The organism is Stenotrophomonas maltophilia group sp. LNF247, assembly GCF_054083135.1.
This window is the reverse complement of record NZ_JBSRQL010000002.1, coordinates 57,067-114,737: the sequence shown is the minus strand read 5'-3', so window position 1 is coordinate 114,737 and position 57,671 is coordinate 57,067. Positions and strand designations below refer to the sequence as shown.

At 66.7% G+C, this 57,671-nt stretch carries 44 protein-coding genes (2 of these 44 only partly in view); 35 read left to right on the top strand and 9 right to left on the bottom strand.

What is annotated here, in order from left to right; translation table 11 throughout:
- The 5 genes from ACTXG9_RS02625 to ACTXG9_RS02605 all read left to right on the top strand — a co-directional run.
- A protein-coding gene (locus tag ACTXG9_RS02625) for a TcfC E-set like domain-containing protein (RefSeq protein WP_346484191.1) crosses the window boundary here: on the top strand, positions 1-2,616 show its 3' portion. The gene continues 111 nt to the left of window position 1, outside the view; only the last 2,616 of its 2,727 coding nucleotides appear in the window; its start codon lies beyond the left edge, outside the window; it ends in the stop codon at positions 2,614-2,616.
- Positions 2,613-3,752, top strand: a complete 1,140-nt coding sequence (locus tag ACTXG9_RS02620; protein WP_188250295.1) for a CfaE/CblD family pilus tip adhesin — start codon at positions 2,613-2,615, stop codon at positions 3,750-3,752. The genes ACTXG9_RS02625 and ACTXG9_RS02620 overlap by 4 nt, the downstream gene beginning before the upstream one ends.
- A 16-nt stretch (positions 3,753-3,768) precedes the next feature.
- Complete coding sequence (locus ACTXG9_RS02615) at positions 3,769-4,476, top strand: pilus assembly protein (protein ID WP_111205127.1); 708 nt, start codon at positions 3,769-3,771, stop codon at positions 4,474-4,476.
- A gap of 67 nt (positions 4,477-4,543) precedes the next feature.
- Complete coding sequence (locus tag ACTXG9_RS02610; RefSeq protein ID WP_329866027.1) at positions 4,544-8,863, top strand: ESPR-type extended signal peptide-containing protein; 4,320 nt, start codon at positions 4,544-4,546, stop codon at positions 8,861-8,863.
- A gap of 69 nt (positions 8,864-8,932) precedes the next feature.
- Entirely contained in the window at positions 8,933-9,676 is a 744-nt protein-coding gene (locus tag ACTXG9_RS02605) for a hypothetical protein (RefSeq protein ID WP_109814413.1), read from the top strand.
- Between the two features lie 702 nt (positions 9,677-10,378).
- Here ACTXG9_RS02605 and ACTXG9_RS02600 read toward each other — a convergent pair.
- Positions 10,379-11,023, bottom strand: coding sequence for a hypothetical protein (locus ACTXG9_RS02600; protein WP_021203700.1), 645 nt, complete (start codon positions 11,021-11,023; stop codon positions 10,379-10,381).
- 210 nt (positions 11,024-11,233) lie between these two features.
- Positions 11,234-13,657, bottom strand: a complete 2,424-nt coding sequence (locus ACTXG9_RS02595) for a penicillin-binding protein 1A (RefSeq protein WP_109814412.1) — start codon at positions 13,655-13,657, stop codon at positions 11,234-11,236.
- Positions 13,658-13,876: 219 nt separating this feature from the next.
- Here ACTXG9_RS02595 and ACTXG9_RS02590 point away from each other — a divergent pair, with 219 nt between their 5' ends.
- The 15 genes from ACTXG9_RS02590 to ACTXG9_RS02520 all read left to right on the top strand — a co-directional run bounded on the left by ACTXG9_RS02590 (position 13,877) and on the right by ACTXG9_RS02520 (position 30,764).
- Positions 13,877-14,935 (top strand): pilus assembly protein PilM, encoded by a 1,059-nt coding sequence (locus ACTXG9_RS02590; protein WP_021203698.1) that lies wholly within the window; start codon positions 13,877-13,879, stop codon positions 14,933-14,935.
- The gene (locus tag ACTXG9_RS02585; protein ID WP_021203697.1) at positions 14,935-15,825 is read left to right on the top strand and encodes a PilN domain-containing protein; all 891 of its coding nucleotides are present in this window, start codon (positions 14,935-14,937) and stop codon (positions 15,823-15,825) included. The genes ACTXG9_RS02590 and ACTXG9_RS02585 overlap by 1 nt, the downstream gene beginning before the upstream one ends.
- On the top strand, positions 15,822-16,499 hold the full coding sequence (locus ACTXG9_RS02580; protein ID WP_021203696.1) for a type IV pilus inner membrane component PilO: 678 nt from the start codon (positions 15,822-15,824) through the stop codon (positions 16,497-16,499). The genes ACTXG9_RS02585 and ACTXG9_RS02580 overlap by 4 nt, the downstream gene beginning before the upstream one ends.
- Positions 16,499-17,032, top strand: coding sequence for a pilus assembly protein PilP (locus tag ACTXG9_RS02575; protein WP_019659994.1), 534 nt, complete (start codon positions 16,499-16,501; stop codon positions 17,030-17,032). The genes ACTXG9_RS02580 and ACTXG9_RS02575 overlap by 1 nt, the downstream gene beginning before the upstream one ends.
- A gap of 21 nt (positions 17,033-17,053) precedes the next feature.
- On the top strand, positions 17,054-19,027 hold the full coding sequence (locus ACTXG9_RS02570; protein WP_021203695.1) for a type IV pilus secretin PilQ: 1,974 nt from the start codon (positions 17,054-17,056) through the stop codon (positions 19,025-19,027).
- Positions 19,028-19,229: 202 nt separating this feature from the next.
- Positions 19,230-20,255, top strand: a complete 1,026-nt coding sequence (locus ACTXG9_RS02565) for an AAA family ATPase (RefSeq protein WP_021203694.1) — start codon at positions 19,230-19,232, stop codon at positions 20,253-20,255.
- An 8-nt stretch (positions 20,256-20,263) separates the two neighbouring features.
- Positions 20,264-21,193, top strand: a complete 930-nt coding sequence (locus ACTXG9_RS02560; protein ID WP_456115436.1) for a DUF58 domain-containing protein — start codon at positions 20,264-20,266, stop codon at positions 21,191-21,193.
- A complete protein-coding gene (locus ACTXG9_RS02555; protein WP_019659998.1) occupies positions 21,190-21,639 on the top strand; it encodes a DUF4381 family protein in 450 nt (149 codons plus the stop codon). Before ACTXG9_RS02560 ends, ACTXG9_RS02555 begins: the two co-directional genes overlap by 4 nt.
- Complete coding sequence (locus ACTXG9_RS02550) at positions 21,636-22,640, top strand: vWA domain-containing protein (RefSeq protein WP_021203692.1); 1,005 nt, start codon at positions 21,636-21,638, stop codon at positions 22,638-22,640. Before ACTXG9_RS02555 ends, ACTXG9_RS02550 begins: the two co-directional genes overlap by 4 nt.
- On the top strand, positions 22,637-24,475 hold the full coding sequence (locus tag ACTXG9_RS02545) for a VWA domain-containing protein (RefSeq protein WP_180833030.1): 1,839 nt from the start codon (positions 22,637-22,639) through the stop codon (positions 24,473-24,475). Before ACTXG9_RS02550 ends, ACTXG9_RS02545 begins: the two co-directional genes overlap by 4 nt.
- On the top strand, positions 24,472-26,187 hold the full coding sequence (locus ACTXG9_RS02540) for a BatD family protein (protein ID WP_021203690.1): 1,716 nt from the start codon (positions 24,472-24,474) through the stop codon (positions 26,185-26,187). The genes ACTXG9_RS02545 and ACTXG9_RS02540 overlap by 4 nt, the downstream gene beginning before the upstream one ends.
- 57 nt (positions 26,188-26,244) lie before the next feature.
- Positions 26,245-27,564 (top strand): dicarboxylate/amino acid:cation symporter, encoded by a 1,320-nt coding sequence (locus tag ACTXG9_RS02535; protein WP_021203689.1) that lies wholly within the window; start codon positions 26,245-26,247, stop codon positions 27,562-27,564.
- Positions 27,565-27,899: 335 nt separating this feature from the next.
- On the top strand, positions 27,900-29,897 hold the full coding sequence (gene tkt / locus ACTXG9_RS02530) for a transketolase (protein ID WP_021203688.1): 1,998 nt from the start codon (positions 27,900-27,902) through the stop codon (positions 29,895-29,897).
- A 271-nt stretch (positions 29,898-30,168) separates the two neighbouring features.
- Positions 30,169-30,447, top strand: a complete 279-nt coding sequence (locus ACTXG9_RS02525) for a type II toxin-antitoxin system RelE/ParE family toxin (RefSeq protein ID WP_010484073.1) — start codon at positions 30,169-30,171, stop codon at positions 30,445-30,447.
- An 11-nt stretch (positions 30,448-30,458) separates the two neighbouring features.
- Entirely contained in the window at positions 30,459-30,764 is a 306-nt protein-coding gene (locus ACTXG9_RS02520; RefSeq protein ID WP_456115435.1) for a HigA family addiction module antitoxin, read from the top strand.
- Between the two features lie 86 nt (positions 30,765-30,850).
- Here the strand turns inward: ACTXG9_RS02520 and ACTXG9_RS02515 are convergent, their stop codons facing one another.
- Together ACTXG9_RS02515 and ACTXG9_RS02510 are read right to left on the bottom strand one after the other, a co-directional pair.
- Positions 30,851-32,803: an acetyl-CoA hydrolase/transferase C-terminal domain-containing protein gene (locus ACTXG9_RS02515; RefSeq protein WP_021203686.1), complete on the bottom strand. Its 1,953-nt coding sequence runs from the start codon at positions 32,801-32,803 to the stop codon at positions 30,851-30,853.
- 34 nt (positions 32,804-32,837) lie between these two features.
- Positions 32,838-33,395, bottom strand: coding sequence for a flavin reductase family protein (locus tag ACTXG9_RS02510; protein WP_346484184.1), 558 nt, complete (start codon positions 33,393-33,395; stop codon positions 32,838-32,840).
- Positions 33,396-33,513: 118 nt separating this feature from the next.
- Between ACTXG9_RS02510 and ACTXG9_RS02505 the strand changes: the two genes are divergently transcribed.
- Genes ACTXG9_RS02505 through ACTXG9_RS02495 form a run of 3 tightly spaced genes read left to right on the top strand, consistent with a single transcriptional unit; the run spans position 33,514 to position 35,673 of the window.
- Positions 33,514-33,879: a BlaI/MecI/CopY family transcriptional regulator gene (locus ACTXG9_RS02505; protein WP_010484077.1), complete on the top strand. Its 366-nt coding sequence runs from the start codon at positions 33,514-33,516 to the stop codon at positions 33,877-33,879.
- Positions 33,872-35,113: a TonB family protein gene (locus ACTXG9_RS02500; RefSeq protein WP_180833051.1), complete on the top strand. Its 1,242-nt coding sequence runs from the start codon at positions 33,872-33,874 to the stop codon at positions 35,111-35,113. Before ACTXG9_RS02505 ends, ACTXG9_RS02500 begins: the two co-directional genes overlap by 8 nt.
- Positions 35,110-35,673, top strand: coding sequence for a hypothetical protein (locus ACTXG9_RS02495; protein ID WP_111098870.1), 564 nt, complete (start codon positions 35,110-35,112; stop codon positions 35,671-35,673). The genes ACTXG9_RS02500 and ACTXG9_RS02495 overlap by 4 nt, the downstream gene beginning before the upstream one ends.
- A gap of 57 nt (positions 35,674-35,730) precedes the next feature.
- On the opposite strand, the gene ACTXG9_RS02490 is transcribed toward ACTXG9_RS02495, so the two are convergent.
- Together ACTXG9_RS02490 and ACTXG9_RS02485 are read right to left on the bottom strand one after the other, a co-directional pair.
- The gene (locus ACTXG9_RS02490; protein ID WP_180833050.1) at positions 35,731-36,531 is read right to left on the bottom strand and encodes an MBL fold metallo-hydrolase; all 801 of its coding nucleotides are present in this window, start codon (positions 36,529-36,531) and stop codon (positions 35,731-35,733) included.
- Positions 36,532-36,542: 11 nt separating this feature from the next.
- Entirely contained in the window at positions 36,543-37,361 is an 819-nt protein-coding gene (locus ACTXG9_RS02485; RefSeq protein WP_180833049.1) for a S1/P1 nuclease, read from the bottom strand.
- A 113-nt stretch (positions 37,362-37,474) separates the two neighbouring features.
- On the opposite strand from ACTXG9_RS02485, the gene ACTXG9_RS02480 reads away from it, so the two are divergent.
- The gene (locus ACTXG9_RS02480; RefSeq protein ID WP_180833048.1) at positions 37,475-38,602 is read left to right on the top strand and encodes a GGDEF domain-containing protein; all 1,128 of its coding nucleotides are present in this window, start codon (positions 37,475-37,477) and stop codon (positions 38,600-38,602) included.
- A 230-nt stretch (positions 38,603-38,832) separates the two neighbouring features.
- Here ACTXG9_RS02480 and ACTXG9_RS02475 read toward each other — a convergent pair whose 3' ends face one another.
- Positions 38,833-39,462, bottom strand: a complete 630-nt coding sequence (locus ACTXG9_RS02475; RefSeq protein ID WP_171953520.1) for an OmpW family outer membrane protein — start codon at positions 39,460-39,462, stop codon at positions 38,833-38,835.
- Between the two features lie 192 nt (positions 39,463-39,654).
- Here ACTXG9_RS02475 and gap point away from each other — a divergent pair, with 192 nt between their 5' ends.
- The 8 genes from gap (at position 39,655) to ACTXG9_RS02435 (ending at position 51,562) form a co-directional block, all read left to right on the top strand.
- On the top strand, positions 39,655-40,659 hold the full coding sequence (gene gap, locus ACTXG9_RS02470; RefSeq protein WP_019660012.1) for a type I glyceraldehyde-3-phosphate dehydrogenase: 1,005 nt from the start codon (positions 39,655-39,657) through the stop codon (positions 40,657-40,659).
- A 125-nt stretch (positions 40,660-40,784) separates the two neighbouring features.
- On the top strand, positions 40,785-43,454 hold the full coding sequence (locus ACTXG9_RS02465) for a DUF2339 domain-containing protein (protein ID WP_180833047.1): 2,670 nt from the start codon (positions 40,785-40,787) through the stop codon (positions 43,452-43,454).
- Complete coding sequence (locus ACTXG9_RS02460) at positions 43,451-44,827, top strand: DUF3999 domain-containing protein (RefSeq protein ID WP_021203678.1); 1,377 nt, start codon at positions 43,451-43,453, stop codon at positions 44,825-44,827. The genes ACTXG9_RS02465 and ACTXG9_RS02460 overlap by 4 nt, the downstream gene beginning before the upstream one ends.
- A 788-nt stretch (positions 44,828-45,615) precedes the next feature.
- Positions 45,616-46,791 (top strand): phosphoglycerate kinase, encoded by a 1,176-nt coding sequence (locus tag ACTXG9_RS02455; protein ID WP_134735187.1) that lies wholly within the window; start codon positions 45,616-45,618, stop codon positions 46,789-46,791.
- Complete coding sequence (locus ACTXG9_RS02450) at positions 46,788-47,441, top strand: HAD hydrolase-like protein (RefSeq protein ID WP_019660016.1); 654 nt, start codon at positions 46,788-46,790, stop codon at positions 47,439-47,441. Before ACTXG9_RS02455 ends, ACTXG9_RS02450 begins: the two co-directional genes overlap by 4 nt.
- A gap of 210 nt (positions 47,442-47,651) precedes the next feature.
- Positions 47,652-49,118, top strand: a complete 1,467-nt coding sequence (pyk, locus tag ACTXG9_RS02445) for a pyruvate kinase (RefSeq protein WP_021203676.1) — start codon at positions 47,652-47,654, stop codon at positions 49,116-49,118.
- 161 nt (positions 49,119-49,279) lie between these two features.
- Positions 49,280-50,284 (top strand): class I fructose-bisphosphate aldolase, encoded by a 1,005-nt coding sequence (locus ACTXG9_RS02440; RefSeq protein ID WP_180832923.1) that lies wholly within the window; start codon positions 49,280-49,282, stop codon positions 50,282-50,284.
- 129 nt (positions 50,285-50,413) lie between these two features.
- The gene (locus ACTXG9_RS02435) at positions 50,414-51,562 is read left to right on the top strand and encodes a hypothetical protein (protein WP_019660019.1); all 1,149 of its coding nucleotides are present in this window, start codon (positions 50,414-50,416) and stop codon (positions 51,560-51,562) included.
- Positions 51,563-51,653: 91 nt separating this feature from the next.
- Here ACTXG9_RS02435 and ACTXG9_RS02430 read toward each other — a convergent pair whose 3' ends face one another.
- Together ACTXG9_RS02430 and cysK are read right to left on the bottom strand one after the other, a co-directional pair.
- Complete coding sequence (locus ACTXG9_RS02430) at positions 51,654-52,253, bottom strand: O-acetyl-ADP-ribose deacetylase (protein ID WP_019660020.1); 600 nt, start codon at positions 52,251-52,253, stop codon at positions 51,654-51,656.
- Positions 52,254-52,466: 213 nt separating this feature from the next.
- On the bottom strand, positions 52,467-53,426 hold the full coding sequence (gene cysK / locus ACTXG9_RS02425; RefSeq protein WP_019660021.1) for a cysteine synthase A: 960 nt from the start codon (positions 53,424-53,426) through the stop codon (positions 52,467-52,469).
- Positions 53,427-53,633: 207 nt separating this feature from the next.
- Between cysK and ACTXG9_RS02420 the strand changes: the two genes are divergently transcribed.
- From ACTXG9_RS02420 to ACTXG9_RS02410, 3 genes are all read left to right on the top strand, one after another.
- Positions 53,634-54,617: a LysR family transcriptional regulator gene (locus tag ACTXG9_RS02420; RefSeq protein WP_019660022.1), complete on the top strand. Its 984-nt coding sequence runs from the start codon at positions 53,634-53,636 to the stop codon at positions 54,615-54,617.
- 685 nt (positions 54,618-55,302) lie between these two features.
- Positions 55,303-55,734, top strand: a complete 432-nt coding sequence (locus ACTXG9_RS02415; RefSeq protein WP_111101809.1) for a DUF2946 domain-containing protein — start codon at positions 55,303-55,305, stop codon at positions 55,732-55,734.
- 72 nt (positions 55,735-55,806) lie between these two features.
- A protein-coding gene (locus tag ACTXG9_RS02410) for a TonB-dependent copper receptor (protein WP_456115434.1) crosses the window boundary here: on the top strand, positions 55,807-57,671 show its 5' portion. The gene runs 199 nt beyond the window's last position; the window shows 1,865 of its 2,064 coding nt (coding positions 1-1,865); the start codon lies at positions 55,807-55,809; its stop codon lies beyond the right edge, outside the window.

The following is a 57,671-nucleotide window of genomic DNA, read 5'->3' as shown; positions in this document are numbered from 1 at the left end:
GAAGGCCAGACCGAACAACTCGACATCCAGCTGTTCGGCCGCTCGGCCGGGCTGTCGCCGGTGCGCGTGACCCTGGAGCACGTGCAGCTGGAAGATCCCGCGCGCGTGCTGCAGGCACTGGACCTGACTGCCGAGGCGCAGGCCGCCCTGCTGCCTGCGCTGTCGCAGCCGCTGCCGCGCAACAGCCATCTGGCATGCCGCTTCGGTGGTGCCAGCGCCGGCTGCGGCTACATCGGTCCGCCGGAAGCTCCCGACGAGGTGCGCGCGCTGTATGACGAAGGCGAGGGCGCGGTGCGCTTGTTCGTGGCGCGCCGGTGGATTCCCGGCAAGCCTGCCGCCGAGCGTTTCCACACGGTCACCGCCAATGCCGAGAACGCGTTCCTGCATCAGCAGACGCTCAACCTCAGTGGTGGCCGTGACTACCAGTCGCTGTCGGCACGCGGCGTCGGCACGCTGGGCCTGTTCGAACGCGGCCACCTGTCGGCCGAGTGGTACTACAACCAGCAGCGCTATCGCAGCCACAGCGACGACGATTTCCAGTTCGACAATGTCTATTACCGCCACGACCTGGGGCCGGCGCACTACCTGCAGGCCGGGCGCATGGACCGCCGCAACCTGTCCAGCCCGCAGGGCGGCACCTTCAGCTTCAGCATGCTGCCGCTGGACCGCTTCCAGGGCGCACGCCTGGGTACCACCCAGGCCTATGTGGACACCGACGCGGCGGTGCAGGCCAGCCCGCTGACCGTGCTGCTGGCGCGCGATGCGCGGGTGGACGTGTTCGATGGCGAGCGCCTGCTGCAGACCTTCTACCTGCAGGCCGGCATCAACCAGGTCGACACCCGCAATTTCCCGTTCGGCAACTACCTGGTCCGCATGCGCATCTACGAGGACGGTGTGCTGGTGCGCACCGAGGAGGCGCCCTTCGACAAGGGCGGCGACTGGACCAACAGCCAGTGGCAATGGTTCGTGCAGGGCGGCCACCGCAATGAGCGCCGCAGCGATGCGTTCGATGGCGAGCGCATCGCGATGGCCGGCGTGCGCGTGCCGCTGGGCCGCGACGCGGCCATGACCGCCGGTGCCGCCACGTTCGGCGGGCACCGCTACGGCGAGCTGCGCCTGGACCTGCGCCGGGTGATGGCCACGCAGGAAGTACGCGCCACCTTCAGCGGCATGCGCGGCAGCGACGGCAGCAACGGGCAGCAGCACCAGCTGTCGTACCGGCGCACGGCGTCGTGGAATCTCTACCAGCAGCGCATGCGTGGCAAGGCCTGCCAGTTCGAGGCCGAGGCGCGCGACCAGCTGGGCTGCACCAACGCGCTCAGTGGTTCGATGTCGCTGCCGCTGGCGGGCGGCAATGTTTACGTGGGCTACACCCGGCGCCAGACCTGGCGCACCGGCTGGCACCGGCCAGAGTTCGAGCAGGATCCGTTGTTCGGGCTTGAGCCGCTGTTGCCGCCGGGGCCGTTGGAACCGCGCCGCGAGCCGCTGCTCAGCCGCACCTGGCAGGCCAGCTTCAGCCGCAGCCATCGCTGGCAGGATTTCAGCGTCTCCACGCGCGTGGGCGTGTGGCGGCAGCACAGCACCGACAGCGTGCGTGGCAGCACCGAGCGCGACCGTGGCATCTACGTCAACCTCAGCCTGAGCCGCCGGCACCGCAGCGCTGCCGGTGATGGGCAGCGGCGCTATGCCGTGGATGTGCGCCAGCCGCAGCATCAGCGCCCGGCGATCGACTACAGCGTCGGCCAGAGCCTGCGCCAGGAACTGGATACACAGTACCGCGAGCTGTCCGGCGAGCTGCGCGCCAACAACAACGAGCGCTACAGCGCTTCACTGGGTGGCCAGCTGCAGAATGGCATCGGCCACACCAGCGCCAGCGTGGCGCGCTACCAGCAGCGTGGCCGCAGCGAGACCGGCTACAGCGGCGCGCACAGCTCCGGCTTCGCGCTTGGCCGTCGCGGTTTCTACTGGAGCGGTGCCAACGGCGCCGACGCCGGCCTTGCCGTGCAGGTGGCCGATACCGATGACGCCGACCTGCGCGGCGTGGCCGCCGAACTGCAGGTGGGCGGGCTGCGCAGGCAACGCCTGCAGATCGGCGAACGCCGGCTGCTGCCGCTGCCGGCCTATCAATCGCAACGTGCCGAAGTGCAGGACGCCAGCACGCTGGACAGCATCGCCGCCATCCGCGTGACCGGCGTGGGCGGTGCACGACCGATGTTCCTCACGCCCGGCAAGCTGATGCGCATGCCGGTGCCGATCGAAGTGACCTACACCTTCATCGGCCATGCCCGCGACCTGGCCGGTGCGCCGCTGGGCGGCGCCCGCATTCTCAACGCGCCGGTGCCCGGCACCAGCGCCAACGGCGGCTTCGTCGCCGATTTCCCGCGTCGCGAAACGACGCTGTACCTGCTGCAGGACGACCGCCTGCTGCACTGCCCGCTGCAGGTGCGCGAGCGCCGCCAGGTGGTGCTGCTGGTCGGTGCCGTGCACTGCGAGCCGCTGGCCGTGGCCCAGCTGCCGGCCGAAATCCGCCAGCAGGCCCGCGTGACCCGCCTGCTGCAGGAACGCGCGTTGATTGCCGCCACGCCCCGGACCGCTGCTGCAGGAGGTACGCCATGAGCCGGCGTTGGATGTTCGTGTTGATGCTGGTGTGTGCGCTGGTGCTGGTGATGCCGCGGGCGTGGGCGCAACGGCCTCCGGATACAGATCCACCTACTGGCGTCATTACCCAGGACATTGTCATGAGCTGGGATCGCTCAGCGATGCCCGGAGATATTGAGATATGGGCGCCAAAGACTTTGATCGCGTACGACATAGATCTGAGTAAGCAGTACGGCGAGCTATTTCTGACGTGTGAATCGTCCACTGATCCCGCATCTGGAATGTGCCGTACCGAAGACACGGAGGCAGAAAGTGGTGGTGTAACGAGTGTGATACCGGTGCGTGCGATAGAAGAGCGTACGGGAACCCCGGGAGCGATCAATTTCGCTGCCTCAATCTATAGAGCGGATTCCACCCAAGTTTGCTCGCTCGACTACTGGCGAGATACCAGATATGCGATCTGGTCGTCGCATTCCAGACCTTGTGGCATCGACTACGCGGTCGGCACGGGTCTGGCTGTCTCAATTGCTGGGGATAGCGTTGCGCGCCTGGTGGCTGGCAGTTGGAAAGGGAGTCTCGTACTTAATCTAAGAATGCCACCAGGTAGGCATCTGGCGAAGTACGTCTTCAACTTCGATTTCACCGTCACCGACTACGAAGCGATTTCGATCTACTTCCCGACCTTCGACACCATCGCGCCGCTGGTCAATCTCGACCTGCGCTACGACCCCATCCAGAAGGTCGTGGGTGGCAGGAAACAACTGGACATGTGCCTGTACGACGGCCTGGGTTCGCAGAGCGAGTACCTCGACGTCACGGTTCGCGACAGCGGTCCACGCCCACCTGCGGGATCGGACTTCTCGCTCTGGCACCGCGATGGCGGCAGCGATGCCAGCCAGCGCCTGGACTACCGCGTCCACCTGGACTACGGCGGCCACCGCCTGGCGATGAAGCACAACGTCAAGCAGCAGCTGCGCGGCATCGACAGCGCACAGCTGCGGCTGGTGATGCTGCCGGGCATCAGCCAGCCGGTGTACTGCGTGCCGACGCCGCTGACCCTGGAAACACCGCCCACCCCGATCGCCAGCCAGCGCCCCGGCCTGTACGAGGGCGAGCTGACCGTGGTGCTCGATGTCCCCACTGCCAAACCCTGATCCCGAGGAGCCTGCCATGAAGAAGCTGCTGTTCTGCCTGCTGCCGGTGAGCGCCCTGCTTGCACTGCCGGCACACGCCAACCTTTCCATTCACCCGATGCGCGCAGCGGTGGATGCCAAGCGCGGCACCCAGATCCGCGTGTACTCGCAGTCGACCATTCCGCAGTACGTGCAGACCCGCCTGCGGCGCATCGTCAATCCCGCCACGCCTGCCGAAGAAGAACAGGAGATGGAGGCCTCGGATGCGGCGATTGCCATCACCCCCGGCAAGTTCGCACTTTCCGGCGGCGGCAATCGCCTGATCAGGGTGATTCCGCTGCAGCAGGTCCAGAAGGAAACTGCCTACCGCCTCTATTTCGAAGGCGTGCGCGGGCCGGATGACGCTCCCCTCGAAGACGGCGAAGGCGCACAGGCAAACATCGGCGTCAGCCTGGTCTGGGGGGCTTTGGTCAATGTCACCCCCGACGACGGTGTGGTGGACCTGCGCCTCCAGGACAACACGCTGCACAACACCGGCACGCTGCGCGTGGGAATCATCGGTGCTGAGCAGTGCACGGCCGCGGGTGCCTGCACGCCACACCCCGTGTCGCACAGCCTCTACCCAGATGCCGCACTGACCTTGCCGTTCCAGCTTCAGCCGGGCAACTCGCTGCAGCTGCGCTACCGGCTCACCCGCGATGGCTATCGCGAACACGTGCGGACGATCGCGCCGACAACGACCTGAGCCCGCACTTTGCCCGCCCCGTGCCCGGCACGGGGCTCACTTTCCTTGTCCTGTTAAGGAGAAACACATGAATCGAATCTATCGTCGTATCTGGAATCACGCCAAAGGCTGCTGGGAGGTTGCCAGTGAATTTGCGATGAGGCGTGGAAAGGCCTCGCACTCAGGCATTATCGCGGAATCGAGGTGCATCCTTGCCTTACTGGTGCTCGGCTTTGCGTCAAGCAACGCTGGAGCAACGCAGTACTACCTCGGATGCAATGAGCATGAGGGGTGGGCAGCAAAGTGTACCCCGCTGTTTGGCAGCTATGACGAAAAGATGTTCACGGCAGGCGCTGGTGGTGCCGCATACAACGCTCTCGCCTTGGGAGCAGGCTCACGGGTGTATGGAGACAACTCCTTCGCGTTTGGCCACGGAACCCGGATTGAAAAGCAGAACAGCGCTGCGTTTGGCTTCAAGGCGCGGACCAGTGGCGTCGATAGTGTTGCCTTTGGGTACAACGCCAGTGCCAATGGCGGCCACGCACTGGCAATGGGTGCGAACGCATACACCGGAGCACTTGGGGCTACGGCCGTGGGCAACGATGCTGCGGCCACCCGGCAGAATGCGGTGGCCGTTGGCAGCGGCTCCAGCGCGGAAAAGGAGAATGCGGTGGCGCTGGGTGCCAACGCATTGTCCAACGGTGTGGATGGAGTGGCGCTGGGAAGCAGGGCACAGGTTGAGACCGGTGCTGGCACGGGTGGCGTCGCCATCGGTGGCGGTGCCCGTGCGGGAAGCCTGGGCTACACCGGTGCCATCGCCATCGGCGGTGAGAGCCGTGCTCTTACGGACGGCGTTGCGCTGGGCTATGCGGCGTCTGCCTCCGCACAGGGCGCCGTAGCCCTGGGTGTTCGCTCGGTGGCCACGGAAGCCAATACGGTGTCGGTAGGCAGCGCCTCGGTGCGCCGTCGCATCGTGAACGTGGCCGATGGTCGTGTCACCGCGTCCAGCACTGATGCGGTCACCGGCAAGCAGCTGCATGCCATGAACGAGCGGGTTGACGGCATGATCAAGCAGGATTCCGCAGGCGGCATCGTACGCATCGCCAACAGCAACACCGGCACGGAAGTCAGCATGCGCAATGCGGTGCTGGCGACGCGCAAGGTGAGTGGCGTGTCTGACGGCGCGCTGACGACGACCAGCACCGACGCTGTGAATGGACGCCAGCTCAACACGACCAATGGCAATGTCACCAAGGCGCAGACCGCTGCGGATGCGGCCAAGGCTGATGCCAGCAAGGCCCTGGCCCAGGTCACCACGGTGACCGGCCTGATCGGCCAGGCTTCGTCCACCAGCAGTGTCCGCTTGGGCGAGAAGAACAGCGGTACCTCGCTGGATGTCCGCAACAGTGCCAATGCCAACCGCAAGGTGACCGGTGTGGCTGATGCCACGCTGAGTACCTCCAGCACGGAAGCGGTGACCGGCAGGCAGTTGAACACGACCAATGAGAATGTTGCCAAGGCACAGACTGCTGCGGGAGAGGCCAAAGCTGATGCGAGCAACGCGCTGACTCAGGTGGTGACGCTGGGCGGCCTGGTGGGGCAGGTGTCGGCAACCGGCAATGTCCGCCTGGGTGAAAAGAACAGCGGAACGGTGTTGGATGTGCGCAATAGCGCCAATGCGAATCGAAAGCTGACTGGTGTGGCCGATGGTCTGGTCAATGCCAGCAGTTATGAAGCCGTCAACGGCAGGCAGCTCAATGCCACTAATGACAAGGTGGCGGCGGTGGAGAGTATTGCCAGGGCTGCGGGCACAGAAGCGGCGGCGGCAAAGACGGATGCAGCCAAGGCGTTGGTCGAAACCGCGGCGCTTGGCGGGCTGGTGGCACAAGTGTCTACGACTGGCAATGTGCGTCTGGGCGAAAGGAACAGCGGAACGACGTTGGATGTTCGCAATAGCGCCAATGCCAACCGGAAGATCAGTGGTGTGGCGGATGGATTGCTGGAGATTGGCAGCAGCGATGTGGTGAATGGTGGTCAACTATATATCGTAGAGCAGTCTGCGCAGGCGGCAAAGACTGTTGCGGACGAAGCTATGAAGGGAATCGAAGGTCTTGTTGAGAGCTCTCGATACTTTGCGAGTGGCAAAGGTGGACCTCAGGGAGCAGCTCGAGCAGGACTGATTGGTGTCGCTATTGGTGATTCCGCCGAGGCCTCAGTTTCAAGTGAGGGGGCAGTTGCCGTCGGTAGTTTCTCCGCAGCTCTCGGTAAGAACTCCGTTGCTTTGGGGAGGGCTGCGCGGGTAAATGAGGCTGCGGACAATGGATTTGCTCTGGGTGTTCTCGCTTCAGTTGAAGAAGTGGGTGGGGTATCACTCGGGTCGAACAGTATTGTCAAGAAGGGGGCGACCAGTGCATTGGCTCTGGGAGATTCCTCGGTCGCTGATGAGGCTTACACGGCATCTTTTGGTAGTGCCGAAGCCCAACGTCGTCTTACCAATGTCGCTCGTGGCACCGCCGACCACAACGCTTCCACTGTCTCTCAGCTCAAAGATTCCCTCGCTACCCTCGGCGGCGGAGCAGGCATGGACGCCAGCGGAAATATCATCGCCCCAACGTACTCGGTGCAGGGCGGAACGCAGAGCACGGTCGAAGACGCACTGATGGCGCTTGATGGCGCCGTCATCACTGCAGGTCGTCGCGCGGGCAAGGTGGAAGATCAGCTTAGCTCGATTTTCCAGGACTCGCCGTCGGCCCGTGCCGATGGCATGAATCAGATCGCGCTCAGTGGCGAGAACGGCATGGTGCTGACCAACTTGGCTGATGGACGAGTGGCGCCAGGAAGTCGTGATGCTGTAACCGGTAGCCAGCTGTACGCCGCAGAGCAGAAGATCTCGCAGAATCGGAATGATCTGGAGGCGATGCGAAAGGAGCGAGAGGTCGGCGAACAGGCAATGCGTGGATTGGATGCTAGCGGCCCAATCGACTTCGGCGGTGCGCTTTTGACTGGCGTGGCCGAGGCGAAGTTGTCGGCTGATAGCTCGGATGTTGTACGCGGTAGCCAGCTCTATGAGACCAATAGCCGTGTGTCGGCCATGGAAGGCATCAGCCAGTATGTCAGCGTGGGCACAGCGCCTGGATATGGTCCTGCTCAGGCTGGTCCGGTTGGTCTTGCAATTGGGAACTTCGCCAAGACCGGCACTAACGGCGGCACAGCAATTGGAACGTTCGCGCATGCAATGGGAATCAACTCAGTCGCCATTGGACGCGGATCAACTGTCTTTGAAGGATCAGATTACAGCTTTGCCATCGGAACTGGAGCGGAGGTTGGAAGGCGCGATGAGCGGGGTGCGTTTGCAGCCATCGCCTTGGGTGTCAATTCAAGGGTTGAGCCGGGAGCTGATGGCTCTTTGGCGCTCGGAAGCGACTCACAGGCGATCGAGGCGAGAGTTGCATCGTTTGGTAACGCTGGAATGAAGCGCCGCCTCGTAAACATCGCCAACGGCACCGCCAATCACAATGCCGCCACCGTCGGCCAGCTGCGCGGTGCGCTGTCCGCGCTCGGCGGTGAAGTCGATGCCAACGGCAACATCGTCGGCCCCAGCTTCACCGTGCAGGGCCAGTCCCAGTCCACGCTCAATGGTGCGCTTGAGGCGCTCGACGGTGCAGTAGTCAGCAACCGCTCGAGGGTGAACCAGGTCGAGTCGCAGCTGCGCAGCGTGTTCCAGGACACGCCCTCCGTCCGCGCCGACGGTCTCAACCAGCTCACCCTGGCCGGAACCCACGGCATGGTCATTTCCAACGTGGCCAATGGCCTGATCGCCGCCGGCAGCCGCGATGCGGTCAATGGTGGTCAGCTGCATTCGATGCAGCAGCAGCTCAACGGCCGCATGGACGGGCTGGAGCAGCGCATCGATGCGCCGCAGCCGCAGGCAATGGCGGTGGCTTCAGTGCCCGAACCGGAAGCGCCGGTGCCGCAGGCCGAAGGCGGCCAGCAGGTGGCGTCGGCAGGCGAGGGTGAGAAGCCCACGCCGCAGCCGAAGACGAAGAAGGAGGACACCCCGAAGCCGCAGGTCGATACCGCTGAACTGGAGAAGATGCTGGCCCGCGCCAACGAGTATACCGATGGCGCGATCAGCAACTTCGAGCGTCGCCTGGACAAGATGGACAAGCGCTTCAACCGCATGGCGGCGATGAGCAGCGCGCAGACCGCGATGGCGATGAACACCGCCGGCCTGGCCACCTACAACCGCCTGGGTGCGGGCGTGGGATACAGCGAGGGTGAGTCGGCGATGGCGGTGGGCTACCAGCGTGTGCTCAACGAGAAGGGCTCGGCCACCTTCAGCCTCAATGGCGCGTTCACCAACAGCGGTGAACGCAGCATGGGCGTCGGCGTCGGCATCGGCTGGTAAGCCATGCGGCCCCGGCGTGGTGCGCGTAATGAACCCCGTCGCGCCGGGGTCCTTGCCGAGGAGAAGGCAATGTACAGATGGGTAAGTGGAATCGTCAGCTATCGCACGTTCTATATCTGGCGGGCGCGCTTTCGCTACTACACCCGGAACCTGGACCTGTGGACGCTGATGAGCGGGCTATGCATCGCCGGTCTGCTGCTGGTGCTGTGGTATCTGTGGCAGATGCTGGGCGTGCCGCCGCCGCGCGTGCGTCCTCAGGCAGCGGCGCTGCGGATCGAGGGCGTCACCAGCGAGGCGATCCATCGCATCGTGCTGGTGCGCCACGCGGGCCGCACGCCGGGTGCACCGTTCACCACGCCGGAGGAGGTAAGGGCGAGCACGTTGCGCACGATGCGGGTGCGGCAGGTGATGGACAGCGAAGTGGTGTGGCGGCTGAAAGCCGACATGCTGGCGGACATCGCCGACTACATCACCGCCACGGGTGGGTGCGTCCCGTACGACTGCCGACGGATTCGCGCTCGATTGGAGGATGTGCGCAGGGCGGGTGTTGAGAATGCGCAGATCAACACAGCACTGTTGACGATCCTGGAGGTGTCGCTGGACCAGATGCCGTCGTTGGAGGCGGTCGAGCATGAGCGGGTGAAGAGTGGGTGGTCGGATGGGTTCAACGACATCTATGACCAGATCTGGTTGCTGCGGGGCCTGCAGGTCATGCATGCACAGATGATGCGGGAGTATCCGCAGCGAGCCGCCGCGCCGTGGTTGCCGCGGTTGCTCAGCGACCCGCTGCGCGATACCCGTTTCGTCTGGTAGCGGGAGCATGATGGGCATCATCTGCCAGCGCAGGTAGCGCAGCTTTTGTAGAGTCGAGCCGTGCTCCACTGCTCTCCGGCCAGCAATCGAAATGCCTGAAGCACAGTGCGGACCAACGGTCCGCACCTACCGAACACGGGTGCAGCGCTTCTGTAGAGTCGAGCCGTGCTCGACTGCTCTCCGGCCAGCAATCGAAATGCCTGAAGCACAGTGCGGACCAACGGTCCGCACCTACCGAACACGGGTGCAACGCTTCTGTAGAGTCGAGCCGTGCTCCACTGCTCTCCGGCCAGCAATCGAAATGCCTGAAGCACAGTGCGGACCAACGGTCCGCACCTACCGAACACGGGTGCAACGCTCCTGTAGAGTCGAGCCGTGCTCGACTGCTCTCCGGCCAGCAATCGAAATGCCTGAAGCACAGTGCGGACCAACGGTCCGCACCTACCGAACACGGGTGCAGAGCTTTTGTAGAGTCGAGCCGTGCTCCACTGCTCTCCGGCCAGCAATCGAAATGCCTGAAGCACAGTGCGGACCAACGGTCCGCACCTACCGAACACGGGTGCAGAGCTTCTGTAGAGTCGAGCCGTGCTCGACTGCTCTCCGGCCAGCAATCGAAATGCCTGAAGCACGGTGCGGACCAACGGTCCGCACCCATCACTGGCAGGTACCGCTGCGCTCGCCGGCCATGGGCCGGCGCTACCGTCATCCGCCGATGTACGCGCTGATCTCCGCTTCGGCCAGCACCTGCCGCAACTGCGCCACGGACGCACGTCGCATCGGCTTCTCATCCACCGGTGACAGTGGGGCCTGGCGCAGGGCGTCGTACGGCAGCACGGCCAGGTCGAAGGTCAGCTCCTCGGCACTGAACACCCACACCGGCACGTCCAGGCAGCGTTCGCGGTCCATGCGCAGGCGGCGCGTCCGCGATTCGGCGGGAATGCCGTGCTCCTCCAGGAAGCGGTGCACGGCTTCCGGGTCGTCGCTGTGCAGGTGCAGCTGCACGGGACTGTTGGCGTCGGCGGTGCCCTCCAACACTGGGCCAGCCAGGCGCGGGGAGAAGCCGTGCAGGAACTCCAGCGCACGCATGGCAGCCTCGCGGCGGCGCTGAAGCTCGCTGCCGTGCTGGGGGCCAGCGAACAGCCGCTGGTATTCGCGCAGGGCGTCTTCGATCTCGGTGTTGCGGGGCAGGGAGGCATCGTCGTGGATGCCGAGCCGGCTGGCGGCCTTCAACTTGGCCTGGTGGTAGTCGCGGATGCCGCCTTCGGCCATCAGGCGGGCGGCTTCGTGGGCGAGGCGGTGACGCCGCTCGCGGGTCTGGCTGGCAGCATGCTGACGGGCGCGATGCATGCGATGACTCCCTGTTGCGACCTGGCTACAGAGTAGCGCACGGATGTGACATCCGCGTGGGTATTTCACGGAGGCGAGCAAGCGGGTGCCGTTGATCCTGTAGAGCCGAGCCCATGCTCGGCTGCTCTACCGCCGGCGCATGGAGCCGAGCATGGGCTCGGCTCTACAGAGGCGGTGCCAACCAACGGTTGGCACCCACCGAATGCTTCCTCAGAAGATATCGAACGCGGCGGCGTCGGCCTGCGGCGTATTGAGGTTCAGGTCGTAGTCGGTCAGGCGGTCCATGTCTTCCACCTTCACCCACTCGGTCGCGCCGTTGAGGGTGGCCTGGACCATGCCGCTGGGCGGCTCGTTCTGCGCAATCGGGGTGTCCTTCAGCGCGGTGCGCATGTAGTCGATCCAGATCGGCAGGGCGGCCTTGCCACCGTATTCGCGGTAGCCCAGCGAGCGGAAGTCGTCGCGGCCCACCCACACGGTGGTCACGTACGGGCCACCGAAGCCGGAGAACCAGGCGTCGCGGTGGTCGTTGGTGGAGCCGGTCTTGCCGCCCACGTCCTCGCGGCCGAGCACCTTGGCCTGCACGCCGGTACCGCGCTGGACCACGTCGCGCATCATCGACACCAGCTGGTAGGCGGTGCGGGCGTCGATCGCGCGCGGGGCGGTGCGGGCATCGGGGTTGACCGGCGCGGCCGGGGTCTCGGCCTTGGCTTCGGCCTTGGCCGCAGCAGCCGGGTCCACCTTCGGGGCCGGGGCGCCGAAGTTGAAGCCGTCCACCACCTGGCTGACCGGCTGGTCGCTGCTGCCGGCGCAGTCGCGGCAGGCCATCGCCGGGTTTTCCTTGAACACCAGGTTGCCGTCGCGGTCGTTCACCTGGTCGATCAGCCAAGTGTCCACGCGCGAGCCGCCGTTGGCGAACACCGCGTAGCCACGGGCCACCGACAGCGGGGTGAGCGAGGCGGTACCCAGCGACATCGACAGGTTCGGCGGCAGTTCCGATTCGGCGAAACCAAATTCGCTGATGTACTTGCGCGCGTAGTCCACGCCCATGCCATCGAGCAGACGCACCGAGACCAGGTTGCGCGACTGCACCAGCGCTTCGCGCAGGCGCATCGGGCCGCGGAAACCGCCGCCGTCGTTCTGCGGAGCCCAGGTCTTGCCGCGGCGGTCGCGGAACACGACCGGGGCGTCGAGCACGATCGAGGCCGGGTTGTAGCCCTTGTCGAAGGCCGCGGCGTAGATGAAGGGCTTGAAGCTCGAACCCGGCTGGCGGCGGGCCTGGGTGGCACGGTTGAACTTGTTGCCGGAGAAGCTGAAACCGCCAACCAGCGCCTTCAGTGCACCGCTGTGGGCATCCAGCGAGACCAGCGCGGACTGGCCGCGCGGGAGCTGATCCAGCAGCCACTCCCCTTCCTTGGCACCGGCACGCACGCGCACGATGTCACCGCGCTGCACCAGCTTGCCCGGGGTCTTGTTGGTCCACTTGGCGGCACCGGCCGGCAGCACGATCTCGGTCCGGTTGGCCAGCACCACGGTGGCGCTGCCATCGGCACCGGTGCTGGCAACGATGGCCGGCAGCAGGCCGGCCTGGCCGTACAGGCCACGCAGGTGCTCGGCCAGGGCGGCGGCGTCTTCGCCGGCACCCACCTGCACCTGCTTCTCCACGCCGTGCCAGCCGTGGCGGTGGTCGTAGAGCAGCAGGCCATCACGGACGGCCAGGTTGGCGGCGGTCTGCAGGGTGGAGTCGATGGTGGTGGTGACGTGGTAACCCTTGTTGACCACATCGCCGCCGAAGCGGGCGATCATCTCCTGGCGCACCAGCTCGGCCACGTAGGGCGCGTCGACCTGCACCGGCGGCTCATGCGCGGTGGCGTGCATCGGCACGGCCTTGGCCGCGTCGGCTTCGGCCTGGCTGACGAACTTCAGGTCGGCCATGCGCTGCAGCACATAGTTGTCACGACGCTGGCGGGCGCGCTCCGGGTTGGAGATCGGGTTGCCCGAGGACGGGAACTTGGGGATGCCGGCCAGCGAGGCCATCTCGTCCAGGTCCAGCTCGTTGAGCTTCTTGCCGTAGTAGAACTCGGCGGCGGCGGCCACGCCGTAGGCGCGGTTGCCGAAGAAACTCTTGTTCAGGTACAGCTCGAAGATCTCGTCCTTGCTCAGTTCGGACTCGATCTTCCGCGCCAGCAGGATCTCGGCCAGCTTGCGGGTATAGCTGTACTCGGAGCTGAGGAAGAACTGGCGGGCCACCTGCTGGGTGATGGTGGAACCACCGGGCACGCGCTTGTCGTTGGTGGTGGCCAGCAGCCAGACCGCGCGGCCGATGCCCTTGTAGTCCACACCGCCATGCTCGTAGAAGCGGGCGTCCTCGGTTGCCAGGAAGGCCTGCTTCAGCTTCTCCGGCACGTCCTTCATGGTGATCGGGGTACGCCGGGTCTCGCCGAACACCGCCATCAGCTTGCCGTCGGCGGCATAGACGTACATCGGCTCCTGCATTTCCACGTCGCGCAGGGTCTGCACGTCGGGAAGCTTGGAGGACACGGCGTAGTACAGACCGCCCACGGCGGCCGCGCCGATCAGCGCCAGGACCAGGACAATCAGGAAGATCCAGCGCAGCCAGCGGCGGAGTCGAGTCATCGGGTTCAGATTCCGATTGCGAATTTCGTGGTCGCAGAGTATAGATTACGCAAGGTGGCGGCTGGGGTCGGCACCGGGGAGCGCAAGGGGAACAGTCAGGGGCTGCATCGTGAATCCGTGAGGAACTTCACAGCAGGGCCGTTGCCATTTGCTAAGAATACGTTATTAATGCTCGGGCGCAGGTCTTGCGTCCAAGTGCCCGTCGGCAGGGGAGAAACCGTGGGGCTCATCCCAAAAAGTCAGTCGCCGCTTGTAGGCGTCGACATCAGTTCGACTGCGGTAAAGCTTTTGCAGCTGTCCCGCAGTGGCAACCGTTTTCGCGTGGAACATTACGCTGTGGAACCTCTTCCGCCGAATGCGGTGGTGGAAAAGAACATCGTCGAAGTGGAGGCCGTAGGTGAGGCCATCCGCCGCGCGATGAACCGCTCGGGGAGCAAGGCCAAGCTGGCCGCTGCCGCCGTTGCCGGTTCGGCGGTGATCACCAAGGTGATCCCGATGCCGGCCGAGCTCGACGAGAACGACATGGAAGCCCAGATCGAGCTGGAAGCGGTCAACTACATTCCGTACCCGATCGAGGAAGTGAACCTGGACTTCGAGGTGATCGGGGCGATCCCGAACAACCCGGAGATGGTCCAGGTGCTGCTGGCCGCGTCGCGTTCGGAGAACGTGGAACTGCGCCAGTCGGCCCTGGAACTGGGGGGGCTGCAGGCCAAGGTGATGGACGTGGAGGCCTTCGCGGTCGAGAACGCCTACGCCCTGGTCGCCAGCGAGCTGCCGGTGTCCATCGACGGCGTGGTCGCGCTGGTGGACATCGGCGCCACCATGACCACCCTCAACGTTCTGCGCGGCGGCCGCAGCCTGTACAGCCGCGAACAGGTGTTCGGTGGCAAGCAGCTGACCGACGAGATCATGCGCCGTTACGGCCTGAGCTACGAGGAGGCCGGCCTGGCCAAGCGCCAGGGTGGGCTGCCGGAAAGCTACGAGATGGAAGTGCTGGAGCCGTTCAAGGAAGCCACGGTCCAGCAGATCAGCCGCCTGCTGCAGTTCTTCTACGCAGGCAGCGAGTTCAACCGCGTCGATCACATCGTGCTGGCCGGCGGCTGCGCCGTGCTCGGTGGCCTGCCGGAAATGGTCGAGGAACAGCTGGGCGTGCCGACCGTGGTCGCCAACCCGCTGGCGCAGATGACCCTGGGGCCGAAGGTGAACGCACATGTGCTGGCCCAGGATGCCCCCGCGCTGATGATCGCCACCGGTCTGGCGCTGAGGAGCTTCGACTGATGGCACGCATCAATCTATTGCCCTGGCGCGCCGAGCGGCGCAAGCAACGCCAGCGCGAGTTCTACGCAATGCTGGGCATGGCCGCGATCGGTGGCCTGCTGCTGTCGCTGGTGATCTGGTTCTATTACGACCGCCAGGTGAGCGGCCAGATGGACCGCAACGCCTATCTGGAAGCCGAGATCGAGAAGGTCAAGGAACAGAACAAGGAGATCGACCGCCTTGACGCGCAGAAGGAACGCCTGCTGGCCCGCAAGAAGGTCATTGAGGAACTGCAGGCCAAGCGCTCGCAGATGGTGCACCTGTTCGATGCGCTGGTGCGCACGATTCCCGATGGCCTGGTGCTGACCGCGCTGAAGCAGGAAGGCGACGTGCTGACCCTGGAAGGGCGCACCCAGTCCAACGCCCGTGTTTCGGCGTACATGCGCAACCTGGAAACGTCCGGCTGGATGACCAACCCGGAACTGTCGATCATCGAAGCGCGTGACCCCGAGAAGGACAAGGACGGCAAGACCGGCCCGGTTGCGGACATCAAGGCGCTGCCCTACGTGTTCGTGGTCAAGGTGAAGCTGCCGGCGCAGAGTGAGGAAGTGGCCGCTACGCCAGGCCTCAACGCCGATGGTTCGGTGGCAACGCCGGCGCCGCCCGCAGTGGCCCCGCTTGCCGCCGGCCCGGATGCAGCGGCGCCCGCCGCGCCGGCCGCAGGCCAGCCCGCTGCTGCTCCGGCTGCACCCGCCCCCGCCGCCGCTCCGGCCAACGCACCTGCTGCCACCCCGGCCGCGCCGAACCCGCCGGCAGCCCCGGCTGCCAAGCCTGCGCCGAAGCCCGAGGGCAGCCGCCTGGCGCAGCCGCCGCAGGCCTTCAACGCCCCGCTGCAGGGGGATCGCGCATGAGCCAGAAAATCGATCTGAAGAACCTGGATTTCAACGACATCGGCAACTGGCCGCAGAAGGCCAAGATCGTCTTCTGCTCGCTGTTGGCGCTGGTGATCATGTTCGTTGCGTGGATGCTGCTGATCAGTGGCAAGCGCGAGGAACTGGCCGGCCTGGAATCGAAGGAAGTCGACCTGCGTGCCGAGTTCACCAAGCAGCAGGAACGCGCGGTGAACCTGGCGCCGCTGAAGCAGCAGCTGGCACAGATGGAACAGGTGCTGCAGCAGATGCTGCGGCAGCTGCCCAGCAAGACCGAAATGCCGGACCTGATCATCGACATTTCGCAGACCGCGTTGTCCAGCGGCCTGACCAACGAGCTGTTCGAGCCGGAGCAGGAGCAGGTCAAGGAGTTCTACGCCGAAAAGCCGATCAAGCTGCGCATGGTGGGCAGTTACCATCAGTTCGGTGCGTTCGTCAGCGGCGTGGCCTCGCTGCCGCGGGTGGTGATCCTGACCATGCACGACATCAACCTCAAGCCCAAGGACAAGGCCAGCGGCAACGCCCGCAGCGGTGCGCTGGAGCTGTCCGGCACGGTCAAGACCTATCGCTATCTGGATGAGACGGAAGTGCAGGCGCAGCAGGCTGTCGCCGATGCCGAAGCGAAAAAGAAGAACGGCAAGGGGGGCAAGAAGTGATGCGCACGTACATCGCACGCAGTGCAGTGGCGTTGGCGGTCCTGTTGCTGGCCGCCTGTGGCCGCGGCGTGACCAGCACGCCGGGTGATGCGCCGAATCTTGAAAAGTGGGTGGAAGGCGAGCGTGCACGACCGGCGCAGCCGCTGGAGCCGCTGCCGGTGATGCAGCAGTTCGAAACCTTCGAATACTCCGCACAGGGCCTGCGCGATCCGTTCACCGATGCCTGGACCAATCCGCAGCAGGGGAATGGCGGATTGCGTCCGGATCCGAACCGGCGCAAGGAGCCGTTGGAAGGCTTCCCGCTGGATGCACTGGACATGGTCGGTACCATCGGCACCGGCGCCGCTACCGTGGCGCTGGTGATGGGGCCGGACAAGGTGACCTACCGGGTACGCCCGGGTGGGTACCTGGGGCAGAGCGACGGGCGGGTCACGGCGGTCTTCGAAGACCACGTGGAGCTGATCGAACTGGTGCCGGATGGCGCGGGCGGCTGGCTGGAACGGCCGGCAACGCTCTCGCTTGAAGATCAATGATCGTTTACTGGGGATAGCACGATGACCTTTCACCAAGCCAAGGGGCTGCGTCCCATCCGGCGCTCTACCTTGAACCGTGTCAGCGCGTTGGGAGTCGCGCTGATGCTGGCCTGCGCTCCGGCGCTGGCCGCCGCACCGGCCGAGAAGCCGGTGGGCGCCACCGTGGCACCGGCGGCAGCGCCGGCGGGCCTGTCGGTGGCCAAGATCGATTTCAAGCGCGGCGATGATGGCGCCGGGCGCCTGATCGTCCAGTTCGACGGCCAGGGCGCGGTCCCGGACCTGCGGACGCAGGGCAACAGCGTGGTGGTCGATGTCGGTAACGCCCGGCTGCCGGCCAACCTGCAGAAGCCGATGAACGTCACCGACTTCGCCACGCCGGTGCAGCGCATCGACGCCAAGCCGTCCGGTGCCGGTACCCAGCTGGTGCTCAGTACCGGTGGCGCGGTGGAGTCGCTGGCCTACCAGAGCGGCAACGAGTACGTGGTGGAGATCAGCCCGCGGCAGGCGCCCGCCGCGGTGGGCGCGGTCACCGCCGGCAGCGTCACCCAGGCCGCCAAGGCGGTGGGGCAGCGTGGCTTCACCGGCAAGCCGGTGACCTTCAACTTCCAGGACGTGCCGGTGCGCACCGTGCTGCAGTTGATCGCCGAAGAATCCAATCTCAACGTGGTGGCGTCCGATTCGGTACAGGGCAATGTGACCCTGCGCCTGGTCAACGTGCCGTGGGACCAGGCGCTGGACATCGTGCTGCGCGCCAAGGGCCTGGACAAGCGTCGCGATGGCAGCGTGATCTGGGTCGCTCCGCAGGCTGAGCTGGCCAAGTTCGAGCAGGAGAAGGAAGACGCGCGCATCGCCATCGAGAACCGCGAAGACCTGGTCACCGATTACGTCCAGATCAACTACCACAGCGCCACGCAGATCTTCAAAGCGCTGACCGATGCCAAGGGCATCGGCGGCGGTGGTGGCGGCGGCAATGGCGGTGGCGGCGGTTCGTCGCAGGAAGACAGTGGTTTCCTGTCCTCGCGCGGCCGTATCGTGGCCGACGAGCGCACCAACACGCTGATGATCAGCGACATCCCGAAGAAGATCGCGCGCATGCGTGAGCTGATCGGCGTGATCGACCGTCCGGTTGACCAGGTGCTGATCGAAAGCCGTATCGTCATCGCTACCGATACCTTCGCCCGCGAGCTGGGTGCGAAGTTCGGCATCAGCGGCAGCCGCGACAACGTGTACTTCAGCGGCAGCCTGGATGCCAATGCCGAAACCCGCAAGTCGCAGGTCGATACGGCGCAGGCCAACGCCAAGGCGATTCGCGAGTGGCAGGCCGGCGGCAGCGTCGGCCCGGCGCCGATTCCCAGCGGCCCGACCATCAAGCGCGGCCTGAACTGGAACCTGCCGGTGGCCGCAGCCAACAACCCTGGCTCGCTGGCGCTGTCGATCCTCAACGCAGGCTACCTGCTGGACGTGGAGCTGTCGGCCATGCAGGAAGAGTCGCGAGGCGAGGTGATCTCCAACCCGCGCGTGGTTACCACCAACCAGCGCGAGGCGATGATCAAGCAAGGCAAGGAAATCGGCTACGTCACCATCAGCGGCACCGGTGCTGCCGGTGGCGCCGGCTCCACCCCGAACGTGCAGTTCAAGGAAGTGGTGCTGGAACTGCGGGTGACCCCGACCATCACCAACGACAACCGCGTGTTCCTCAACATGCAGGTGAAGAAGGATGAGGTCGACCGCCTGATCGAACTGCAGGGCTACGGCACGGTGCCGTCGATCAACCGCCGCGAGGTCAACACCGCGGTACTGGTCGAGGATGGGCAGACCGTGGTCATCGGTGGCGTGTACGAGTTCACCGACCGCAGCAGCATCAGCAAAGTGCCGTTCCTGGGCGACGTGCCGTTCCTGGGCAACCTGTTCAAGAAGCGCGGCCGCAACAAGGACAAGGCCGAGCTGCTGGTGTTCGTCACGCCGAAGGTGCTGCGCGTGGCCAAGCAGAACTGAGCCCGCGCCACCCGCGCAACGCAGAAGGGCCGCCATGCGCGGCCCTTCTGCGTTTCCACCCGTAGATCCACGCCATGCGTGGATAGCCCAGTAGATCCACGCCATGCGTGGATGGGCCGTTCAGCCGTTCTTGATGCCAATCGCAGGGCACCCTGCGATGATGTCGGGAACCCGTGCCGTCCCGCGCCGGTCAAAGGCCCCCATGAACCTGCCACCGCCGATGCCCGAAACCGTCTCGCCGCCGCCCGCGCCGGCCGCCTCCCGCCTGCATGGCGCCTTCACCCAGCTGCGCGATGCCCTGTCGGCCGAGATCGTCGGCCAGGCGGCACTGGTCGAACGCCTGCTGATCGCGCTGCTGGCCGATGGCCACCTGTTGGTGGAAGGCGCTCCGGGCCTGGCCAAGACCACGGCGATCCGTGCGCTGGCCTCGCGCCTGGAGGCGGATTTCGCCCGCGTGCAGTTCACCCCGGACCTGTTGCCGGCCGACCTGACCGGCACCGAGATCTGGCGCCCGCAGGAGGGCCGCTTCGAATTCGTACCCGGCCCGATCTTCCACCCGATCCTGCTGGCCGATGAAATCAACCGCGCGCCGGCCAAGGTGCAGTCGGCGCTGCTGGAAGCGATGGGCGAGCGCCAGGTCACCGTTGGCCGCCACACCTACGCGCTGCCGCCGCTGTTCCTGGTGATGGCCACGCAGAACCCGATCGAGCAGGAAGGCACCTTCCCGCTGCCCGAAGCACAGCTGGACCGGTTCCTGATGCATGTACGCATCGGCTACCCGGACCAGGCCGCCGAATCGGAGATCCTTCGGCTGGCCCGCGACCGCGCCCGTGGCGCGCTGGGCGAAGCCGCACCGGCGGCGGAAAAGCTGCCGATGCAGGATGTGTTCGATGCCCGCCGCGAAGTGCTGGACCTGCACATGGCGCCGGCGCTGGAACGCTACCTGATCGAGCTGGTGCTGGCCTCGCGTGATCCGTCGCGCTATGACGCTGGCCTGGGCCGCCGCATTGCCTGGGGCGCCAGCCCGCGCGGTTCCATCGCACTGGAACGCTGCGCGCGTGCGCGCGCCTGGCTGGCCGGCCGCGATTTCGTCACCCCTGATGATGTGCGTGCGGTCGCTGCTGACGTGTTGCGCCATCGCGTGCTGCCCAGCTACGAAGCTACTGCCGAAGGCTGGGATGGCGAACGCCTGGTGCAGGAGCTGCTGGCCCGGGTGCCGGCACCCTGAGCCTGCGCATGGCCGATCCATCCCTGCACCACGCCTCTTCCGTCAGCGACGGTGACGGGCTGCACCCGCAGCTGGCCGAACTGGTAGCGCTGCGCCGCCTTGCACAGCGACCGCCGCCGCGTTGCCGTGGCCGCGCCGGCAACGCGGGGCAGGCGCCGTCGCCGCTGCGTGGGCGTGGCATGGAGTATGCCGAGTCACGCGAGTACGTGGCCGGTGATGATGCGCGCCATATCGACTGGCGGGTGACCGCACGCACCGGTCGTGCCCACACCAAACTGTTCCAGGCCGAACGCGAGCGGGTCAGCCTGATCGTGGCCGATACGTCGCCGGCGCTGTACTTCGGCACCCGCGTGCGCTTCAAATCGGTGCAGGCCGCACGTGCCGGTGCTGTCGCCGCGTGGTCGGCACAGCGTCGTGGTGATCGCATCGGCGCCCTGCGTGGCAGCGACCGTGAACCACCGATCGCACCGGCAGGTGGCCCGCGCGGCGTGCTGCGCGTGCTGGATGCGCTCACCCGGTGGTATGCGCAGCCACCGGCCGATGACCTTGGCCTGGAGCGCGCGCTGGACCATGCCGGTCGCGTCCTGCGCCCGGGTGCACGCGTGCTGGTGCTGGCCGACCCGCAGCAGGCCATCCGTATTCCGCCTGCGCGCTGGAGTGCGCTGGCCCAGCACCATGACCTCAGCCTGGTGCTGCTGGTCGATCCATTGGAACTGCAGCCTCCATCGGCTGCGCTGCAGTTCCAGACCCTGCAGCAGCGCATCGGCCTGGACCTGCGGCGCAGCGAGGTGCAGGCGCATTGGCAGGCCCACTTCGTCGAACCATTGCAGGAACTGCGGCGCCAGCTGGGGGCGCGCCGTGTCGATGTGCAGGTGCTGTCCACCGATGCGCCCAGCGATGCCTGGCTGGCACCATCGCCCACCGAGGTGCCGGCATGAGTGCCAACCTGCCGCTGCGCGACGTCCAAGTGCCACCGCCTCCGTCGTGGTGGCCACCGGCACCGGGCTATCTGATGATCGGCGGTGGGGTGCTGCTGTTGCTGGCGGCGATGGCCTTCGTGTGGTGGCAGCGCCGCCGACGCTGCCAACGCTGGTTGCAGCTGTTCGATCAGGAGCTGGCAACCACCGCCGATGCGGCTGCAGAACTGGCGGCGATTGCAGGACTGCTGCGTCGCGCCGCGCGCCAGGCACAGCCCGGCAGTGAATCCCTGCGCGATGATGCCTGGTGGCAGCGCGTGGATCCGGAAGGCACGCTGCCCGCGGCGCGTCGCAGCCTGCTGGCCGAAGGTGCCTATCGCCCACGCGTGGACGCCAACGATGTGGCGGCGCTGCGCAGCTGGGCGCGCGAGCGCTATCTGGCCATGCTGCTGGAGCGGCGCCGATGAACCTGCTGGCAAGTTACTGGCCATGGCCGGACCTGCAGCTGGCATGGCCGCTGGCCCTGCTGGCGCTGCCGTTGCCGTTGCTGGTGCACTGGTGGAAGCGTCGTGCCGATCCCGGCGCAGCACTGCGTGTGCCCTATGCGGCGACGGAACTGGAAGCGCTGGCCGGTGGCGGCCGCGTTGATGTGTCGTGGCTGCGCACGCTGCTGTTGTGGCTGGGCTGGTGCGCGCTGTGCGTCGCACTGGCACGCCCGCAACAGCTGGGCGAAGCAGTCACCCCGCCGCAGCAGGGCCGGCAGATGATGCTGGCGATGGACGTGTCCGGCAGCATGGGCGAGGGCGACATGGTGCTGGGTGGACAGGCGGTGGATCGCCTGACCGCAGCCAAGGCCGTGTTGGCCGATTTCCTCGATCGTCGTGCCGGCGACCGCATCGGCCTGCTGATCTTCGGCGACCGCGCCTACACGCTTACGCCGCTGACGGCCGATCTGGCCAGCGTGCGCGACCAGCTGCGCGACAGCGTGGTTGGCCTGGCGGGTCGCGAGACGGCCATCGGTGATGCCATCGGCCTGGCGGTGAAGCGCCTGCGCAGCCAACCCGAAGGCCAGCGCGTATTGATCCTGCTGACCGACGGCGTCAGCAACGCCGGCGTGCTGGAACCGCTGCGCGCGGCGGAGGTGGCCCGCGCCGAGGGCGTGCGCATCCACACCGTCGCATTTGGTGGCGATGGCAGCATGCGCCTGTTCGGTATTCCCATCTCCGCCGATCAGGACCCGGTCGACGAGGCCACGTTGAAGAAGATTGCCAGCATGACCGGTGGCCAGTTCTTCCGCGCGCGTGACACCGCGCAGCTGGCCGGGATCTACGCTGAACTGGACCGGCTGGAGCCGATCGCCGCGAAGGGGCCGAGCCTGCGCCCGCGCGAAGAACGTTATGCCTGGCCATTGGGGGTGGCGTTGCTGCTGGGCGTGCTGGCGTGGCTGTGGCCGGAGCGTCGCCGATGATCGCGCTTGCTTCGAATCTTCCCGATTGGAATGCGCTGCACTTCCTGCGCCCGGAATGGCTGTGGGCCTTGCTGGCTTTGCCGGTCATTCTTGCACTGGCGCTGTACCGGCAGCGGCGCAGCGATGTGTGGCGAACAGCGGTGGATGCCCACCTGTTGCCGCATCTGCTGGCCGCGGGCACGCGCCGCCGCGTACGCCTGCCCTGGGCCGTGCTGCTGGGCTGGACGCTGGCCTCGCTGGCCATGGCCGGGCCGAGCTGGCGCCAGCAGGCACAGCCGATGTTCCAGGCCAGCGCACCGCTGCTGGTCGTGCTGGATCTGTCCAGCCGGATCAATGCCACCGACCTGCCGCCGTCGCGCCTGCTGCAGGCCCGGGCGAAAGTGGGTGAGCTGCTGCGTGCCCGCCAGGGCGGACAGGTGGGCCTGGTGGTCTACGCCGAGGATGCCTACACCGTGGCGCCACTGACCGACGACGGCAGCAACGTTGCGCTGTATCTGGACGCGTTGTCGCCGGATGTGATGCCACGCGACGGCCAGCGTGCCGACCGCGGTATCGACTGGGCGACGCGGTTGATGCGCCAGATCGGGGCATTGCGGGGGCAGATCCTGCTGGTCAGCGATCAGGCGGATGATGAAGCGGCACTGGCCGCCGCGCAGGCGCGCAGCCTGGGCCTGCAGGTGTCGGTACTGGGCCTGGGCACCCCCGCCGGGGCGGCGTACCGGGATGGCAGTGGGCAGATCCGCCAGGCTGCGCTGGACGAAGGCAGCCTGCGTGCCGTGGCCACCGCGGGAGGTGGCCGCTATGCCCGCATCGCCGCCGATGCCAGTGATCTGCGCGCACTGGGTGTACTGGATGCACGCGAAGGTACTGCGGCGCAGCGGCCCGGGGAGGGCAAGCAATGGCGTGATGAAGGGTTCTGGCTGCTGCCACCGGTGATGCTGCTGGCGCTGCTGGCCTTCCGCCGCCGCGCGCTGCTGGTGGCAGTGCTGGCGGTGGGTCTGCTGCCATGGATGAGCGACGTGCAGGCGCAGGCGCCTGCCGCGCCCGCCGCACCGCCAGCGCAGGGCACGCTGTGGAAACGCGCCGACCAGGTGCAGCACCAGCGCTTGGCCGAAGGTGCGCAGGCGTACCGCAATGGCGATTTCGCCAGTGCCCGCAAGCAGTTCGAGGGCATCGACAGCGATGCGGGCTGGTACAACCTGGCCAATGCACTGGCCCGCCAAGGCCACTACGACGAAGCCATTGCCGCCTACGACCGCGCGCTGGCACTGCATCCCGGCATGGCCGATGCGGTCGCCAACCGCGCCGTGGTCGATGCCGCGCGCAAGCGCAAGCAGTCCGGTGGCAAAGGCCAGGATCAGCAGAAGCCACCGCAGAACGGGCAGCAGAAGCCACCGCAGAACGGCCAGGGGCAGCAGAATCCGCAGGGCCAGCAGCCGCAGCAGGGCCAGCAGGATCCTGGCCAGGGCCAGCCGCAACCGGGCCAGCAGGGGCAGCCCAAGCCCGGTGACGACAAGAACCCGTCGAGCCCGCAGCCCGGCGAGCGCGGCCGCGATGGACAGCAGGCGCCACCACAGGTGGAGGATGCCAAGGCACAGGCCCGGGCCGATGAGCAGCAGCGCCAGCGCATGCAGCGGGCAATGCAGCAGGCACGTGAGGGCAAGGGCGAGCAGGACGGCAAGCCGGTGCCCGGAAGCGACGGCAGCACTGCGCGCCAGCGCGAGGAGCAACAGGCGGTGGAGGCGTGGATGCGACGCGTGCCGGATGATCCGGGTGCATTGCTGCGGGCCAAGTTCCAGCTGGAAAACGAACGCAGGAAGAGGGAGGGGCGATGACGCGGGCGATCAACATGCACAGGCACTGGCTCCGACAGGTACTGGCGGCGTTGCTGCTGTGGCTGCCGCTGCTGGCCTGGGCGCAGCCGCGCGCGTGGCTGGACCGCGACCGCATCGCGTTGGGTGACACGGTCATGCTCAATGTCGAGAGCGACCAGGGCGCGCCGGACTTCACGTCGTTGCGTACCGACTTCAATCTCAGCGGCCAGACCAGCAGCCGTCAGGTGGAGTGGAGCAATGGCAGCATGCAGCAGCGCACTCTGTATGGCGTGGCACTCACGCCGCGGCGTAGCGGTGCGCTGGTGGTGCCGGGCCTGCAGGTGGGCAGCGTACGTACTGCGCCGTTGACCCTGCAGGTGGATGCCGCTGCCGTGGCCGGCCCCGACAGCAACGCAGTGGCCTTCATCGAAACCGTCGTCGATGACGAGACGCCGTATGTGCAGCAGAGCGTAGGCGTGGTGGTGCGGTTGTATTTCGCTTCGCAGCTGGCCTCCGGCGAACTGGTGCTGGATACCCCGGCCGGTGCGTCGTTGCAGCGGGTGGGCGATGACCGCACCGATGTGCGGCAGGTCAATGGCCGCCGCTACAACGTGGTCGAGCGGCGCTTCCTGCTGATTCCTGAGCGCAGCGGTGCACTTCGGCTGGCCGGTGCGCGTTTCAGTGGGCGCAGTGCCGGTGGCTTCTTCGACGATTTCTTTGGCGGCGGCGACGGGCGGATGAATGCCACCGGCGCCGACCGCACGTTGCAGGTTCAGGCACAGCCGGCACAGGCGCCGCAGCCGTGGCTGCCGCTGCAGGGCCTGCAGCTGCGCTACACCAGTGCACCGACCAGCGCACGTACCGGTGAGGCGGCCAACGTGGTGGTCGAGGCGATTGCCGACGGTGCCACCCGCGCGCAGTTCACCGACCTGCCGGTGCCCGACGTCGGCAGCGCCGCACAGGTGTTCGCCGAACCGGCGCAGTACGAAGAGACCTTCAACGGCAGCACGCCGCGCCTGAAGATCACCCGCCGTTATTCGATCGTGCCGCGCCAGCCGGGTTCGCTGGTGGTGCCGGGGCCGCGCCTGCCGTGGTGGGATGTTCGTGCGGGCAAGCCACAGGAAGCGAAGCTGCCGGACCTGACACTCGCCGTCGCAGCCGGTAATGGCGGTGGCAGTGCTTCACCTGCGCCGCTGCCGCCGATCGACACAGATGCTGCGCTGCCGGGGGGCGATGGCCAGGACAGCCGTATCGCGGCCACCGATCCGCGCGCCAGCGGCCTGGCCGAGCGTCCGTGGCCATGGATGGGCGCCGCTATCGGCCTGGCGCTGCTGTGGCTGCTGACCCTGCTGTGGGGCTGGCAGCGTGGCCGTCGCCCGCGCGTGGCGCCGCCTGAGGCGGGCAGGGGGGCTGTGCCGGCTGTGGCGACTGGACGTGCCGGCCTGGCCGAACTGCGCCGCGCGCTGGATGGCGAAGGCTTCGATCAGGTAGAAGCTCAGCTATGCGCGATGGCCGGCGTTGAACGCATCGAGCAGGTCATCGCCCGGTTGGATGACCCGGCCCAGCGCCAGGTGCTGCAGGACCTGCAACAGGCCCGCTGGGGCGGGCAGGGTGATCTGGCGCCGCTGCGCACGCGCCTGCGCGGGGTCTTCCGTGACGGACCGCACTGGTCGGCGGCGGCGATCACCGCTGACACTGGCCTGGCGCCGCTGTATCCGCCGCGGCGAACCTGAACCGGCGCCGCTTGCGCGCTTTGTTAGAGTGCATTCATTTTTCGAGGAAACCCGCGCATGACAGCAGCTGCTGCCGACAAGAAGAAGTTGCCCCTGCATTGGAAGATGGGCATCGGCTTTGCGATCGGCCTGATCCTGGGATTGATCGTGCACGCCCTGGGCGGCAGCGTCGAAGGTCTGCAGGCCGGTGCCAAGTGGGTAATGGACTACGTCACCACCCCGGCTTCGGGCCTGTTCCTCAACCTGATCTTCATGCTGATCGTGCCGCTGATCTTCTCGGCGCTGATCATGGGCGTGTCGGAGATGGGCGACATCCGCGCCCTTGGCCGCATCGGCTGGAAGACCCTGGCCTATACCGTGCTGTTGTCCGGCATTGCCGTGGGCATCGGCCTGGTGCTGGTCAACCTGCTCAAGCCGGGCGCCGGCGTCGATCCGCAGGTCGCCGCCATGATGCTTTCGGAGAACGCCGAGCGCAGCAAGGAAATCGTTGCCGGCATCCATGGCACGCCGAAGGGCATGGACATGCTGTTGTCGATCGTGCCGAGCAACGTGCTGCAGGCCGCGTCCGACAACGGCGCGATCCTGTCGCTGATGTTCTTCGCGCTGATGTTCGGCATCGGCATGGTGTTGACCGACGACGAGAAGGTCGCCCCGCTGCGCCGTGCCATCGAAGGCGTGTTTGAAATCTCGATGACCCTGATCAACCTGGTCATCCGCCTGGCCCCGTACGCGGTGGCCTGCTTCATGTTCAACCTGGCCGCACTGTTCGGCTTCGAGCTGATCATCCGCCTCGGTGCCTACGTGGGCGTGGTGGTGCTGGCACTGGGCCTGCACATGATCGTGACCTACGGCACCGCCGTGTGGCTGTCCGGCCGCTCGCCGCTGTCGTTCTTCCGCGATACCCAGGAAGCGACGGTGATGGCGTTCTCCACCGCCTCCAGCAACGCCACCCTGCCGACCGCGCTGCGCGTGGCCGACCAGATGGGCCTGCCGCAGCGCGTGTCGCGCTTCGTGCTGACCGTGGGCGCCACCGCCAACCAGAACGGCACTGCGCTGTTCGAGGGCGTGACGGTGATCTTCCTGGCCCAGTTCTTCGGCGTGGACCTGAGCATCGGCCAGCAGATCATGGTGATGGCGGTCTGCATCCTCGGTGGCATCGGTACGGCCGGCGTGCCCTCGGGCTCGCTGCCGGTGGTGGCGATGATCTGCGCCATGGTGGGCGTGAACCCGCTGGGCATCGGCCTGATCCTGGGCGTGAACCACTTCCTGGACATGTGCCGTACCGCACTGAACGTGACCGGCGACCTGGCCCTGACCACCCTGGTGGCCAAGGGCGAAGGCCACGATGGCCCGGCGCTGGGCCCGCAGCAGGACTGAGTCCGGATTCCCGCCCCCGGACTCCGGGGGCAGTAGTGCCGGCCGCTGGCCGGGTACGCGTCATCGCATGCGCGCTGCCGCTCCCACGTTTCGCGATGCGAATCGTAGGCCCCCCTTACCGGCCTCCACACCCCCGCGCCTAGGGCGCAGCCCCCGGACTCCGGGGGCGGTAGTGCCGGCCGCTGGCCGGCAACTTCATGATCTTCATTGAATTCTGCGCACTTGGCGGCCAGCGGCCGGCACGACCGGACAAGGTGAACCGACCCCCCGCCCGGCGACTATGGGACAATAGGCCGCCCGCACGTCCGCGGCCGCCTCCCGATTCCGACAGAACCATGACGCAGCCTACCCGTCGCCAGTTGGCCAACGCCATCCGCTTCCTTGCCGCCGATGCGGTTGAAACCGCAAAGTCCGGCCACCCCGGCATGCCCATGGGCATGGCCGACATCGCCGAAGTCCTCTGGAACGACTACCTCCGCCATAACCCGAGCAACCCGCACTGGTTCAACCGCGACCGTTTCGTGCTGTCCAACGGCCATGGTTCGATGCTGCAGTACGCGCTGCTGCACCTGAGCGGTTACGACCTGCCGATCGAGCAGCTGAAGCTGTTCCGCCAGCTGGGCAGCCACACCGCCGGCCACCCGGAGCGCCATGAGACCCCGGGCGTGGAAACCACCACCGGCCCGCTGGGCCAGGGTTTCGCCAACGCCGTGGGCTTCGCCCTGGCCGAGAAGCTGCTGGCACAGCGCTTCAACCGACCGGAGCTGGAAGTGGTCGACCACCGCACCTGGGTGTTCATGGGCGATGGCTGCCTGATGGAAGGCGTATCGCATGAAGCGGCGTCGCTGGCCGGTACCTGGGGCCTGCACAAGCTGGTCTGCTTCTGGGACAACAACCACATCTCCATCGACGGCAACGTCGAGGGCTGGTTCACCGACAACACCCCGGAGCGTTTCGAAGCCTATGGCTGGAACGTGGTCCGTGACGTCGATGGCCACGACCCGGAAAGCATCAAGGCCGGCATCGAGGCCGCGCTGTCGCAGAGCGACAAGCCGACCCTGATCTGCTGCCGCACCACCATTGGTTTTGGTTCGCCGAACAAGGCGGGCAAGGAATCCAGCCACGGCGCACCGCTGGGCAAGGACGAACTGGAAGCCACCCGCAAGCAGCTGGGGTGGGAGTACGGTCCGTTCGAGATCCCGCAGGCGATCTACGACGGCTGGCGCGCCAATGGCGCCGGTACCCTGCGCCAGGCCGAGTGGGAACAGCTGTTCGACAAGTACGCCAGCCAGTACCCGGGCGAGGCCGCCGAACTGACCCGTCGTTCGCACGGCGAACTGCCGGCCGACTTCGTTGCCAAGGCCGATGCCTACATCGCCCAGGTGGCGGCTGAAGGCCCGACGATCGCCTCGCGCAAGGCCTCGCAGCTGGCCATTGAAGCCTATGCTCCGCTGCTGCCGGAAATCGTCGGCGGCTCGGCCGACCTGGCGCACTCCAACCTGACCCTGTGGAAGGGCAGCAAGTCCGTTGCCAGCGACGACGCCAACGCCAACTACGTGTACTACGGCGTGCGCGAGTTCGGCATGACCGCCATTGCCAATGGCCTGGCCCTGCACGGTGGCTTCATTCCGTTCGACGCCACCTTCCTGGTGTTCAGCGACTACGCTCGCAACGGCGTGCGCATGAGCGCGCTGATCCCGGCCCACGCCATCCACGTCTATACCCACGACTCGATCGGCCTGGGCGAAGACGGCCCGACCCACCAGCCGGTGGAGCACCTGGCTTCGCTGCGCTACATCCCGAACAACGACGTGTGGCGTCCGTGCGATGCGGTCGAGTCGGCGGTGAGCTGGAAGGCCGCGATCACCCGCCAGGACGGCCCGAGCTGCCTGGTGTTCAGCCGCCAGAACCTGCCGCACCAGCCGCGCAGCGCCGAGCAGATCGCCCAGATCGAGCGCGGCGGTTATGTGCTGGCCGATGCTGCCGGTACCCCGGACGTGATCCTGATCGCCACGGGCTCGGAAGTCTCGCTGGCCACCGAAGCCAAGGCCCAGCTGGACGCGGCCGGTATCAAGACCCGCGTGGTCTCGATGCCGTCCACCGACGTGTTCCTGCGCCAGGATGCGGCCTACCGTGAATCGGTGCTGCCGAATGCCGTTCGCAAGCGCGTGGCCGTGGAAGCCGGCGTGACCGGTTTCTGGCGCCAGTTCGTCGGCCTGGACGGTGCTGTGGTCGGTATCGACACCTTCGGTGCCTCGGCGCCGGCCGACCAGCTGTACAAGCACTTCGGCATCACCACCGCCCACGTGGTGGAAGCGGCCAAGGCGCTGTAAGCAGCATCGCAGCGTGATGAAGGAAAGGCCGGCGCACGCCGGCCTTTCTCGTTTTCCTGGGTAGATCCACGCCATGCGTGGACGAGAAAAGGGGACGGCGTGTTCCGCCCGACGGCGCCGCTGTCGCGTTGGCCTCTTCATCTGGCCTGCGTTCCTTGCGAAAAGGAGAGTCTGCCGAGACAACCTCAATAGTAAAAATGGTCAACAAGCGCGGCGCAGAAACCTATACTGGATTTGCGGAGTGTAAGGTGTGGCCTTACACTGGTGCTGTATGATCGTCAGCTTCAGGCATAAGGGCCTGAAGGCGCTCTATGAGCGGGGCGACATTTCCGGAGTCCGTGCCGATCATGTGGCTCGGTTGCGGCGTTTGCTTCTGCAGTTGGATCAAGCCCGGCTGCCTGGAGACATGGGGCTGCCCGGAAATCGCCTGCATCCCCTGCACGGAAGCTATAGCGGCTACTGGGCTGTGAATGTCTCGGCGAGTTGGCGATTGGTGTTCCGCTTTCGTGGGCTCGACGTCGAACTGGTCGATTACCTTGATTACCACTAGGAGTCTGCTCGATGCCGTTGCATGATCCGCCGCATCCAGGAGAATCGCTGCGCGAAGACATCCTGCCGGCGATCAGCATGTCCATCAGTGCGCTGGCGCAGCACCTTGGTTATTCCCGTGGACAGCTGTCGACCATCATCAACGGGCACGCCGGCATCTCTGCTGAACTCGCGTACCGTCTTGAACTTGCGGGCCTCGGCAGTGCTCGTATGTGGCTGGCGATGCAGGCGGCATATGACCTGTGGCAGGTCGAGCATCGAGCACATCCGCCTATTGCCCGCCTGTACCTTGAGGATGCAGTGAGGATAGAGCGGTAGATCCACGCCATGCATGGATGAAAAAGGGGACGGAGGGGATCAAGTCGTCTGTGCATGAACGACTTGATCCCCTCCGTCCCCCTTTCTCAGGCAGTGCGTGCCAGCGCCAGGCGCAGCAGTCGCGCGTCCAGGCGCTCTGCGAAATCCGTCGGGGCCTGTAGACCCATGCGCTGCAGGTACACCGCATCGCCGTCGCCGGCCGGTTGCCGCAACGCTGCCCAGACGGTACGCAGCTTGTCGCCGCGGGTCTGCGTGTTGGCCTTCAGCCAACCCAGCGCTTTCACCAGCACCTGCTCGATCTCGTTGAAGTCGCTGCCCAACGGATAGTCCGGCAGGCTGCCATCGGCGCGGAACGGTGCCAGCGCTGCCGCCAATGCCTGCGGCGTATTGCGCTGCAGGCGCACCGGGTGCGGTTGCGCGGTCGCCAGCAGCTTGCGCGCGGCATGTGCCTGCTGCAGCAGATCGCCCTGGAACGGGGCTTCGGTGATCGCGGTCATCGCATGCACGCAGTCCTCGTCGGTCAGCCCGCGCAGATCGGCGATGCCGTACTCGTTGAGGTAGATGTCGCGCAGGTGGCGCGGGATGGTGGTGTGGCCGTAGTTCCAGCGCACGTTGGATTCACGCCGGCCCTTGTCATCGCGCGCGGCGCGGAACATCAGCACGCTGCGCGCTTCCGGCAGGGCATGTGCCATCGCCACGAAGTTGTACTGGCCGCCCACGCCGGACACCACGCGTCCATCGTCCAGCGCATCCGATACCGCCGCGCCCAGCGCGGTGGCCATCATGCAGGAGTTGAAGAAGCGCGCGTGCCGGCGCTGCAGGCGTTCCAGCGTTTCGTTGCCGCCGTACAGCTGGTTGATCTCGCTGATGCGGCGCATGCCGATCGCCCGGCATTCATCTTCCGGCAGCGTGCGCAACCACTCGTAGAACTCCGGCGAGCCCAGGTAGAACGCGCCGTGCAGGTACTCGCCCTCGGCGGCCAGGGTGGCGTGGTCGATGGACAGCGTGCTGCCGTTCTCGATGCGCTGCATCAGCGCCAGGTCGTCGTGCACCTTGCGCTTGATCACCCCGGTCTGCACCAGTCGGCGGAAGCCCTCGTTGAGCATTTCGCTGCAGCCGTACAGGCCGACCTCGAACGGATCCAGCCCGCCGATTTCCTGCACCAGTGGGTGGCTGGCCAGCTGCGGATCCAGCGCGTGCAGCACGCGGCGGTAGCGCGCGTTGTCGGTGTGGCGCAGCACCAGCGCATGGCTGAGCGCATCGGCCAGCGTGCCGATGCCGATCTGCAGGGTGCCGCCATCGCGGACCAGGGTGCTGGCATACAGGCCGATGGCGTAGTCGGCGTCGCCGACCGGCTGCCGCGGCAGCCCGAACAGCGCCGGGTACGGCGGTGGCGGGGTGATCACCAGATCGAAGAACGACACATCGACCGTGGCCGAGCCGCCCAGATAGGGCAGCTGCGGATCGATCTCGGCGATCATCAATGGGCGCTGCAGGCCGCGCGCGGTCATCGCATCCAGGGTGTCCTGGGTAATGTCGTTGTTGCACGACAGGGAAAGCCGGCGGTCGTTCGGGCGCATCGCCACCTTCTGCACGATCACCTGCGGTGCGCGCTGCGCCACCGCGTCGGCGGCATGGGTGTAGTTCAGGCTGGTATAGCTGGATTGTGCCTGCCGCGACCCGAGCAGGGCGCCGGACTGCATGTAGAACTCTTCCACCTGCACATGTGCCGGCAACGCGTCGCGCGCGATCGCATCGGCATAGGCCAGGCGCGGGAAATCGTCGCCGAAATGGCGCTGCGCGAACGGCGCCAGGAAGCGCGCTTCCAGACCGTTGCCGCGCGCCTTCGGCGGGTTCAGCGACAGCGCGGTATACAGCTGCAGCGGCCGCGAAGGGTCGTGCTCGACGCGTGCGTAGAGGGCATTGAGCAGCCGGTGTGGCTTGCCCAGTGCCAGCGGTGCCCCGATCCGCAGCGGCCCGTCCACGCGCGCAAACAACCAGTCGACGGCGGCGTCCAGGTCGGTGAGGTGTTCGGTCATGCGGGGCGGTCCTGCGTGTGGGGAAGTGCGGGCATTACAGCATGTCGGGCTTGAACCGCCGTCGACGCGAGACTTCCGCGCCGGACACCATGAACCGCCCATCGCCGCGGTAGTGCACCGTGCGCGGCAGCTTCGGCCGTGGCGCTACGTGTGCGTGCACGATTTCCCATATGAACAGGTTGTTCGATGCCACCTGGCTGTCGTCGTACAACCGGCATTCGAAGTTCGAGTGGCATTGCCCGACCAGTGGTGCGCCGACCTCGCGTGCGGGCAGCGCGTCGAGCCCGAACCGGGCGAACTTGTCGACCTCGCGGCCGCTGCAGTTGCCGATGTCGACCACGGTATCGAGCAGCTCCACGCCGGGTACGTTGATCACGCACTCGCCACTGCCGACGGCCAGGGCATGGCTGTGGTTTTCATTCCAGAGGTAGGTGGCGACCAACGACGGCGAAAAGCCCATCACCATGTGCCAGCCCATCGTCATCAGGTTGCGCTGGCCCTGCCACGCGGTACTGACCAGCACGATCGGGCCGGGTTCGAGGAAGCGGCGCGCCTGCTCGACCGGGAAATCCTTCTTGGGCAGCGCTTTCATCCGGGGCCTGGGGCGGGAGGAATCGATGCTGGCGCAGCCGGGATGAACCCGGAGTCGAGGGGCTTGACAGATAATTCGATTACGCGCGTAATCGAGATGTCGATTACGGATGTAAACCATGACCCCGATCAGCGAAGCCGAAGCCGTTGTGATGGAGGTGCTGTGGCAGCAGGCACCACGGAGTGCCGATGACGTGGTGGCCGCGCTGGCCCATCGCGACTGGGCCGAGCCGACCATCAAGACCCTGCTCAACCGCCTGCTGACCAAGGGCGCGATCGCCGCCGAGCGCGATGGACGGCGTTACCTGTACCGGCCGCTGCTGCAGCGCCAGGCTTGGGTAGAGGCGCAGAGCCAGGACTTCATCGGGCGTGTCTTCGAGGGGCGCGTGGCGCCGCTGGTCGCGCACTTCAGCGAACGTGGCCAGTTGAGCGCACAGGACATCGCCGAACTGAAGAAGCTGATCCAGGAGCTGGACCATGACTGAGCTGCTCCACGGACTGTGGCAGGCCAGCCTGTGGCTGGCGGTGGGCGTGATCCTGCTGGCAGTAATGCGACCGCTGCTGGTGCGGATGGGCGGCGGGGGGCTGGCCTACCGCAGCTGGTGGCTGCTGCCGATGCTGCTGGTGGCACTGATGCTGCCGTTGCCGCAGGTTGCGTTGTTGCAGCAGGTACCCACGCTGCCGCTGAAAGTGATGCCCGGTGCCATCGATGCTCTGAACGGGCCGTCGTTGCCATGGGCAGGGCTGTTGTTCGCGCTGTGGGCGCTGGGCGCGGGCATCTGCCTGCTGCGCGACCTGCGCGCACAACTCCGTTTCGAACGGCGGATGGGTCCACTGACGCCGCGCACCGATGGCAGCTGGCAGGCCAGCGGCGATCCCGGCCTGCCCGCGCTGGTGGGCCTGTGGCGGCCGCGCATCGTGGTCGGCCCGGCATTCGACCAGCAGTTCAGTGCACAGGAGCAGGGCCTGATCCTGCAACACGAGCGCAACCACCGTCGCAACGGCGATCACTGGGCCAACGGCGCGCTGCTGCTGGCGCGCGCGGTGTTCTGGTTCCACCCGCTGCTGCCATGGGCCGCACGCCGCTTCCTGCGCGATCAGGAATTGGCCTGCGATGCCCGCACCATCGGTCCGCAGCCTGCGCTGCGCGGCCTGTATGCCAGCACGCTGCTGAAGGCGCAGCTGGTCCACCCGGTTGCGCCCGCGGTTTGCCATTGGCGCAGCCAACCCGTGTTGAAGGAGCGTATCGCCATGTTGAAGCAGTCCAAGCGGAAGGCATTGCCGTGGGTGTCCGGGCAGGTGCTGGTGGTCGGGTTGTGTGTGGGCATGGGGGCGGTGGCATGGGCCAGCCAGGGCGGTGCGGCCGGTGGCACCCGGATCGGTGTCGAGCCGTTCGAACATGCGCAGGACGATGCGGCCAAGGTGGGGTTGGACCGGCCGATCCAGGTGGACAAGATGCCGCCGCCGTCCTATCCGAAGTCCGCCGTCGAGCAACGCCAGGTAGGCGTGGTCAATCTGCGCATCGAAGTGGATGCACAGGGCCATCCGACCGATGTGCGGGTACTCAGTGCGACCAATCCGGGGGTGTTCGACGCCGTCTCCGTCGCCGCCGCGCGCAGCTGGACCTATCGTCCCGCGGTGAAGAACGGCAAGCCGGTGGCCGGTGCCGTACGCATTCCGATCACCTACGCCATGGATGACACCGAGGACGCGAAGTGAAGTCCGCGCCGCTGTTGATGATGGCAGCGCTGCTGGTGGGGTGTGCAACCCAGGATCGCCTGACCACCGTCGATACCCGCAGCGAGAATGTCGGTCACCAGCGCCTGCAGCCGCAGGCGGGCGGCGACAGTGGGCAGCTGCAGGTGTATTCGCTGGGTGCGACCGAGGGCTACCGGATGCCGCAACTGTACGCGGCACCGGACCCGGAGGTCGGGGATAGCGACCCGCGCGCGGAACTGGCGCCGACCACCATCTGCCTGCAGGTGGTGGTTGATGCCAATGGCGCCGTGGAGCGAAGCCTGCCATTGACCGATCGTCCGGAGTGCGCGGCAGGGGCTGCACGCGAGAACGCGCCCCTGCTGCAGGCTGCGCAGGAAGCCGTGGCGATGTGGAAGTACTCGTCCGCAGCGGTCTGCCACTTCGCGGCCGGCAAGGTGCCTGCCGACCGCGGCGACTGCCGCGGCGCCGAGCGCGTCGAGCCGGTAGCGGTCACCCTGCAATATGCCTTCACCTTCGAGATCGTGAAGGGACAGCACGTGGTGCGCACGCAGGGAAAATGACTGCTCGCGATGACCAGGATAGCGCCGGTCCACACCCGGCGGGCGCAGTGGCGTGGATCAGGCCCCGCCCTGGATGTTGGCCTTCACCGCCGGCTGCATCAGCGCCGGCTCGGCCAGCGTGGCATCGCGGGCCTGGCGCACGCTGACGAACTCCGCCTCGGCCACGCCGTCATGCACGTGGATGTTGTGCGCGCGCTGTTCGCCGATGGTGGTTTCGTTGGCGAAATCACGACCGCCCGGACCGTAGTCGTGGCAGACGAATACGCGGGTCGCATCGGGCAGGGCCAGCAGACGTTGGATTGAACGGTACAGCTGTGCGGCATCGCCGCCCGGGAAGTCGCAGCGGGCGGTGCCGCCGTCTGGCATGAACAGCGAGTCGCCGGTGAACAGTGCATCGCCGATCAGGTAGGCGACGCTGTCGCTGGTGTGGCCGGGCACGGCGATGACCTGACAGCGCAGTTCGCCCAGAGCGAAGGTCTCGCCATCGCTGAACAGGCGATCGAAGATCTCATCGGCGGCCGGAAGCTGCAGGCCGTAGCGCGGCGCAAAAGTGGCCTGCACCGCACGGATGCCTTCGCCGATGCCCAGCGTGGCCTGCGGAAAGCGGTGCTTGAGCCGGCGCCCTGCCGACACATGATCGGCGTGGGCATGCGTCTCCAGCAGCCAGCGCAGCTGCAGGCCTTGTTGTTCGATGGCATTCAGCACGTCGCGCAGCGGTGCTTCGCTGCTGGCGTCGGTATCCGGGTCGTAGTCCAGTACCGGGTCGATCAGCGCTGCCTCGCCACTTGCCGGGTCGCTGACCAGATAGCTGAAGGTGTTGCTGTCACGGTGGAAGAACGACTGCACCTGGACCGACATTGGAACGCTCCTCAGCGCGTGCCGAGCACGCGGTTCAGCAACTGCGCCAGGTTCTCGCCGGCCAGTCGCAGCTGCGCTTCGGCCAGCGGCCGGTAGCGCTCGGTGTATTCATCACCGATCTTACGCGTGGCCGGATAAACGCCAGCTTGCATGGAAATGCGGCAGCTGGCCTCGGCCCAGGCCTGCGGGTCGCGCTGCGGGTTGGACTGGCGTGCCAGCTTCGGCGCGCGCTGGCTCTGCAGCAGCGGCAGGTAGCCGGCATCGTCCAGCTTGCGGGTGTTGAGCATGCCGCTGTCCCACAGCGAGTGCAGGTTCGTACCGCGGTTGCCGAACTGCAGCTGGAAATCGTTGCCGCCCTTGTCATGGGCGTAGCCGGCGTGCATCGGCTGGTGGATGTCACCCACCAGGTGCACGACGAACTTCAGCGCCTGCAGGCGCTCGCCGTCGGTCAGGCTGCGGTCGCCGAGGATGGCACTCTGTGCTTTCAGTGCCTCGACAATGCAGTTGCCGCTTTTGCAGTGCTTCGGTGCTTCGTAGTGGCAGTTGTCTTCGGCGATGTTGACGTAGTGCCAACCGGCCGAGCGACGGCCCAGGCCGGGGTCCTTGGCGCGCAGCTGATCGGCCCAGGGCGCGATGCTGGCCAGGGTGGCGTCTGGCTCGGTGGCCAGCAGACGGTCCACTTCGGCGCGGGCGGTGGGGGTGAGGCGGGCGTCGGCGACTTCGGCGACAAGGCGGTGGCCTTGCGCACCCCAGGCATGTGCGGGGGCGGAGACGGACAGCAGGGCCGGCGCCAGGGCGGCGGCGAGGAACAGGGAGTGCAGGGCTTTCATGCGCACATTCTAGCGGGCCTCGGCAGGCCCGGGCTTGATCACGCCTGGTGTTCGCCACGCGGCCTTGATGCGGCGGCCGCTAGGGTGGCCCGTGCACATGCGGGGAGGGGCCGATGGCGATCACGGACAGGCGCATCATGGCCGGGCATCCCGATGACGACGGGTTCGCTGCCACGTTCGATGCCCAGGTGGTCTGGCGCATGCGCTGGGCCTGCGCCGTGGCCGGGGCGTTCTCGCTGGGCTTTGCCGTGCTCGATACCTACTGGTTGCCGCCGGACGTGCACGCGCCGGTGCTGCGCTGGCGGCTGGGTGTTCTGCTGCCGGCACTGCTGCTCGGCGTCGCGCTGACCTTCGTGCCGGTGCTGCGGCGCCACCTGCAGTGGCTGGGCGGCAGCGTCGTGCTGGTCAGCGGGCTGGCGCTGGTGACCATGATCTGGACCGCGCACCGTGCCGGCGTGGACTACCCCTACGAAGGCATCAGCCTGTTCCTGTTGTTGAACTACTTTCTGTGCGGGCTGCGCTTCGGGGTAGCGACGCTGACCGGAACCCTGATCGCGCTGGCCTTCGTGCTGGCCGAGCTGCAGGTGGGCCGGCACTGGGCGCAGATGCTGCAGAGCGTGATGTTCGTGCTGGCCAGCAACCTGGCCGGCATTGTCGGCAGCTACATTTCCGAACGGCAGGCGCGTGCAACGTGGCGGGCCGAGCAACGCCTGGATGCATTGGCCAACCACGATGGGCTGACCGGCCTGCTGAACCGGCGCGCCTTCGATCGCCAGGCCAACCAGATCTTCCAGCGCTATCTGCGTACACCGCATGCGCGTGGCGCACTGCGCATCGCCATGATCGATATCGACTACTTCAAGCGCTACAACGACCACCACGGCCATCCCGCCGGTGACACCGTGCTGCATGCGGTGGCGACGACCCTGGCTGCTCAGCTGCGTGGTAGCGACTCGGTGGTGGCACGCTACGGCGGCGAAGAGTTCGTGGCGCTGGGGCACTGGGCGCCGGGACAACCGGAATCAGCGCCGTTCGAGCAGCTTCGGCAACAGGTGCAGGCGCTGGCGATCGCACATGCCGATTCGGATGCGGCCCCGGTGGTGAGCGTGAGCATCGGTGTGGCACGCTGGCATGATGATGGTGGCGATACGCTGGAACAGGCATTGGCGCGGGCCGATGCAGCGCTGTACCGCGCCAAGGAAGGCGGCCGCAACCGGGTGGAAGTGGCGCCGGATCAATAATCGACTGAAAGGCGGCCCGTTCATGCTTCTGTAGAGCCGAGCCATGCTCAGCTGATCTTCTTCGGGTACCTGCGCGCTCCGCGCGATAGCCGAGCATGGCTCGGCTCTACAGAAGAGCGCGCCTCTGCATGCTTTCCAAAAAAAGGCCCCGGCAAAGACCGGGGCAACATGCTGCGTGGGTTTTGCGTTCAGCGGGGGAGCGGGGGGAAGCCCCCGCGCCCGGCACACGCTTAGAACTTGAAGACGTACGACGCGCCGTAGACCAGCGGATCGATGTTGACTGTGCCGATCTTCTCGCCGTTCAACTTCACCTTGCTGTCGATGTCGATCCAGCGCATGTCCACGCGCAGCGCGCCCTTCTCGCCGATCGCGAAGTCCACGCCCGCATGCGCGGCCAGGCCCCACGAATCCTGCAGCTTCAGGCGGCTGTCCTTCAGCGCACCGGTGGTGTCTTCGCTGAAGAAGGTCGTGTAGTTCACGCCCGCGCCAACGAACGGCGACACCTTGCCCTTGCTGTTGAAGTGGTACTGCAGGGTCACCACCGGCGGCAGCTGCTTGGTGCTGCCCACGCGGCCCAGGCCGTTGATGTTGATGTCGTGCTTGAACGGCAGCGCGGCCAGCACTTCGATGCCCAGGTTGTCGGCGATGAAGTACTCGCCGGTGATGGTCGGCTTGACGTCGTTGTCGACGTCGACCTTCAGGGTGTGGCCGGCCAGCCAGCCGTTGTTCGACTTCGGCGCCACCTGGTGGACGCCGGCCGAGACGGTCCAGTCACCCTTGGACTGGGCCATGGCCGGGGCGGCGGCGAGGGACAGGGCAGCGGCCAGGCCGGCCAGGATCAGGGGGGAGGTCTTGCGCATGGGGGTGATCTCGTTGCTGGGTGGATGGCGACAGTCTCGGCCTCACGCCGCGCTAACGCTTTGATCCGGATCAAATCCTGTCCGCCCGCCCTCTGGCGCGGGGGCTGGCCCACGGTGGCCAGCCCCGGTTTGCTAGACTTGTGGGCCCTATCCATCCCGCCGCACCCGTCGCGGCCGCAGGAGCTTGAGAACATGGCAATCAAGGTTGGTATCAACGGTTTCGGTCGCATCGGGCGTAACGTCCTGCGCTCGGCGGTGCTGAACTTCGGCGACGACATCGAAATCGTGGCCATCAACGATCTGCTGGAGCCGGATTACCTGGCGTACATGCTCAAGTACGACTCCGTGCACGGCCGCTTCAAGGCCGACGTGGCCGTGCAGGGCAACGACCTGCTGGTGAACGGCAAGAAGATCCGCCTGACCCAGGAACGCGACCCGGCCAACCTGAAGTGGGACGAAGTCGGCGCCGACGTGGTGCTGGAAGCCACCGGCCTGTTCCTGACCAAGGAAACCGCGCAGAAGCACATCGATGCCGGCGCGAAGAAGGTCATCATGTCGGCCCCGTCGAAGGACGACACGCCGATGTTCGTGTTCGGCGTGAACGACAAGACCTACGCCGGCCAGGCCATCATTTCCAACGCGTCGTGCACCACCAACTGCCTGGCCCCGCTGGCCAAGGTCATCAACGACAAGTGGGGCATCAAGCGTGGCCTGATGACCACGGTGCATGCGGCCACCGCCACCCAGAAGACCGTCGATGGCCCGTCCAACAAGGACTGGCGCGGCGGCCGTGGCATCCTGGAAAACATCATTCCGTCGTCCACCGGTGCGGCAAAGGCCGTCGGCGTGGTCATTCCGGAACTGAACAAGAAGCTGACCGGCATGAGCTTCCGCGTCCCGACCTCCGACGTGTCGGTGGTCGACCTGACCGTCGAGCTGGAAAAGGAAGCCACCTACGCCGAGATCTGCGCTGAAGTGAAGGCACAGAGCGAAGGCGCGCTGAAGGGTATCCTGGGCTACACCGAAGACAAGGTGGTGGCCACCGATTTCGTCGGTGAAACCCACACCTCGGTGTTCGACGCAGACGCCGGCATCGCCCTGGACGGCACCTTCGTCAAGCTCGTGTCGTGGTACGACAACGAGTGGGGCTATTCCAACAAGTGCCTGGAAATGGCCAAGGTTGTCGCCGCCAAGTAAGGCCGGCGAAGATCGCACGCGGACCCCGGCCTGGCCGGGGTTCGTCGTTTATGGGGCCGGCCCTGTCGTAGCATGGCCCGGTCGACCGCTGCCGCTGGGGCGCGGGATTGCAATGGAAGCATGCAATGGAAGCATTGATAGCCCTGGTGGTACTGGTTCTGCTGGCCATCCCGCTGCTGCTGGTGGTGGCGCTGGTGATGATTGCTGGCCTGCGCCGCCGTGTGGCCGCGCTGGAAGCCGCCATGGCTGCCGCGCCGGCCGCCCGGCCGGTTGCAGCCGAGCCTGCGCCGGAACGGTCTGCGCCCCTGCCTGTGGCCGGCGCCGATCCGCCGTTCCTGCGGCCGGTGGCGGCTGCCGCACCGCCTCCGCCCCAGCCAACGCCGGTGCGCGAAGCGGTGTCTGCGGCAGTGGAGGCGCCGCGCCCGGTCGCACCACCGCCGGTGCTACCCGCGCCGGTGCAGCCGCCGTTGCCCCCCGAACCGGCACTGCCCAACTTCATCGAGCGCGGCATCGGCGCGGTCAAGCGCTGGTTCACCGAGGGCAACGTGCCGGTCAAGATCGGCATGCTGGTGCTGCTGGCCGGTGTTGCCGCGCTGTTGAAGTACGTCAGCGACCAGGGCTGGCTGGTGCTGCCGATCGAGCTGCGCCTGGCCGGTGTCACCGTGGGTGCGCTGGGCCTGTTGGCGTTCGGCTGGCACCAGCGCGAGCGCCGGCGCCTGTTCGCACTGGCACTGCAGGGCGGTGCCATCGGCGTGTTGCTGCTGACCATCTTCGCCGCCTTCAAACGGTTCGAGCTGCTCAACCCCGGGTTTGCCTTCGCCAGTTCGATCGCGCTGGTGGCCGGCCTGTGCGTGCTGGCGGTGGTGCAGAACTCGCGCACGTTGGCGGTGCTGGGCATCCTCGCCGGCTTCATGGCACCGCTGTGGCTGTCCACCGGCAGTGGCAACCACGTGGGGCTGTTCAGCTACTACGCGGTGCTCAACGCTGGCATCTTCGCCATCGCCTGGTTCCGTCCGTGGCGTGCGCTGAACCTGCTTGGCTTCGCTTTTACCTTCGGCATCGGTACGTTCTGGGGCGTGTTGCAGTACGCGCCGGACAAGTTCAGCAGCACCGAGCCGTTCCTGCTGCTGTTCTTCGCCTTCTACCTGTTGATCCCGCTGCTGTACGCGCGCCGGCAGCCCGCCGGGCGACGTGACCTGGTCGACGGCAGCCTGGTGTTCGGCACGCCCCTGGTTGCCTTCTCGATGCAGGCGGGCATGCTGCACGAGCAGCCGATGACGCTGGCGCTGTGCGCGCTGGGCCTGGCGGCGATCTACGCCGTACTGGCACGGGCACTGATCGCGCGCGCGTCTTACACCGTGCTGGCGCAGTCGCATGCGGTGCTGGCGGTGGGCTTCGCCACGCTGGCGGTGCCGCTGGCATTGTCTGCGCGTGCCACCGGCGCGGTGTTCGCACTGGAAGGTGCGGGCCTGGCCTGGCTGGGCCTGCGCCAGAAGCGCTGGCTGCCGCAGGTGTCCGGCGCGTTGCTGCAGATCGGTGCTGCGTTCGCCTTTGTGGCCGGCGCCGACCACTGGCTCGACGACGCACGCGTCCTGCTCAACCCGACCGCCATCGGCGCGTTGCTGCTGGCCATTGCCGGCTTCGCGTCGGCGTGGAGTTACCAGCGCAGGGAGCGCCACGAGATCGCACTGGTCTACTACCTGTGGGGCCTGCTGTGGTGGCTGGGCGGTCTGGTGCACGAGATCTTCCGCTTCTTCCCGCACCGCACCCAGGCCGACGCGCTGCTTGTGCTGGTCGCAGCCACGGCCTGGCTGGCGGCTGAAGTGCAGCGCCGCCAGCCGGCACGCGCGCTGGGCGTCACCGCGCTGGCGATGCTGGCCCTGGGCTTCCCGCTGGCGCTGATGCAGAGCGATGCGCACCAGCAGCCGTTCGCCGGCTATGGCGCGCTGGCCTGGGCGGTGTTCGCGGCGCTGGGCGTCCGTACGTTGCTGTGCCTGCGCCAGGGCGGCAACACCGTGGCACGTATCGCGCAGTTCCTGTGGTGGCTGCTGTGGCCGTCGCTGCTTTCGTTGCTGGCCCTGTGGGGCGGTGGCGAGGCCGGGCTGGCACAGGGCTGGACGCTGCTGCTGTTCACGCTGCCGTGGCTGCTGATGGCGGCGCTGTCGTTGTGGCGCTGGGACGCACTGCGGTGGCCCCTGGGGGCTGCCTTCGACAGCGTGCGCCTGCCGTTGCAGTGCGTGCTGTTCGGCCTGCTGTCCTCAGGCTGGCTGTTCGGCCAGTTGCTGCCGGGTGACGCAGCGCCGCTGCCGTGGCTGCCGGTGTTGAATCCGGCCGAGCTGGGGCAGTGGTTGAGCCTGGCGCTGCTGGCGCGCTGGCTGTACCGCGGGCAGGCGCCGCAGGCACTGGTGAAGATCCGGCTGCCGCTGTTGGCATTGGCCATCTTCGTCGCGCTGACCAGCCTGGTGCTGCACGGCGTGCATCAGTGGGGCGGCCTGTCGTGGAGTTCGTCGATGATGCGTTCCAGCCTGGCGCAGACCAGCCTGACCGTGCTGTGGAGCGTGCTCGGCGTGATCGCCTGGGTATGGGGTTCGCGCCGCGGCCAGCGCGTGTTGTGGATGGTGGGAGCGGTGCTGATGGGCGTGGTGTTGGCCAAGCTGGTGCTTGTCGATCGCCAGCACCTGGGCAACCTGCTGGGCATCGCATCGTTCATCGCCTACGGCCTGCTGTGCACGGTCGTGGGTTATCTGGCACCGGCACCGCCCAGCGCGGCGCCGACCGTGGAGGAAAAACAATGAAGACGTGGAGCAGGGCGCTGCTGCCGGCGATGTTCGGCATGCTGGCCGCCATCACCGCACAGGCTGCCGATTACCGTACCCAGTACGCCGAACAGTGGCCGCTGACGTTGTCCAGCGCACAATCGGGTGCCTACCGTGTCGTGCTGGAACCGGCGATCTACCGTCGCTCCGGTAGCGCAGACCTGGGTGACGTGCAAGTGTTCAATGCCGCCGGCCAATCGTTGCCGTCGGCATTGCTCGCGCCGGACCAGCCGCTGGCACAACCGCCGGTGCAGCGGGAACTGCCGTGGTTCGCGTTGCCGCCGCTGGCCGAAGCACAGCGTAACGACCTGCAGTTGCTGACCGAGCGCGATACCGATGGCCGTGTCCGTCGCGTGGAAGCACGTGTGACTGGCGGTGCAAGGGCCAACGGGCAGGGCGGCTGGCTGATCGACGCCAGTGTGCTGGGCCAGCAGCCGCTGGCGGCGCTGGTACTGGATTGGGCCGACAGTGGCCAGCCGTTGCAGGCTCAGGTGCAGCTGGACGTCAGCGACGACCTGCAGCATTGGCGTGCACTTGGCCGCGACATTCCGCTGGTGGACCTGCAGCGCGCCGGCAAGCGCCTGCTGCAGCGCCGCCTGCAGGTGGATGGGGAAGCGCGCTATCTGCGCGTGCTGGCGCAGGGCGATGCCCGTCTGCCAACGTTGCGCAGCGTACTGGCCGAGCTGCCGCCGGCACCGGCCACACTGCCATGGGAGTGGTTGTCGCTGGCACCGACCTCGAAGGGCAAGGGCGAGTACACCTTCGAGATGGATGGCCGCTTCCCGGCGGCGCGTGCCGACGTGGCCAGCACTGACAACAGCCTGGTGCAGTGGACTTTGTTCAGCCGCGATGACGAGAGTGCAGAGTGGCAGCGGCGCAGTGCGCCGTGGATTGCCTATCAGCTGCAGCAGGGCGCGCAGGGCCAACGGCAGCAATCGGCCGCGCAACCGCTGGGCGGCGTGCACCGCGATCGTTACTGGAAGCTGGTGGCGAACCCCGCCGAAACGGCAACCGCACCCACCCTGCGCCTGGGTTATCAACCCGAAGTGCTGGTGTTCCTGAGCCAGGGTGCAGCGCCATATGCACTGGCAGTGGGCAGCGCGACCGCGCGCCGCATGGAAGCGCCGATCGGCGTGCTGATTGAAGAGCTGCGCCAGCGTAATGATCCGTCGTGGCAGCCGACGCTGGCGCGCCTGGAAGGCAGTCCGGAACCGCTGGCCGGCGATGCGGCGCTGAAGCCGCCGCACGATTGGAAGGCGTGGTTGCTGTGGGCGCTGCTGGGGCTGGGTGTGTTGGTTGTTGGCGGCCTGGCGGTCAGCCTGCTTCGGCAGAAGCCGGCGCCTTCGGCGTAGGTTCCGGCGAACGGCGCAGCCCCTCGTGGGTGGGGTTGGTCGTGCAAAGCAAAAGCAAAAGCCGCGCTTGGCCGGGCGGGGTGGGTTCGTGGGGGACGCCGCAAGTACGTCCTTGTAGGCTTGGCAGCGGCTTGCTCGTGTGCGCTGTCCTGCGCACCCGGCAAGACCGGGGTTGGGCGTCCTGCCCAACCCGCCCGAGGCATGCCTCGGGCCCATGCGGCTGACACTCCCGCGAACCCACCCCGCCCGGCCTCTGACAATTTCCGTGTGCGTCCACCTACGGAAAGAAAAAAAGAAGAGCAAAAGCTGCTTGGCAGGGCGCTCTTTGTAGAGCCGAGCCCACGCTCGGCTGCTGTTCGCGATAGACCCAGCCGAGCACGGGCTCGGCTCTACATTTTTCTCCGACATCAGAAACCGCTCTTGCCTTTGCCATCCGCTCCGTCACATGAACCTGTCGAGGCCGGGGCCGTGTGGGTTGGCAGGGGTGTCAGCCGCATGGATGCGGCTGCCAAGCCTCCATGGACGGATTCACGGCGCCCCCTGCTACCCCACACCGCCCCGGCCCACCCCCAGCATCATGAAGCGTCAGCGCTTTGGCCGTTGCTGTTGCTGTTGCCGTTGCCGTTGCTATTGCCGTTGCCGTTGCCGTTGCCGTTGCTGTTGCCGTTGCCGTTGCCGTTGCCGTGCGCCTCTGCCTGCCGCAGGCATCGACCCTCCCACCACCCGCACCCGATACAATGGCCGTCTGCCGTACCCCGGCATCCCGTCCCTGAGCCAAAGAGTTGCCCATGTCCATCGTCCGCATGACCGACCTCGACCTCTCCGGCAAGCGCGTGCTGATCCGCCAGGATCTGAACGTGCCGATCGAGAATGGCCGCATCACTTCCGAACAGCGCATCACCGCTTCGCTGCCGACGCTCAAGCGTGCGCTGGAGCAGGGCGCGGCGGTGATGGTCACCTCGCATCTGGGGCGCCCGAAGGAAGGCGTGTGGAGCGAAGCCGATTCTCTGGCGCCGGTGGCCCAGCGCCTGTCCGAACTGCTCGGCCGCGAGGTTCCGCTGGTGCGTGACTGGGTCGACGGCGTCGAGGTGCAGCCGGGCCAGCTGGTGCTGCTGGAAAATTGCCGCATGAATGTCGGCGAGGGCAAGGACGATGAAGCCCTGTCGAAGAAGTACGCGGCGCTATGCGATGTGTTCGTGATGGATGCCTTCGGTACCGCGCACCGTGCGCAGGCCTCCACCCATGGTGTCATCCGCTTCGCACCGGTCGCGGCCGGTGGCCCGCTGCTGATGGCCGAGCTGGACGCGCTGGCGCAGGCGCTGGATGCACCGGCCAAGCCGTTGCTGGCCATCGTCGCCGGCAGCAAGGTCAGCACCAAGCTGGAACTGCTGGCCAACCTGGTCGGCAAGGTCGATCAGCTGATCGTGGGTGGCGGCATCGCCAATACTTTCATTGCTGCCGCTGGCCATAACGTCGGCAAGTCGCTGTATGAACCGGACCTGCTGGACACGGCGAAGAAGATCGTGGCCGATGCGAAGGCGCGTGGCGCCGACATTCCGCTGCCGGTGGACGTGGTCACCGCCAAGCAGTTCCTGCCCGACGCTGCCGCGGAAGTGAAGGCGGTCGATGCCGTTGCCGAAGACGACCTGATCCTGGACATCGGCCCGCAGACCGCCGCGCAGTACGCGCAGCTGATCGAGAAGGCCGGCACCGTGGTCTGGAACGGCCCGGTCGGCGTGTTCGAGTTCGAAGCCTTCAGCAAGGGCACCGAAGCGCTGGCCCGCGCCATCGCCAGCTCGCCGGCATTCTCCATCGCCGGTGGCGGCGACACCCTGGCCGCGGTCGACAAGTTCGATATCGCCCAGCAGGTCAGCTACATCTCCACCGGCGGCGGTGCGTTCCTGGAGTTCCTGGAAGGCAAGACTCTGCCTGCAGTGGCCGCACTCGACGCGCGCGGCGCATGAGTGGCGAGCGCGGCAAGGATGTGCTGTTCTTCGACCTGGACGGCACGCTGATCGATTCGCAGGTGGGCATCACCGCCTGCATCGCCTATGCGCTGCAGAAGATGGAGTACCCGGTGCCGCCGCAAGACACCCTGCGGGGCTGGATCGGTCCGTCGCTGCGTACCACCTTCATGCCGCTGTTCGGTGAACCGGCGCGGGTGGAACAGGCAGTGGGCTACTACCGGGAGCGCTTCGATGTCGAAGGCTGGCGCGAGCACACGGTGTACCCGCAGGTGGAGGACACCCTGCGCACGTTGCATGGTCGCGGCCACCGCCTGGCGGTGGTCACGGCCAAGAACGAGCCGCATGCGCGCCGCATCCTTGCCCACCTGCCGTTCGGCGGGCTGTTCGAGGAGATCGTCGGTTCGACCCTGGACGGCTCGCGCAGCCACAAGCCGGAACTGGTCGGCGAGGCGTTGCGTCGGCTGCAGGTGCAGCCTGCGCAGTGCTGGATGATCGGCGACCGCCGCATGGACATCGAAGGCGCGCGCCACCACGGCCTGCGCAGTGTGGGCGTGCTGTGGGGCTTTGGCGGTGAGGCCGAACTGACCGAAGCCGGCGCGGGTCAGCTGGCCCGTGAGCCGGCGCAGCTGACGACACTGTTGGCCTAGGCTCCTGTAGAGCCGAGCCCATGCTCGGCTGCTTCGGCCTATGCCCATCCGAGCATGGGCTCGGCTCTACAGAACTGCCTGCGTCGGCGTATGTCCGGGTGATGTCCGTTCCATGACCCGCGAAGACAAGCGGCACAAGGCTGTAACCGTATACATGCGACGTGAAGGATGTGCTAATTTCCGTCCTTTACCGGGAGAGGCCCATTCACCATGTTCGAGCGTCAGCGTCGCACCAAGATCCTTGCCACCCTCGGTCCGGCCACTGATCCGCCGGGCGTGCTGGAGGATCTGTTCCGCGCCGGCGTCAACGTGGTACGCCTGAACTTCAGCCATGGCGACCCCTCCGGCCAGGCCAAGCGTGCCGCCGAAGTGCGTGCCGCCGCTGCCCGCGTGGGCGTGGAAGTGGGCATCCTGGCCGACCTGCCGGGCCCGAAGATCCGCATCGAGCGCTTTGCCGAAGGCAAGGTGCAGCTCAAGGCGGGTGACCGCTTCGACCTGATCGCCAGCACCAACGCCGGCCCCGGCGATGCGACCCAGGTAGGCGTCAGCTACCTCGGCCTGCCGCAGGACGTCGGCCCGGGCGATGTCCTGCTGCTCGATGATGGCCTGATGCAGCTGCAGGTGGTGGAGGTGCAGGGCGAGCGCATCATCAGCACCGTGCTCAACGACGGCGCGCTGTCTGATCGCAAGGGACTGAACAAGCAGGGCGGTGGCCTCTCGCTGGGCGCACTGACCGAGCGCGACAAGGAACTGATCGGCATCGTCGCCAAGATCGGTGTCGACTTCATCGCCGTGTCGTTCTGCCGCAACGCGCAGGACATGAACGACGCGCGCGAGATCGCCCGCTCGCACGGCTGCGATGCCGCGCTGGTGTCGAAGATCGAGCGCACCGAGGCGATCGAGAACCTGGAAGAGATCGTCGAGGCCAGTGACGTTGTGATGGTCGCCCGTGGCGACCTCGGCGTGGAAATCGGCGATGCCGAGCTGCCCGGCCTGCAGAAGAAGATCATCAAGGCCTCGCTTGCGCAGAACAAGGTGGTGATCACCGCCACGCAGATGCTGCAGTCGATGGTTGAAAGCCCGATCCCGACCCGCGCCGAAGTGCTGGACGTGGCCAACTCGGTCATCGATGGTACCGACGCGGTGATGCTGTCGGCCGAGACCGCTGCCGGTGCCTGGCCGGTCAAGGCGGTGGAAGCGATGGCGCGTATCTGCCTGGGTGCCGAGCGCCAGTTCCAGACCGAGACCGACTTCAACGCCTCGCCGCGTAATCTGGAACGTGCCGACCAGGCGATTGCCATGGCCACCATGTTCCTGTCGCAGCACGTGGGCGTGCGTGCGATCGTGGCGATGACCGAATCCGGTGGCACCGCCCGCTACCTGTCGCGGTTCCGCGCCAAGGCGCCGGTGTTCGCAGTCACCCGCCACGACGGCGCGCGCCGCCAGATGGCCCTGATGCGCGATGTGTTCCCGATCAACTTCGACAGCCGCGGGCTGACCCCGCGCGAAGCCGCGCGCGGCAGCATCCGCCTGCTGGTGGAAGCCGAACTGCTGCAGGCCGGTGACCGCGTCGTGTTCACCAGTGGCGAGCACATGGAAACCCACGGTGCCACCAATACCCTGCGCCTGCTGGAAGTGGGAGAGGACGGCCGCGCCATCGGCCTGGGCGACCTCTGAGGCCCGCCGGGGTCGGATCCCCGCAAGGGCTCTGACCCCGTGCCGCAGGACATCGCTTGTCCTGCGCCGACATTGGAATCGTTTCCATTCTGGCCTGCACGCCGGCGCAACGGGCGGCGGGGCTATACTTGTGTTTTTCCCGCACCCGCCACAGGAAGTACATGAGCATCGAACAGCTGGCTGAAACCGCCCAGGCCATGGTTGCCCCGGGCAAGGGCATCATCGCGATCGACGAATCCACCGCTACCATCGCCAAGCGTTTCGCTGGCGTCGGTATCGAGAACACCGAGGAGAACCGTCGTGCCTACCGCGAACTGCTGCTGACCACGCCGAAGCTCAACGAGCACATCTCCGGCGCCATCCTGTTTGACGAAACCATCCGCCAGTCGACCAAGGACGGCGTGCCGTTCGCCAAGTACATGGCCGACCACGGCATGATTCCGGGCATCAAGGTGGACAAGGGCGCGCACCCGCTGGCCGGCTGCCCGGGCGAGCTGGTGACCGAAGGCCTGGATGGCCTGCGCGAGCGCCTGCAGGAGTACTACAAGCTGGGCGCGCGGTTTGCCAAGTGGCGTGCTGTGATCAACATCGGCGAGAGCATCCCGTCGGGCACCTGCATCGAGTCCAACGCCCATGCGCTGGCCCGCTACGCAGCGCTGTGCCAGGAATGCGGCCTGGTGCCGATGGTCGAGCCGGAAGTGATCATGGACGGCGACCACGACATCGAGACCTGCTACGAAGTCACCGAAGCGACCCTGCGTTCGCTGTTCGACGCCCTGTACCAGCAGAACGTGCTGCTGGAAGGCACCATCCTGAAGGCTTCGATGGTCATCTCGGGCAAGGACTGTGAAGAGCAGGCCGACGTCGAGGAAGTGGCCGAGTCGACCGTGATGTGCCTGAAGAGCACCGTGCCGGCCATCCTGCCGGGCGTGGTGTTCCTGTCCGGTGGCCAGAGCGACGAGCAGTCCACCGAGCACCTGAACGCGATGAACCAGCTGGGCAACCTGCCGTGGCCGCTGAGCTTCTCCTACGGCCGTGCCATGCAGCAGGCCGCGTTGAAGCTGTGGGCCAAGGACATGAAGGGCAACTACGCTTCTGCCCAGAAGACCGTGTACGAGCGCGCCAGGGACAATGGCCTGGCCGCGCTGGGCAAGTGGAACGGGTGATCCGTCCCATCGCTGGATAAACAAGGCAGCGCCGGCATCACGCCGGCGTTTGCTTTTGCGGGTATCTTTTCCGCCCCCATGCGCCCGGCCGGTGCGTGGGAACCACATGGAAGGCCAAGGAGAAACAACATGCGTTTGGCAGCAATCACACTGGCCGTAGCCACGGTCCTGGTCGCCGGCGGGTGCAACCGCATCGGTGGCGGCGGTGCCGAGGCAGGCAAGGCCGCGTCGCTCGATTTCGACAAGCCGGTCTCCGGCGAGATCACCTCGCGCAGCGGCATCAACTTCAATGACGGCAGCCATCACCAGCTCTACCAGATCAAGCTGGAAGACAGGGATCTGGTCGGCCTGAAGCTCACTGGTGCCCTCAGCGGCTCGATTGCGGTGTTCAACAACGGCAGCCTGGTATCCACCAGCAACACAGGCTATGAGCGCGAGGGGGACGTCTCGCTGGCTTTCCGTGCCAACGGCAGTGGTACCTACCAGGTGGCAGTCAACGCCGATGGCCCGACCGCGTTCGGCCCTTATCGCCTTCGCGCCGAGAAGCTGAAGCCGTACGACGGCAAGCCGCTGGCGGGCAGTGGCGAGATCGTCGATATGCTGGCCAGCAACTCGCAGGACTACACGTTGCAGGTGGACAAGGCGGGCCTGTACGAGATCCGGCTGGTCTCGGACGCCTTCGACCCGGTGCTGAAGCTGTCCGGGCAGGGCGTGGATGCCGAGAATGACGACGGCGGGGACAGCACCAACTCGCGCCTGACCCTGTCGCTGAAGCCGGGCAAGTACACGCTGACCGCGCGTGGCCTCGGCGACGGCGTCAGTGGCATGTTCACCTTGTCGGCCAATCGGATCGAGCTGCCGGGCAACCTGGTCGATCGCGATGGCACCGCACTGCCGAAGTCCGGCAGCGTGTACACGATGCTCGATAACGATGGCGTCCGCCGCTTCCTGCTGACGCTGGACCGTCCGACCAATGTGCGGCTGGATGCAATCTCCGGCCAGGTCGATACCGTGCTGCGCGTGGTTGGCGGCGATGTCGAACTGACCGACGATGACGGTGGCAACGATACCAACGCACGCCTGGAAGAAGCGTTGCCTGCCGGTCATTACACCGTCGAGGTGTCCAGCCTCAGCAACGGCGCGGGCATGGTGGAAGTGCGTGTGCAGGTGGACGGCGCCAGCGCCGATGGGGCTGCTGCTTCGGCGGCAAGTGCCGCTGCCGACGCGGCCGCTGCTGCGGCCGATGATGCCGCCGCGGTGGAAGCTGCCAGCCGTTGAGCGTGTTCCACACTCCGTGGGAGTGTGGACAACGGCGCAACAGGAAAGGCCGGGCAATGCCCGGCCTTTTCCTTGAAGCTGACCGCCGGATTCAGTGCGCGGCGGCGAAGCCCGCATCACCCAGCGGCGACAGCATCGAGCCGCGCGGTTCGCCGTCTGCGCCTTGCCCGGCGGCGCTCAACGCTTGCTGGTACGCCTTGGCCGTCGCGGTATTGAACGCCACCAGCACGATGCGCATCGGCTGCGCATGGCTGCGCTGCCAGGCCAGTGTCTCGGTCACGGCGATCTGCGCCGCCTGGTACAGCGGATAGCCATACACACCGCAGCTGATCGCCGGGAAGGCGATCGACTGCACCCCCAGCGACTCGGCCAGCTGCAGCGATTTCCAGTAGCAGTTGGCGAGCAATGCCGGCTCGTCGCGCTGGCCGTCGTGCCAGACCGGGCCCACCGTGTGCAGTACATGCCGTGCCGGCAAGGCGTAAGCGCCGGTGGCACGCACTTCGCCGGTCGGGCAACGCACGCCCGGGCGCAGCTCGGGCAACCGCTCGCACTCGGCCCGCAATGCGGGGCCGGCCGCACGATGGATCGCGCCGTCCACACCACCGCCGCCGAGCAATGTTTCGTTGGCCGCGTTGACGATCGCATCCACCGCCAGGGTCGTGATGTCACCCTGCCAAACTTCGATCTTCATGCGTCCGTCTCCTGCCTGTGAGGTGTTCCGCGCAGCCTCTGCGCCGGCTGTACCCCACGGTAGGGGACAGGGCATCGATACTGCGTCATGACCGTCTCACGCGCTGCGATCCGACGGCCTTCACGCACGATGGCGGTCGCTGCCTTCACGCAGGCTGAAGCGGTCATGGATCCGCGGCAGGCGGTGGCGCCAGGCAATGCCCGGCGGCTTGCGTCATGGCAGGCCAGCCAGCCAGTCGTCGTCGGAACCCTCGTTCACATCGGCGAACAGCGGCGTGGAGAAATAGCGTTCACCGGTGTCCGGCAGCATCGCCAGGATCACCGAGCCCGGCTCAGCGCGGGCTGCCACGTCCAGCGCGCTGGCCACGGTGGCGCCGGCGGAGATGCCGACGAAGATCCCTTCCTCCGCCGCCAGTCGGCGCGCGGTGGCGATGGCGCGGTCATCCTCCACCGACACCAGTTCATCCACCACATCGCGGTTGAGCACGTCCGGCACGAAATCCGGGGTCCAGCCCTGGATCTTGTGCGGTTTCCAATCATCGCCCTTGAGCAGGGCGGCGCCGGCGGGTTCGGTAGCAATGACGCGGGTCTGCGGGCGCGCGACCTTCAACACTTCGCCCACGCCGGTGAGCGTGCCGCCGGTGCCCCAGCCACTGACGAAGTAATCCAGCCGCTTGCCGGCGAAGTCGCGCAGGATCTCGGCGGCCGTGGTGTTGCGGTGATAAGCCGGATTGGCCGGGTTGGCGAACTGGCTGGCCAGGAACCAGCCATGCTGCTCGGCCAGTTCGCGCGCCTTGCGCACCATGCCGCTGCCACGCTCGGCGGCCGGGGTCAGGATTACCTTCGCGCCATAGGCGCGCATCAGTTTGCGACGCTCCACCGAAAAGGTCTCGACCATCGTGGCCACGAATTTGTAGCCGCGCGCGGCAGCGACCATCGCCAGCGCCACGCCGGTGTTGCCCGAGGTGGCCTCCACGATCGTGTCGCCTGGCTTGAGCAGGCCACGCGCTTCGGCGTCGAGGATGATTGCCAGCGCCAGGCGGTCCTTGACCGAGCCGCCCGGATTGAATGACTCGACCTTGGCGTAGACGCTGACCTGTGGCGGTGCCAGGCGCTGCAGCCTGACGATGGGGGTGTTGCCGACGGTATCGAGGATGGACTCGTACAGGGCCATGGAAGCGCTCCGGAAACGGGGCCGCGCCGGGCTTCGGCGGGCAAAGGGGGAGGGCTGGCTGTTCAGGCCAGCGGCTGCCGGCTGACCGTAGCGCCGGCATATGACGCCCGGAAATGACCAGATACCTTTCTTAAACAACCTTTGGTTATAAGCTGGTGACGGCAATTGACCCTAGAGTGGACCTCCGCCCCACGCCGCCTGCCTCCCATGACGCTGACCCAGCTGCGCTACCTGGTTGCCATTGCCGATGCCGAGCTGAACATCACGCTCGCTGCCTCGCGCGTGCACGCCACCCAGCCCGGCCTGTCCAAGCAGCTCAAGCAGCTGGAAGACGAGCTCGGCTTTCTGTTGTTCGTGCGCAAGGGCCGCAGCCTGGAGTCGGTCACCCCGGCCGGCACCGAGGTCATCGCCCGCGCCCGCGCGGTGCTGGCTGAGGCCAACAACATCCGCACCTACGCGGCAAACCAGCGTCGCGAGAGCCAGGGTCAGCTGATCCTGACCACCACGCACACCCAGGCGCGCTTCGTGCTGCCGCCGGCGGTGGCGGCGATCAAGCAGGCCTACCCGCAGGTCAGCGTGCACCTGCAGCAGGCCGGTGAAGCCGACGCGCTGGACCGCTTGAACCAGGGTGATGCCGATATTGCGATCATCAGCACCGCAGGCGGTGAGCCCACCGATGGCATCGCAGTGCCGCTGTTCCGCTGGCGGCGCCTGGTGGTGGTGCCCAAGGGCCACCCGCTGGACCGCGCCGGCCGCGCACCGGACCTGGCCGCGCTGGCCCGCCAGCCATTGATCAGCTACGAATCCTCGACCCGACCGAACTCATCCCTGCAACGCGCCTTCGCCGCCAATGGGCTGGTGCCCGATCTGGCACTGACCGCGCTGGATGCGGACCTGATCAAGACCTACGTGCGCACGGGTCTTGGCGTAGGCCTGCTGGCCGAGATGGCGGTCAGTTCCAACGATGAAGACCTGCGTTCGTGGCCGGCCCCGGACCCGATCGCCGAGTGCATCGCCTGGGCGGTGCTGCCGCGCGACCGCGTGCTGCGTGACTACGCGCTGGAGCTGGTGCATGTGCTGGCACCGCAGATTGATCCGCGTGACCTGCGCAGGGTGCTGGATGGCAACCAGGCGGCGGCGTGGCCGGTGCCACCGACGTGGGAGTCACTGACCCAGACCATCACGGTGTGAGGGGTTGGTCGAGCAGGGCTTGCAGCCCTGCACCCACTACGACATTCAAGCAACAGCAACAGCAGAAGCGTGCATTCCGTGGGTTGGCGGGGCGGTGTTGGAGTGCGGGGACGCTGCAAGTACGTCCCTGTAAGCTTGGCAGCCGCATCCATGCGGCTGACACCCCGCACTCCGACACCGCCCCACCTCTGACAGATCCCGATGGCTGTTGGTAGGAGTCGACCTTGGTCGACACGTAGATCCATGCCATGCGTGGATGAATCTCCATCGAAATCGAATATTTCGAATTGAAATCGAAAAGCATCCACGCATGGCGTGGATCTACTGCAGATCGCGGAGATCTGTCGAAGTTGGGGTGGGTCCGGTTGCGGGAGTGTCCGCGGCATGGGCCCGAGGCATGCCTCGGGCGGGTTGGGCAGGACGCCCAACCCCGGTCTTGCCGTGTGCGCAGGAAAGCGCACACGAGCAAGCCGCGGCCAAGCCCCGGGGGTCACTTCATGGATGGGTTTACGGCGTCTCCCGCAACCGGACCCACCCCGCCCACCCTCAGGAAACCGCTTTTGCTGTTGCTTCGGCTCTTGCCGTGGTCCGCAGCAGGTGCAGGGCTGCAAGCCCTGCCGATAAACTCCCTCCTGCGACGGTTCGTCGCACAGGGCAACCCTGGACCCGCCTCTACACTAGCGCGGTGACCCGCCTGTCCCGCCCGCAGCGCCTTCTGCTCCAGCTCGCCGTCCTGGCGACGCTGCTGATGGTGCTTGCGCCGCTGGTCAGCCGCGCGCTGCAGGCGCCGCCGATGGACCACACCGCAATGGCGGGCATGGACCACGCCGCCATGGGCCATGGCATGCACGACATGACCATGGCCGGGCACGACCCGCATGGCGCTTCGCAGGCAGCACCCAAGCGCCCAGCCGACCCCCACGCCATGCATGGCGAAGTCTGCGAATACTGCGTGCTGGCCATGCGCCTGCTGCCGTGGCTGGCGGTGCTGGTGCTGCAGTTGCCGCTGCTGTGGCGGCCGCGCCTGGTGTTCCCGTGGTCGCAACAGGTGCTGCCGGCACTGCGCTGGCCGGCGCATGCCGCACGTGGACCACCACGCTCCTCCATCGTCCGCTGATGTCCCTATCGAATCTGCCGCACGACGCCTGACCGGGCGCCGTGCGCGCATGCGTACCTTGGAGCTGTTCCGATGAAAATGACTTCCCGCCCCGCGGGCGCCTGCGCGCGCCTGCCGGTTGCCCTTGGCCTGGCCGTGGCCGCGTCACTGGCCCACGCTGCGCCTGCTGAAGAAGCGCGCACCCTCGACACGATGGTGGTCACTGCCGCCGCGCCTTCGTCGCCACTGCACTGGGTGACCGATCCGCGCCTGCCGCGGCAGCCGGTCCCCGCCAGTGATGGCGCCGATTACCTGAAGACCGTGCCTGGCTTCTCCGCCATCCGCAACGGCGGCACCAACGGTGACCCGGTGCTGCGCGGCATGTTCGGTTCGCGGCTGAACATCCTCAGCAACGATGGCAACCTGATCGGTGCCTGCCCGTCGCGCATGGACAATCCGCTTTCCTATATCGCGCCGGAGAGCTTCGACCGGCTGACCATCATCAAGGGCCCGCAGAGCGTGCGCTGGGGCGCAGGTGCCTCGGCCGGCACCATCCGTTTCGAGCGCGATACGCCGCGCTTCGAGGAACCCGGCCTGCGTGCCGATGCCAGTGGACTGGTCGGCTCGCGCAACCGCAACGACCAGGTGCTGGACCTGACGCTGGGCAATCCGGCCGGTTACGTGCGTGCCAGCGGCAATCGCTCGGAAGCGGACGACTACAAGGATGGTCATGGTGACGTGGTGCCGTCGAAGTGGCGCAAGTGGAACGGCGACGTGGCCATCGGCTGGACGCCGGACGCCGATACGCTGCTGGAAATCTCCGCCGGTGCCGGCGATGCGATCGCGCGCTATGCCGGGCGTGGCATGGACGGCGCCGCGTTCGAGCGCACCAGCTACGCGGCACGCTTCGAGAAGCGCAACCTGCCGGGCGCGTGGGAAACGTTGCAGGCCAACGTGTACTACAACGAAGCCGACCATGTGATGGACAACTACACGCTGCGCACGCCGAATCCCAACAGCATGATGCCCATGCCGATGGCTTCGAACGTGGACCGCCGAACCCAGGGCGGCCGGGCCAGTTCCGAGTGGCGCTGGCAGGAGGTGCAGCTGGTGGCCGGTGTGGACGGTGAGGACAGCCGCCACCGTGGCCGCAACGGCATGGGCCGCGATACTTACCGCCAGGCCGCGTGGCAGACCGATGCGAACTTCCACCGCTATGGCGTGTTCACCGAGTTGACCCTGGGTGCCGGCACGGACCAGCGCTGGATCAGTGGCCTGCGCATCGACCGTGCCAGCGCCCGCGATGAGCGGCAATCGATCGGCGGCATGATGGGCAACCGGCCCAATCCCAGCGCCGGGCAGACGCGCAAGGAATGGCTCGGCAGCGGGTTCCTGCGCTACGAGCAGGACCTTGCCGACGGCCTGACCTGGTACGCCGGCCTCGGCCACAGTGAACGCATGCCCGACTACTGGGAGCTGTTCTCGCCCAACCATGGCCCGTCGGGCGCAGTGAACGCGTTCACCGGCGTGCAGCCCGAGCGCACCACCCAGCTCGACATGGGCCTGCAGTTCAAGGGACCGCGTGTGCAGGCATGGGTATCGGCGTATGCCGGGCAGATCCAGGACTACATCCTGTTCACCTATCACGGCAGCGGCATGATGGGCATGAGCCAGGCCAACAACGTCGATGCGCGCATCGCCGGTGCCGAAGCCGGGCTGGAAGTGAGCCTGGCTGCGCAGTGGAAGCTGGGTGGCACGCTGGCCTATGCCTGGGGCGAGAACCGCGACCAGCAGCGTCCGCTGCCGCAGATGCCGCCGTTGGAAGCGCGCCTGAGCGCGAACTGGGAAGGCCAGCGCTGGAGTGCCGGTGCGCTGCTGCGTGCGGTGACCCATCAGCATCGTGTCGCAGATGGACAGGGCAACGTGGTCGCGCAGGACCTGGGGCCGAGTGCCGGCTT

Excerpts from the sequence above, each read along its gene's own strand:
- ACTXG9_RS02540 (WP_021203690.1), top strand. The coding sequence starts at position 24,472 with ATGACGCGGGCGATCAACATGCACAGGCACTGGCTCCGACAGGTACTG.
- ACTXG9_RS02525 (WP_010484073.1), top strand. The coding sequence starts at position 30,169 with ATGATCGTCAGCTTCAGGCATAAGGGCCTGAAGGCGCTCTATGAGCGG.
- ACTXG9_RS02615 (WP_111205127.1), top strand. The coding sequence starts at position 3,769 with ATGAAGAAGCTGCTGTTCTGCCTGCTGCCGGTGAGCGCCCTGCTTGCA.
- ACTXG9_RS02535 (WP_021203689.1), top strand. The coding sequence starts at position 26,245 with ATGACAGCAGCTGCTGCCGACAAGAAGAAGTTGCCCCTGCATTGGAAG.
- ACTXG9_RS02460 (WP_021203678.1), top strand. The coding sequence starts at position 43,451 with ATGAAGACGTGGAGCAGGGCGCTGCTGCCGGCGATGTTCGGCATGCTG.
- ACTXG9_RS02605 (WP_109814413.1), top strand. The coding sequence starts at position 8,933 with ATGTACAGATGGGTAAGTGGAATCGTCAGCTATCGCACGTTCTATATC.
- ACTXG9_RS02475 (WP_171953520.1), bottom strand. The coding sequence starts at position 39,462 with ATGCGCAAGACCTCCCCCCTGATCCTGGCCGGCCTGGCCGCTGCCCTG.
- ACTXG9_RS02600 (WP_021203700.1), bottom strand. The coding sequence starts at position 11,023 with ATGCATCGCGCCCGTCAGCATGCTGCCAGCCAGACCCGCGAGCGGCGT.
- ACTXG9_RS02610 (WP_329866027.1), top strand. The coding sequence starts at position 4,544 with ATGAATCGAATCTATCGTCGTATCTGGAATCACGCCAAAGGCTGCTGG.
- ACTXG9_RS02545 (WP_180833030.1), top strand. The coding sequence starts at position 22,637 with ATGATCGCGCTTGCTTCGAATCTTCCCGATTGGAATGCGCTGCACTTC.
- ACTXG9_RS02450 (WP_019660016.1), top strand. The coding sequence starts at position 46,788 with ATGAGTGGCGAGCGCGGCAAGGATGTGCTGTTCTTCGACCTGGACGGC.
- ACTXG9_RS02455 (WP_134735187.1), top strand. The coding sequence starts at position 45,616 with ATGTCCATCGTCCGCATGACCGACCTCGACCTCTCCGGCAAGCGCGTG.
- ACTXG9_RS02500 (WP_180833051.1), top strand. The coding sequence starts at position 33,872 with ATGACTGAGCTGCTCCACGGACTGTGGCAGGCCAGCCTGTGGCTGGCG.
- ACTXG9_RS02565 (WP_021203694.1), top strand. The coding sequence starts at position 19,230 with ATGAACCTGCCACCGCCGATGCCCGAAACCGTCTCGCCGCCGCCCGCG.
- ACTXG9_RS02440 (WP_180832923.1), top strand. The coding sequence starts at position 49,280 with ATGAGCATCGAACAGCTGGCTGAAACCGCCCAGGCCATGGTTGCCCCG.
- tkt (WP_021203688.1), top strand. The coding sequence starts at position 27,900 with ATGACGCAGCCTACCCGTCGCCAGTTGGCCAACGCCATCCGCTTCCTT.
- ACTXG9_RS02510 (WP_346484184.1), bottom strand. The coding sequence starts at position 33,395 with ATGAAAGCGCTGCCCAAGAAGGATTTCCCGGTCGAGCAGGCGCGCCGC.
- ACTXG9_RS02520 (WP_456115435.1), top strand. The coding sequence starts at position 30,459 with ATGCCGTTGCATGATCCGCCGCATCCAGGAGAATCGCTGCGCGAAGAC.
- ACTXG9_RS02435 (WP_019660019.1), top strand. The coding sequence starts at position 50,414 with ATGCGTTTGGCAGCAATCACACTGGCCGTAGCCACGGTCCTGGTCGCC.
- ACTXG9_RS02595 (WP_109814412.1), bottom strand. The coding sequence starts at position 13,657 with ATGACTCGACTCCGCCGCTGGCTGCGCTGGATCTTCCTGATTGTCCTG.
- cysK (WP_019660021.1), bottom strand. The coding sequence starts at position 53,426 with ATGGCCCTGTACGAGTCCATCCTCGATACCGTCGGCAACACCCCCATC.
- ACTXG9_RS02560 (WP_456115436.1), top strand. The coding sequence starts at position 20,264 with ATGGCCGATCCATCCCTGCACCACGCCTCTTCCGTCAGCGACGGTGAC.
- ACTXG9_RS02505 (WP_010484077.1), top strand. The coding sequence starts at position 33,514 with ATGACCCCGATCAGCGAAGCCGAAGCCGTTGTGATGGAGGTGCTGTGG.
- ACTXG9_RS02575 (WP_019659994.1), top strand. The coding sequence starts at position 16,499 with ATGCGCACGTACATCGCACGCAGTGCAGTGGCGTTGGCGGTCCTGTTG.
- ACTXG9_RS02465 (WP_180833047.1), top strand. The coding sequence starts at position 40,785 with ATGGAAGCATTGATAGCCCTGGTGGTACTGGTTCTGCTGGCCATCCCG.
- ACTXG9_RS02420 (WP_019660022.1), top strand. The coding sequence starts at position 53,634 with ATGACGCTGACCCAGCTGCGCTACCTGGTTGCCATTGCCGATGCCGAG.
- ACTXG9_RS02490 (WP_180833050.1), bottom strand. The coding sequence starts at position 36,531 with ATGTCGGTCCAGGTGCAGTCGTTCTTCCACCGTGACAGCAACACCTTC.
- ACTXG9_RS02580 (WP_021203696.1), top strand. The coding sequence starts at position 15,822 with ATGAGCCAGAAAATCGATCTGAAGAACCTGGATTTCAACGACATCGGC.
- ACTXG9_RS02585 (WP_021203697.1), top strand. The coding sequence starts at position 14,935 with ATGGCACGCATCAATCTATTGCCCTGGCGCGCCGAGCGGCGCAAGCAA.
- gap (WP_019660012.1), top strand. The coding sequence starts at position 39,655 with ATGGCAATCAAGGTTGGTATCAACGGTTTCGGTCGCATCGGGCGTAAC.
- ACTXG9_RS02430 (WP_019660020.1), bottom strand. The coding sequence starts at position 52,253 with ATGAAGATCGAAGTTTGGCAGGGTGACATCACGACCCTGGCGGTGGAT.
- ACTXG9_RS02620 (WP_188250295.1), top strand. The coding sequence starts at position 2,613 with ATGAGCCGGCGTTGGATGTTCGTGTTGATGCTGGTGTGTGCGCTGGTG.
- pyk (WP_021203676.1), top strand. The coding sequence starts at position 47,652 with ATGTTCGAGCGTCAGCGTCGCACCAAGATCCTTGCCACCCTCGGTCCG.
- ACTXG9_RS02570 (WP_021203695.1), top strand. The coding sequence starts at position 17,054 with ATGACCTTTCACCAAGCCAAGGGGCTGCGTCCCATCCGGCGCTCTACC.
- ACTXG9_RS02485 (WP_180833049.1), bottom strand. The coding sequence starts at position 37,361 with ATGAAAGCCCTGCACTCCCTGTTCCTCGCCGCCGCCCTGGCGCCGGCC.
- ACTXG9_RS02480 (WP_180833048.1), top strand. The coding sequence starts at position 37,475 with ATGGCGATCACGGACAGGCGCATCATGGCCGGGCATCCCGATGACGAC.
- ACTXG9_RS02555 (WP_019659998.1), top strand. The coding sequence starts at position 21,190 with ATGAGTGCCAACCTGCCGCTGCGCGACGTCCAAGTGCCACCGCCTCCG.
- ACTXG9_RS02550 (WP_021203692.1), top strand. The coding sequence starts at position 21,636 with ATGAACCTGCTGGCAAGTTACTGGCCATGGCCGGACCTGCAGCTGGCA.
- ACTXG9_RS02515 (WP_021203686.1), bottom strand. The coding sequence starts at position 32,803 with ATGACCGAACACCTCACCGACCTGGACGCCGCCGTCGACTGGTTGTTT.